We start from the raw sequence: 56,393 nt of genomic DNA on the forward strand, positions 1-56,393 counted from the left end.
TGCGCGCCGAGCAGCGCGAGCCGGCGCGGCGGGCGGGGGAACAGCCCGATCACGCCTGCTCCCACACCATCCACGGCCGGGAGCCGTTGCGGTAGGCGTCGTCGAGTTCGGCGCGCTCCTTGAACGTGTCGGCCGGCTTCCAGAAGCCCAGGTGCTGATAGCCGAACAACCGGCCCTGCCCGGCCAGCGCACCGCACGCGTCGGCGACCAGATCACCGCCGGGCGGGAGCAGGTCGAAGATCTCCTGGCTGAGCACGAAGTAGCCGCCGTTCTCCCACAGCGGCATCCGGGCCACCGGCATGATCTCCTTCACCTCGCCGGTCGCGGTGATGTCGACGCAGTGGAACGAGGACTGCGGCGGGACCACCATCATCGACGCCGCGGCGCCCGAGGCGTGGAAGGTCTCGACCATGGTGTCCAGCGGGGCGTCGGTGAGCACGTCGGCGTAGTTGGCCAGGAAGTACTCGTCGCCGTCGAGGTGCGCGCGGACCCGGCGCAACCGCTCACCGATCGCGGACTCGACCCCGGTGTCGACGAAGGTGATCGACCAGTCGCCGATATCGCTGCCGAGCAGTTCCACCTGGCCGTTGCGGATGACGAAGTCGTTGGACGCCGATTCCTGATAGGTGAGGAAGAAGTTCTTGATGTGCTCGGCGCCGTAGCCCAGGCACAGGATGAACTCCTTGTGTCCGTAGTGCGCGTAGTAGCGCATCACGTGCCACAGCAGCGGCCGCGGCCCGACCAGCTGCATCGGCTTCGGGACGACGTCGTCGGAGCCGCCGCGCATGCGCATGCCGTATCCGCCGCAGAACAGCACGACCTTCATCGGTTCACCTTCGTTTCCGTGCCCGCGCGGTGCAGCACCGGCAGCGGATAGATCAGTTCGCCGCCCCAGTCGCCGACATGGCGCAGCTGGGCGGTGATCTCGGTTTCGAGATTCCACGGCAGGACGAGCACGACATCGGGCCGGTCGGCGTCGATGCGCTCCGGCGGATGAATCGGAATCCGGGTGCCCGGGGTGTATCGGCCGTGCTTGTAGGGGTTGCGGTCCACGGTGTACTCGAGCAGGTCGGGCCGGATGCCGCAGTAGTTCAGCAGGGTGTTGCCCTTGCCGGGGGCGCCGTAGCCGACGACCCGCTTGCCCTGATCCCGGCAGTCGAGCAGGAAGCGCAGCAGCTCGAGCCGGACCCGTTCGGCCCGCACGCCGAGTTCGGCGTAACCGGCCGGGACGTGCAGGTCGGCGGCGCGCTCGAGCTCGAGGACCTCGGCCACCCGCCCGGTCGGCACCGCGACCTGCTCGGGGCGGGCCCACAACCGGATCGAGCCGCCGTGGGTCTCGAGCAGCTCCACGTCGACCACCGTCAACCCGGCGACCGCGAGCGCACGCTGGGCCGAATGCACGGTGTAGTACTGGAAGTGCTCGTGATAGACCGTGTCGAACTGGCCCAGCCGCACCAGGTTCAGAGCGTGGTGCACCTCGATGCTCAGCCAGCCGTCGTCGGCGAGCAGGGTGCGCAGGGCGCGGGTGAAACCGCGCAGGTCGGGGACGTGCGCGTAGACGTTGTTCGCGACCACCAGATCGGCGGGCCCGTGCTCGGCGCGCACCCGCGCGGCCGATTCCGCGTCGAGGAAGGCGGTCTCGGTGGGCACTCCCGCCGACCTGGCCGCCTCGCCGACATTGACCGACGGCTCGATGCCCAGGCACGGGATGCCACGGGCCACGGCGTGGCGCAGCAGATAGCCGTCGTTGCTGGCGACCTCGACGACGAACGAATCGGTGTCGAGACCCAGCCGCTCGGTCGCGGTGGCGACGAATCGCGCGGCGTGGTCGACCCAGCTGTGTGAGTACGACGAGAAGTACGCGTACTCGGTGAAAGTCTCCTCCGGCGTGATCAGTGCGGGGATCTGCAACAGCAGGCAGTCCCGGCACAGGCGCAGGTGCAGCGGATAGGTCGATTCCGGCAGGTCGAGCTGGGTCTCGGACAGGAAGCTCTCACACGGCGGGGTCGCGCCCAGATCGAGTACGCTCTCGAGCCGATCGGAATCGCAGAGACGACACTGCACGCGGGCTCACCTTCTAGCTGTTCATTCCGTCGCGGCCGGCGCCGGACATGCCGGACGTCGGCGCGGCGTGGTCAGACGTTACAACCGGAGGTAGGCGGGGGCCATTCGAAACAGTCGGGGTGGAAACCAATTCATGGCATGTTTCGGGATCGGGGCTGTTCGCGGGCATTTCGGCAAATTGTCGGCGACGACAACTTCTCCTCGGCGAATTGTGATCCGTCCCATCCGGAAATCAATTGTCCTGCGATCATATCCGATAGCCATCATTCATCTGTCGATAGCCATGTGATAGCCATCATACTCGGCTACCTATGGAATGCACTGTGGCCCTTAACCTTCGGAAAGAAGTCGCCTCGAGACTCTGTAACAATCAGCGGGCGGGCATCGAATCGACGGGCAGAGGGCGGCCGAGCGGGCCGCATTCCGGTCGACGGCGACCGGAAATTTGATTCGTCTCCCGAGGGGGAGGTGTGGGTTCATGAGCTTCGAGCTCACCGGTGGCAGCGATGTGAATGTGGTCAACGGTGTCCGAGTGCTGCGCCGAACGCAGCGCGAGAATTGGCAGGAGGCGTATCTGCAACGCCTGGCCGTCACCGACGTCGCCGCCGTGTTCGCCGCGGTGGCGGCGGCCCAGGTCCTGCGCTTCGACGGTCCCGCCGCGCCGCCGCTGGCCTGGCCGCTGCCCTACGAGATCGGCTACTCGGTGGTGTCGCTGGCGCTGGCCGCGGGGTGGCTGGCGCTGCTGCACGGCACCCGCACGCCGCAGGTGATCGGCTCCGGCAGCGAGGAATTCCGCCGGCTGGTCTCGGCGACGATGCGCCTGTTCGGGGTGCTGGCCATCCTCGCGCTGCTGTTCCGGGTCGAGGTGGCGCGCGGCTATCTCGCCATCGCGTTGCCCGCCGGGCTGTGCGCCCTGATCGTAGGCCGGCTGGCCTGGCGGTCGCGGCTGCGACGCTGGCGCGCCCAGGGGCGCTGCCACACGGCGGTGCTCGTGGTCGGCTCGCCCGAGGCCGCGCACGCCATGGCCACCGCCTTCACCGACGACCCCGGTTCCGGCTATCGGATCGTCGGTGTCTGTGTGCCCGCGGGCTCCGGTGACCGGCGCTTCACGACGGTCGACGGACCGACGGTGCTCGGCGACGATCGTTCGGTGCTCGAGGCGGTGCGCCGCAGCGGCGCCGACTCGGTGGCCGTGGCGGCGACCGACCATCTCGGTCCGGTCGAATTGCGACGGATGGCCTGGGAGCTGGATCCCTTGGGCGTCGATCTCATCGTGGCGCCGGGCGTGGTCGACATCGCGGGCATCCGGCTGACCAACCGGATCGTGGCCGGCATGCCGATGCTGCACATCGACGGGCCCCGCTACGACCACGCCAAGTCCAGCCGCAAAGCGCTGTTCGACTTCTGCTTCGCCACCGCCGTGCTGGTGCTCATCGCGCCCATGCTGCTGGCCATCGCGCTCGCGGTACGCACGACGAGCCCGGGGCCGATCTTCTATCTGTCCGAACGGATCGGCCGTGACGGCATCCCGTTCCGGATGATCAAGTTCCGCAGCATGCTGGTCGGCGCCGACCGCGCCGTGGACGCGCTGATCGAGAGCCACGGCGGCAATCCGGTCTTCTTCAAGGTGAAAGACGACCCGCGCGTCACTCCCGTCGGCCGCTTCCTGCGCAAGTACAGCCTCGACGAGCTGCCGCAGTTCTTCAATGTGCTGCGCGGGGACATGAGCGTGGTCGGGCCGCGACCGCAGGTGCAGCGCGAGGTCGACAGCTACGACGGAGAGATGCGCCGCCGACTGCTGGTGAAGCCCGGTGTCACCGGGCTGTGGCAGGTGAGCGGGCGCTCGGACCTGTCCCCGGAGGACTCGGTGCGGCTGGACCTGTCCTATGTCGAGAACTGGTCGATGGTCCTCGATCTGATCCTGATCGGCCGCACCATCGGCGCGGTCACCCGCGGCGACGGCGCGTACTGACCACCGGGGTGGTGGGCGAGGCGCACCACCCCGGCCCCGGCTCAGCGCAGGTCGCGCCGACGGAAGGCGGTCAGTCCCACGGCGATTCCCGCCACCGCGACCAGCAGCAGCCAGCCGATCGGGACGATGTCGAACGTCGCGCCGGGCAGCTTCGGCGGATGCACGAACGGCACCAGATCCATCAGCCACTGCGGGAACGTGCCCAGCGAGCCGAGCAACACGATGACGATCATCGCGCTCAGCACCGCCCAGGCCAGCGACGCGTACTTCGGGACCACGCCGAACAGCAGCAGCGCGATCGCGGTGACCACCCAGACCGCGGGCAGCTGCACCGCGACGGCACCCAGCGATTCGCCGAGCTTGCCGACCACGTCACCGTCGGTGGCGCCCCAGACGACGCCGATGCCCAGACCCGCCACCAGCAGTGTCACAGCCGGTCCGGCCAGCGCGAACAGCAGATGGCTCGCCGCGTACCGCACGCGGCCGACGGCCGCCGCCAGCACGCTCTCGGCACGACCGGTGTTCTCCTCCTCGTGCAGCCGCAGCACCGCCGACACCGAGTACGCGGCCGCCGCCGCGGCCAGCATGGTGATCGCGTAGGCGATGAACGACTTCTCCAGATCGGCCGATCCGCCCATCGAGGTGACCACGTCCTGGAGTGTGCCGCTGTCGTCGAGCATGCCGCCGATGCTCTGCACCGCCCCACCGATCAGCAGGCCGTACAGGCCGAAACCGATCGTCCAGGCCAGCATCGACCCCCGCTGCAACCGCCATGCCAGTCCGACCGGGCCCGACAGCGCGGCACCCGCGGTGGCGGGACCCGGACGGTCGGCCAGCAGTCCCGCACCGAGGTCACGGGTTCGCAGCAGCTGGTAGGCGAGCAGGGTCGCCCCGGTGGCGACGGCGGCCAGGGGCACCAGGACCCACCAGCGCTCTTCCGCGTACGGGCGGATCTGCAGACACCAACCCAGCGGCGAGAACCACGACAGCACACCGTTTCCGGCGTCGCCGACCGCCCGCACCGCGAACGCCGCGCCCAGGATGCCCAGCGCGACACCGCGGGCGATCCGCGCGCCGTTGCTCAGCTGCGCGGCCACCGCGGCCACCGCGGCCCAGACGATGCCGGCGGCGGCCAGCGCCGCACCCCAGGCCACCGACCCCGCGATCGGCAGGTCGGTGCCGAGCAGTGATGCGGTGCAGGCGATCCCGGCCACCGCCGACGCGCCGAAGGTCAGCAGCAGCGCACCGGTGAGCCCGGCGAACCGGCCGATGCTGGTGGCGCCCACGAGCTCCGCACGCCCGGTCTCCTCCTCGACCCTGGTGTGCCGGATGACCGTCAGCACGGCCGCGATGGCGATCATCGAATACATCGCCCCGGCCTTCCAGGTGCCGATGGATCCCAGCGAGGAGTTGAACACGGGGCCGTACATGGCCAGCAGCGCCGGACTTGCCGCGGTGGTCGCGGCGAAGCTGTCGAGCTGCTGCTGGGTGCTGTAGAGGTCCTTGATGGAGACGATCTGCAGCGCCGGCATCAGCCCGATCAGCAGCGACCACAGCGGTGCGATGATCCGGTCGCGACGCAGGTACAGCCGCAGCATCTGCCCGGTGCCCGCGAATTCCCCTGCGGTGCGGGTGGTTCCGAGGAACCCGGGGGAGGCGGCGATAGTGGTCATGCCCGCACCTTCTCTCCGGTGGCCGCGCCGTCGGCCTCGACGTGGTAGTGCCGCAGGAAGAGGTCCTCGAGCGTCGGCGGTGCGCTGGTGAGGCTGCGCACGCCCGCGTCGCCCAGCACTTGGATCAGCCGGCCGAGGTGATCGGCGTCGACCTGGCAGCGCAGGGTCGACCCGTCGCGTTCCACGTCCTCGACGCCGGGCAGTGCGCCGACATCGCCCGGGTCGCCGATCAATTCGGCGGTGATCGCGGTGCGGCTCAGGTGCCGGAGCTGGTCGAGCGAACCGGATTCGACGGTGCGGCCGGCGCGGATGATGGTCACCCGATCGCAGAGATGCTCGACCTCGGACAGGATGTGACTCGACAGCAGTACCGTGGCCCCGCGGGCAGCGGCATCGCGGACGCAGCCCTGGAAGATCTGCTCCATCAGCGGGTCGAGGCCCGAGGTCGGCTCGTCGAGGATCAGCAGATCGGCATTCGCCGAAAAGGCCGACACCAGCGCGACTTTCTGCCGGTTGCCCTTGGAGTAGGTGCGGGCCTTCTTGGTCGGGTCCAGCTCGAACCGCTCGATCAGCTCGGCGCGGCGGGTCTCGTCGATGCCGCCGCGCATCCGGGCGAGCAGGTCGATCGTTTCGCCACCCGACAATGACGGCCAGAGCGTGACATCGCCTGGCACATAAGCGATCCGGTGGTGCAGGGCGACCGCGTCGGTCCACGGGTCGCGGCCGAACAGGGCCGCCTCGCCGCCGGAGGCGCGCAGGACGCCGAGCAGGACGCGAATGGTGGTGGATTTGCCCGCGCCGTTGGGGCCGAGGAAACCGTGGATCTCGCCGGGACCGACGTGCAGGTCCAGTCCGTCGAGCGCGGCGAATCGGCCGAAAGTCTTACGCAGGTCATGGACTTCGATGACCCGATCGGTGGTGGGGGAGGGCATCGTCTACTCCTCGATGAGGCTGTCGAGCAGAGTCGAATCGGTCAGCATGCCTTGGGTGTAGAGCTCGAGCGCCGGGAAGGTGGTCAGGTCCGACAGGTCCCGGATCGCCTTGCGGTAGTCGAGCTTTCCCTCGCGCTGCATTCGCATCTGCAGATAGAGGTTGGTGGCTCCGATGTGGCAGAGCACGACGTATCTGGCCCGGGCCGCGGGATCGCGGCTCGGTTTGAGCTGGCCCGCCTCGACGGCGGCCTGCATGTAGTCCTGCGCGTCGGCGACCATGTGTTCGAGCAGGGACTCGGCCAGCGCGCCGCCGGCTTGGAAGCTGCGCAGGATGTAGGCGAGCAGCGGGGCGTAGATCTCGATCTCGGCCAGGGCGCTGAGCATTCCGGCGGCACCCTGTGTGCGGATGACGCGCAGCTTCTCGTCGCGAATGAGCTCGAGCACGCGATCGTCGCAGGCGGCGCGCAGTCCGTCCTTGGAACCGAAATGATGGTTCACCAGGCCGGGTGACACTCCGGCCGCCGCGGCGATCGCCCGGACGCCGACGCCGAAACCCTGTTCTCCGAACAGGTCGATCGCGGTGTCGCGAATGCGGGCCATGGTCGTCAGATCGGTGGAGGATCCTTGCGGTACGGGCTGTTGGCTGAACACATGTTCAATATACTAAACACTCGTTCAATCCACGAGCAAGGTTTCGCGGCGACCAGTCTTCCAATCAATGTTTGAAATAATGATTGAAACGGTGATGGAAATCTGGTTGGCTGCCGGTATGGGATCACTCGGGACGAGGGCTCGCGACGCGCGCTCGGTGGAGACACGCGAGCGGCTGCTCGCCGCGGCGGAGGAACTGCTGCTGGCGCAGCCCTCGACGGAGGTCTCGGTGCGGGCGGTGTGCGCTGCGGCCGAGACCAATCCGGCGGCGGTGCACTATCACTTCGGGAGCAAGGACGCGCTGGTCGCCGCGTTGCTCGAGGCCCGGCTGGCGCCGCTGTGGACCGAACGGCTCGGCGCGGCGGCCCAGCGCGAGGCCGAACTCGCCGAGGTGGTGGACGCGGTGATCGGACCGCTGACCGACCTGGCCGCCGATCCGCGCGGCCGGCTGTACCTGCGGCTGCTCGCGGAACTGGTGCTGGGCCGGCGCGACGTGGGCTGGACCGGAGACTGGTTCCAGCTCGACACCTGGGTGCGATTCCTTCCCGACCTCGACCCCGCCGAGGCGCAGCGGCGCTGGCTGCTCGCGTTCGAGGTGCTGATCATGCGCTTCGGCGCGGGACACCCACCGTCGCAGGGCAGCGTCGGCACCCTGCGCGATTTCGTGCTGGCCGGACTCGACGGGCCGGGTGCGCGATGACCGACATCTTCACCCCGGCGAAGCTGGGCCCGATCACCCTGCGCAACCGCGTGATCAAGGCCGCCACCTTCGAAGGCCGCACCCCGGACGCGCTGGTCACCGACGAACTGGTGGAATTTCATCGCCGCATCGCCGCGGGCGGTGTCGGCCTGTCCACGGTCGCCTACTGCGCGGTCGCGCCCGAGGGGCGCACCGACCGGCATCAGATCTGGATGCGACCCGACGCGGTGCCGGGACTGCGCCGGCTCACCGACGCGATCCACGCCGAGGGCGCCGCGGCGTCGGCCCAGATCGGGCACGCGGGGCCGGTGGCCAACGCCGCGTCCAATCGCTTGCCCGCGCTGTCGCCGAGCAGACTGTTCTCCCCCCTGGGGATGCGGATGACCCGGCGACCCGATGCCGAGGGCATCGCCGAACTGGTCGCCGCGCACGTGCGCAGCGCGCTGCTGGCCGAGGAGGCCGGGTTCGACGCCGTGGAAATCCATTTCGGCCACAACTATCTGGTGAGCGCCTTCCTGAGCCCGCTGCTCAACCGGCGCCGCGACGACTACGGCGGCAGCCTGGTCAACCGGGCACGGCTGGCTAGACAGATCGCCGAGGGGGTGGCCGGCGCGGTCGGGGGCCGGCTGGCCGTGCTGGCCAAACTCAACATGGACGACGGGGTCGCCGGTGGGCTGCGCCCGGTCGAGTCCGTGCGGGTCGCACAGCTGCTGGAAGCCGACGGGACACTCGACGCGCTCGAACTGACCGCGGGCAGCTCGCTGCTCAACCCCATGCTCTACTTCCACGGCGACCCGCCCCGGCGGGCCTTCGCCCGCGCCTTCCGGCCGCCGCTGAGCTGGGGACTGCGCGTGGCCGGCCCGGTGTTCCTGCGCGAGTACCCCTACCGCAGCGCCTATCTGCTCGAGCGCGCCCGCCTGTTCCGGTCGGCCCTGCGCATGCCACTGGTCCTGCTCGGCGGCATCACCGACTACGACGGCATGCGCCTGGCCCGCACCGAGGGCTTCGAGTTCGTCGCGATGGGCCGCGCCCTGCTGTGCGAACCCGATCTCCCACGCCGGATCGCGGCCGAGACCACGACCACCGCCGCCTGCACCCACTGCAACGAGTGCATGCCGACCATCTTCACCGGCACCCGCTGTGTGCTGCCGATCGCCGAGGGAACCCTGTCGTGAGAATCGCCGTCACCGGTGGCACCGGGTATCTCGGCGCGCCCACGGTCGCCGCGCTGCTCGCGGACGGTCACGAGATCCAGCTGCTGGTCCACCCCGGCGAATCCCTGGACCGATGGTGGCCGGAATTCGCGCAGGACCGCGACCGCATCACCGTCCTGCGCGGCGACCTGCGCGACAGCGACACGATCACCACGCTGCTCGACGGCTGCGCGGCGGTGCTGCACGCGGCAGGCATCGTGGCCACCGACGACCGCCGCGAATCGCTGATGTGGCAGGTCAACGTCGATGCCACCGCGGAGATCCTGTGCCGCGCGGCCCTGGCCGGACTCGATCCCATCGTGCACGTGGCCAGCTACAGTGCGCTGTTCCCCTGCCCGGATCCGGTCATGACCCCGGACAGTCCCACCGCGACCGGGCGCAGCGCCTACGGTCGCACCAAGTCCGCCGCCGACCGGGTCGCGCGGGCACTCCAGCGCAGCGGTGCGCCGGTGGTGATCACCTACCCCTCGAGTGTGATCGGGCCGGGTTTGGCCGGCACCCGCGGCATCACCGAGCGCGGCTGGAACACCATGCTGCGCAGTGGATTCGCGCCCCGGCTCGACGGCGGAATGGCGATGATCGACGTCCGCGACGTAGCCGAGCTGCACGCGGTGGCGATGCTGCCGGGTCAGGGCCCGCGCCGGTATCTGTGTGGCGGGCACCAGGTCCCCTTCGACACGGCCATCGACCTGCTCGCCGCCGCGTCCGGACAGCGGATCCGCCGGATTCCGGTGCGCCCCGGCCTGTTCCGGGCGCTGGGCCGGGCCGCCGACGTCGCCTCGCGATTCGTCGAGGTCGACGCCGCGTTCGGCTACGAGGCGGCGTGGCTGCTCACCTCCGACACCCCGACCGACGACTCGGCCGCGCTGAGCGAGCTCGGCGTGAGCTGGCGGCCCACCGAAGTGTCGATGCGGGACATGTTCCTCGGCTGAGACGCGGCGTCGGCGCGATGTGAGGGAGAACGCGAATCCGTCGCCGGGCGCGATGCACGGATTATGGTCGAAGTATGGCTACCGGCATTTCGACGACGGCAGAACATCTCCGCGCAGCGCTGGACGGACCGTGGCGCGAGGTCAGAGACCAGGCGCGAGTCCAGCTCGCCGACGACCGCTTCACCGGCGATCCCGAACTCGACATCCACGCCGCGCGGGCCCGCGTGCTCGATCAGATGCGGGTCATCGCGACCATGGGCTATCCGGAGCGTGGCTTCCGCTCCGAGAACGGCGGCACCGGCGATCCGGGTGGTGCCGTGACCGGGTTGGAGATGCTGGCCTACGCCGATCTGTCCCTGTGGGTGAAATCCGGCGTGCAGTGGGGTCTGTTCGGTGGCGCCGTGGAGAACCTGGGCACCGAACGCCACCGCGAGTACATCAAGCGGCTGATCACCCTGGATCTACTCGGCTGCTTCGCGATGACCGAGTCCGGGCACGGCAGCGACGTCGCCAATCTCGAGACCACGGCCACCTACGACCCGGCCACCCAGGAATTCGTGATCCACACTCCGACCCCGTCGGCGCGCAAGGACTACATCGGCGGCGCGGCGGTACACGCGCGGATGGCCGCGGTGTTCGCCCAGCTGATCACCGGTGGCGAGAGCAAGGGCGTGCACTGCCTGCTCGTCCCGATCCGCGACGAGCTCGGCGCCGACCTGCCCGGCGTGACCACCTACGACGACGGGCTCAAGGGCGGCCTGCCCGGTGTGGACAACGGCCGCATCGTGTTCGACCACGTCCGGATCCCCCGGGAGAACCTGCTCAACCGCTACGCCGACGTCGAGCCCGACGGCACCTACACCTCCGAGATCGAGAACCCGAGCCGCCGCTTCTTCACCACCCTGGGCACCCTGGTGCGTGGCCGGGTGAGTGTCGGCGGCGCGGCCGCGGCGGGCGCGCGCGTGGCGCTGAGCATCGCGGTGCGCTACGCGCTGGCCCGGCGCCAGTTCGCCGATCCCGACACCGGCGCGGAAACGCTGCTGATGGATTACCGCAGCCACCAGCGCAGGCTGCTGCCGCTGGTCGCGAAGTCCTTCGCGCTGGCCTTCGCCCAGAACGACCTGGTGCGCCGGATGGACCTCGTACAGAGCGGCCGCGAGATCGAGCCGGGCGCCCAGCGCGCGCTGGAGAAGCGCGCCGCCGGCTTCAAGGTCGCCCAGACCCGGCACGCCACCCGGGCCATCCAGGAATGTCGCGAAGCCTGCGGCGGTGCGGGCTATCTCACCGAGAACCGGCTCGTCACCCTCAAGGCCGACACGGATGTGTTCACCACCTTCGAAGGCGACAATGTCGTCCTCACCCAGCTCGTCGCCAAGGAACTGCTCACCGCCTACTCCGACGAGGTCCGCGACCTCGACGCCATGGGCTGGGTGAAATTCGCCGCCACCATGGCCGGTGACGTGGTGCGCAAGCGATCCGGGGTGCGCCAGCTGATCCAGACCCTGCGCGATCGCTCCGACGAGTCCGTCGACGAGGGCGACCTGTCCAAGCGCTCGGTCCAGCTGCAGCTGTTCGCCGATCGCGAGGACTACCTGCTGCGGACCGCGGCGCACCGGCTGCGTGCCAGGGCGGCCGACACCGGCCCGTTCGAGGCGTTCAACAACGCCCAGGACCACATCCTCGCCGCCGGCGCCGCGCACATCGACCGGCTGGTGCTCGAGGAATTCGTCGACGGGATCGCCGAGATCGAGGACCCCGACGCCAAGGCGCTCGCCGAGACCGTCTGCGACCTCTACGTGTACTCGACGCTGGAGGAGAACCTGTCCTGGTACATCATGCACCGGTTCATGTCCGTGGAGCGGGCCAAGGCGGTGCGCCGCGGGGTGAACGAACTCGTCGACCGGCTGCGGCCGGACGCGCTGACCCTGGTCGAGGCGATGGGTGTGCCGGAGACCATGCTGCGCGCCGAGATGCTGCACGACGCCAGCGTTTTCGACCGGACCTAGCGCACCGCGGCGCGCAGCGCCTCGGCGAGCCAACACAGTGCCGCTACCAGCGCGGTCGCCGCGGCCGCCCCACCGAGGACATCGGTGGGGCGGTGATAGCCGAGGACGACCATGCCGGGCGTGATCGCGAGCAGGGCGAGCACAGTGAGCGCCGCGACCGTGATGCGCGCGGTGCGCGTTGTCACCAGACACGCGAACGTCGTTGCGACAGCGACCAAGTGGACCGTGTGGCCGCTCGGATAGGCGAGGTAGTCGTGCATCTGCCTGTCCCACAACGGTTTCAGCACCACCGTGTTGATCGCCAGGGCGAGCTCGGGCACCACGAGCATGGTCAGCGCCGCCCGCCACCGGCGGCGCACCGCGAACCAGCCGACCGCCGCCAGCAGCACCGCGAGCACCACCGGGGCGTTGCTCGGTGCGACCAGCACCTCGGCCAGACCGGGGGAGACCGTCGCGGCGATCGGGTCGGCGACGGCCGCGTCCAGTCCGGACGGTCCGTCGTCGGCGGGGAAGGTCAGCGGGAGCGCGACGGTGAGCGCGGTGCCCGCGGCGATGGCCGTCGCGCGGACGACGGTGGCGGTCCGGGCGGGAGCGGGGGCGATCACCGATGCGACGATAGCCGCCGCGCGGGGCTGTCTCAGGCGGGACCGTAGGTGAGCACCGCGGTCACCACGAACCACAGCACCCACACGATCGCCACGATCATGCCGATCGCCAGGGTGATCCGCAGGAACGCGCGGCCGAAGTCCAGGTCGCCGCCGACCCGCGGGTACAGCTTCCACGGGCTGTACCAGGGCGCCACCAACCCGCGCGAGGCCAGCTCCTGCTCGCGCTGGGCCTGTTCCTCGGCATACTGCTCGGCCTGGGCCTGGGTGGGGCCACCGTGCCACAGCGTGACGTCGATCGGGCCCAGGAAACCCTCGTTGAGCAGGTCCTGCGGGGCGGGCAGGAACGGCAGGATGCCCAGCCCGCGGAACGCGATGGCGATGTCGTTGGCCGTCCAGAGGTTGTGTTCCTTGGCGGCCAGCATCTCGAAGTACTGCTCGAGCCGGTGCGGATCGTCGGTGACGATGACATCGAAACTCGGATCGTTCCAGCCCTGGTGGATGTCGATCTGCGCGCCCGGCTGCGGCACGATCACGCCGAGCCCGTGCACCGCCCGCTGGCCGAGCCCGCGCGCGGCGAGATAGTCCTGCAGCGCGAAGGTGTGTTCCCGTGAGCGCTCCAGCGGCGTCGACTTCTCCCCGCCGGTGAACTGGGCGAGCTCACCGGAGACCATCCACGGGCCGTTGAGCGGGATCTCCAGCACGCCGTCCTGCGCCACGGCGAAGGTCTCGGCCTCGATGATCACGCAGCTGGTCGGGGTCCACACCACCGCGTCGAGCTGGTGCAGCCGGTCGTTGTGGAACAGGCCGCAGTTGATCGTGGCGACGCCGTGCGGGCTGGACGGATCCTTCCACGTGCGCAGCCAATCGATCAGTGCCAGCTCGGCATCGGTGCCTGCCGCATTCTGCACGCGCACGAGCATGGAGTCCGCCCTTCTGGGTCGTTGGCGCCGCGGGCCGAGAACCGTTGGCGTACATCGTAGCTCGACAATCGATGGATGCCCGGCAGGATGCCGGTGGTGTTCAGCTCGGTTCGGCGGCGATCTTGCCCGCCGAAACGGCGGCGACCAGTTCGGCGTGATCGGCCTCGGTCCGGTCGGCATAACGTACCGCGTAGGCGGCCACCGCCTCGTCGAACGCCTCGCCGTCGTCGTCGAGATAGCCGGCCAGCGTGCGCGGGTCCAGCGACCGCGAGTGCGCCCTGGCCAGCAGCGCGCCCGCGAGCCTGCCGTAGTCGTCGAGATCGTCGGCCGAGAGCCCGGCCGGGTCGATGCTGCCCTTGAGATTGCGGAACTGACGGACGATGAACGGCAGCGGCTCGTCGAGCTCCACGGTGGTCCAGCCGAGCAGGATGTCGGTCTCGGACTGCACGCTGCGCGCGCCTGCGACGATCCGCTCGCCCTCGTGCCGCGGCGCGACCGGTGGCAGGAAGGGCGCCAGCGCGGACGGCCTGGCCTGCTTGACCTGCAGCACCAGCGACTCGCCGTCGTTACCGTGTAGCAGCGCCACGTAGCTGTGCAGGCCGACGCTGCCGGTGCCGACGATCCGGAAGGCCACATCCGAGACCGCGAAGCGCGCCAGCAGCGCACGCCGCGACTCGCGGATAGTGCCCGCGTAGCGCTGCAGCCCGTCGATCACGGCGTCGGCGACCGGCTCCTCGACCGGGGTCAGGATCGGCGGATCGCTGACGAAGCGGTGCTTGCTGATGCCGGTCTCGTGATCGTCGAGGTGCTCGGTCCACTTCGCCACCACCTTGGCACTGGTGTTCTTGCGGGCCTTCTTGGCGGCCTTCTTGAAGTCGTCGATCAGGTCGTCGGCCTTGGCCTTGCCCAGGATCGACTCGTCGGGCAGCGCGGTCCAGGACTGCATGAACGGCATCTCGGCGAGCTCGGCGGCGGTCTGCCGGTAGAAGCGGGCGGCGTCGCGCGCGGCGCGTACGCAGTCGTCCTCGTCGGCGCCGCTCTCGCGCCCGGCCAGCACCAGGCTGGCGGCCAGCCGCTCGAGATCCCACTCCCACGGGCCGAGCACGGTCTCGTCGAAATCGTTGATGTCCATCACGATCTCGCCGCGCTGGGTGCCGTAGAGGCCGAAGTTGGCGGCGTGGGCGTCACCGCAGATCTGGGCGGTCAGCCCGCTGTCGGGGCCTGCGGCCAGGTCGGCGGCCATCAACCCGGCGGCGCCGCGGAAGAAGGTGAACGGGGACGCGGTCATCCGGCCGATCCGCAGCGGGATCAGCCGCTCGATCCGGCCCTGGTTGCTCGCCTCGACGAACTCGAGCACCGTCGGCCGGTCGGGGCTTTCGACGGCCCGGTCGCGGGCGTCGACGGGCACGCGCTGCCGGGCTGCGCGGCCGCGCTCACGGGCGTCCTCGGCGGAGACGTAGGAGCGCAGATCTGGACCACTGTCGGACACAACTGCCCAGGCTAGCGGGTCGGCGGGCGGTGGGCACCGCGACCGCGCGGCAATCGGACACGCCCGACGATTTTCGGCGTGGCCGGATGGCGCGATCAGGGGTCGGTGCGGTATGCAGGGGCGTGGCAACCGAATCGGGAACGCCGGGCACCAACGACACCGAAACCGGTGGCGTGTTCAGCGACCGCATCCTGACCGTGCCCAATGTGCTCAGCCTGCTCCGGCTGATCGGAATCCCGATATTCCTGTGGTTGATGCTGGTCCGCCATGCCGACGGCTGGGCGTTCACATTGCTGATCGCCAGCGGTGTCACCGATTTCCTCGACGGCAAACTCGCCCGTCTGCTCGACCAGTCCTCCCGGCTGGGCGCGCTGCTCGATCCGCTCGTCGACCGGTTATACCTCGTGACGACACTCGTGGCGTTCGTCGCACGCGGGCTGATCCCGTGGTGGATCGCCGTGATCCTGATCGGTCGCGATCTGGTACTCACCGTGACCCTGTCGGTATACAAGCGCCGTGACCTGCCCGCGCCCGAGGTGATCTACCTGGGCAAGGCGGCGACCTTCGCGCTGATGTCGGCCCTGCCGTGGCTGCTCACGGGGGAGATGGACTGGGCAGGGGCGGGTTTCGGCTGGGCCTTCGGCTGGGCACTGCTGATCTGGGGCACCGCGCTCTACGTCTGGACGGGGGCGCTCTACGCGGGGCTGGCGGTCGCGGTCGCGCGATCGATACCGCCTGTGCCGCACCGTGGGAGCTAGTCGATACTGTTGCGTGCAACGTTGACGACGAAAGGACGTCCTGTGACCCGGACCCCTGAGGATCTGCGCTACACCGAAGAGCACGAGTGGGTGCGGCGGACCGGCCCCACGGCGGTTCGTGTGGGCATCACCGACTACGCCCAGTCACAGCTGGGTGACGTCGTGTTCGTCCAGCTGCCCGATGTCGACAAGGATGTGACCGCGGGGGAGAGCATCGCCGAGGTCGAGTCGACCAAGAGCGTCTCCGACATCTATGCCCCGCTGGGCGGGAAAGTCGTTGCGGTGAACGAGGATCTGGTCTCGGAGCCGGAGACGCTCAACAGCGATCCGTACGACGCGGGCTGGCTGTTCGAGCTCGCCTTCGACGATGCGGCAACCCTCGATTCCGCACTCGGTGAACTGCTGGATGCGGCGGGTTATCAAGGAGTTATCGGGGGCTGAGCAAGCCTTCACAGTTCTCCCTGCACGGGTACGCCCCGGCAGGGTACGGTCAAAGCCAAGCGGATACGTCGGGGAATCGACGCCGGGATCTTTTTTCCTGGCGATGTGATCGCGCCGGTCGTGTCGCCGAATACAGCACCTGCTTGCATGGATAATCAGGTTCGAGGAGGAGAGAAACGGTGAGCGAGAACAGGGACCCGGGTTACGGGGAGACCGCGGCCGAGACGACGTCGGTCTTCCGCGCGGACTTCCTCAACGAGGTCGACGCGTCGCGCTCCGGAGAGCCGACCGGCGAACAGCCGGTGCAGGGCGTCGAGGGCCTGCCGGTCGGCGCGGCCCTCCTGGTGGTCAAGCGCGGCCCGAACGCGGGCTCGCGTTTTCTGCTGGATCAGCCGACCACCTCGGCCGGTCGCCATCCCGACAGTGACATCTTTCTCGACGACGTCACCGTCAGCCGCCGGCACGCGGAGTTCCGTCAGGACGACGACTCGTTCCAGGTCGTCGATGTGGGCAGCCTCAACGGCACCTACGTCAACCGGGAGCCGGTGGACTCCTCGGAGCTGCAGAACGGCGACGAGGTCCAGATCGGCAAGTTCCGGCTGGTCTTCCTGACCGGTCCGCGCGCGCAGGCGAACGAGTCGGCGTCGGGCGCGGGGTCGCGATGACCCCTACGGTGCTGGTGTCCGTGAAGGGCGCAGTGCTGTGACGGGGGCGGCGCAGTGGGCGCGCGGAGGAATGTCGATCGGCTCCGTGCTCGACCTGCTGCGACCAGATTTTCCTGACATCACCATCTCGAAGATCCGGTTCCTCGAATCCGAGGGCCTGATCCGGCCGGAACGAACGCCGTCGGGTTACCGGCGGTTCTCGGTGGCCGATTACGAGCGGCTGCGTTTCGTGCTGACCGCGCAACGCGATCAGTACCTGCCGCTGAAGGTGATCAAGGAGCAGCTCGAAGCGATCGACAGTGGTGCGGCGACCCTGGGCGTGCGTGAAGCGCGTGCCAGGGCGCACTCCCACCACAGCGCCGCGGAGGCCGGGCAGTCGCTGTCCGGCGCCGCGCGTGCCGACGGCGAGGCCACGCCGGCGCCGCCGCGTCGGCTGGGCGTTGTTCCCGGCGAGATCACCCCCGACGAATTGCGCGTCGATGTCGGGGTCCGGCTCACCCGGGCCGATCTGCTCGCCAAGGCGGGCATCGACGACCGTTTCCTCGACGACCTGCTACGCGCCGGACTGATCGTCCCCGGTGCCGGCGGTTTCTTCGAATCCGACGCGGTGACGCTGGCGCACGCGGCAAAGTCGATGGCCGAGTTCGGTCTGGAAGCCCGGCACCTGCGCGCGTTCAAACTGGCCGCCGACCGCGAGGCGGCTCTGGTCGCCCAGATCGCCGCGCCGATCGCCAAGAGTCGCGACGCCGACGCGCGTGCCCGCGCCGAGGAGACCGTCCGCGAACTGGCGGCATTGTCGCTGAACTTGCACGCGGCACTGGTGAAGGCGGCCGTACGGGCCGCCCTCGGCAACTGACACACCCGACCGCCGGATCGGGTATCACCCCGGCAACACGCCGATTTCGGCTCGGGCGTCCTCGTTGCACCGCCCGGAATTCGCCTAGACTCGTGGGTACGGCGAGCTGGGCAGCGGTCCTGCCGGCCGGCGGCGAGTATGGGAGGCAGACAACTCATGAGCGAGATGCGCGTCATCGGCATCCGTGTCGAGCAGCCACAGAACCAGCCCGTGCTGCTGCTGCGGGAAGCGGCGGGCGAGCGTTACCTGCCGATCTGGATCGGGCAGGCCGAGGCCACCGCGATCGTGCTCGAGCAGGAGGGCGTCACGCCGATCCGTCCGCTCACTCACGATTTGATCAAGATTCTGATCACCGAACTCGGCCACACCCTCAAGGAAGTGCGGATCGTCGATCTGCAGGAGGGCACCTTCTACGCCGATCTGGTCTTCGACGGCGACCTGCGGGTCTCGGCGCGGCCGTCGGATTCGGTGGCCATCGCATTGCGGGTCGGCTGCCCGATCTTCGCCGAGGAACCGGTCCTGGCCGAGGCCGGGCTGGTGATGCCCGACGAGCGCGAGGACGAGGTGGAGAAGTTCAAGGAGTTCCTCGAGTCCGTCTCGCCCGACGACTTCAAGGCCACCGACAGCTGATTCACATCACGATCTTCTAGACCTGAAGTAGAGGTCGAGGGAATCGCCGCGCGCGGTGCTTGGTGCGACAACGGTGCAGGTCCGACAATGGCAGGAGTAACCTCGAAAGTCGGGCAACATCCGTCGTGACTCCGGTACTCGAGAACGTCGGCAGAGCAAGGAGTGGTCAGTGGAAGAGCAATCGCAGGATGTGGTGCAGCCTGGCTTGTTCCCGGACGACTCGGTTCCGGACGATCTGGTCGGTTACCGGGTGCCGAGCGCGTGTCAGGTCGCGGGCATCACCTACCGTCAGCTCGACTACTGGGCGCGCACCGGGCTGGTCGTGCCGTCGATCCGTGGCGCCGCCGGGTCGGGCAGTCAGCGGCTGTATTCGTTCAAGGACATCCTGGTCCTCAAGATCGTGAAGCGACTGCTGGACGCGGGCGTCTCTTTACAGAACATCCGGATCGCCGTCGATCATCTGCGCAGCCGCGGCGTGCAGGATCTGGCCGGGATCACGTTGTTCTCCGACGGGACCACGGTGTACGAGTGCACCTCGCCCGAGGAAGTCGTCGATTTACTGCAGGGCGGGCAGGGTGTCTTCGGGATCGCGGTCAGCGGCGCCATGCGGGAACTGACCGGGGCGATCGCCGACTTCCCGGCCGAACGGGCCACCGAGATCACCGATCGACCCGAGGACGAGCTGTCCTACCGCCGCAAGGTGCGGGAGAACCGTAAGACCGGGTAGTGACGAGCACTACACCCCCGGCGTGCCCCAGGTGGCGCGGCCGGGGGTTTGCTGCATCTAGACTTGATGACGCGTCGCCGCCGTGCGGGAGAGTCCTGGATTCGTGAGAGTCCGGGCGCCGAAGGAGCAGCACCTCCCCGTCAATCTCTCAGGCAACAGGGACCGCACGGTGATTCGACGCCTCTGGAAAGCGGTGGCTTCTGGCTGCCCGCCCACGGGGAAAGGGGCACGGCCGTCCGCGGTCGGGTCACCGAATCTCTCAGGCGCCACGACAGAGGGGGAGGGCTGGTACCCGTCGACCACCTGGTCGACCCGCCCGACCTTGGAGCTGCCGTGACCCGTTCGTTCGCCGACCGCCACATCGGACCCGAATCCGGCGAACTCGCCCGGATCCTCGCGACCGTCGGCGTCGAGTCCCTCGACGCGCTGGCGGCCACGGCACTGCCCGCGACCATCCTCGACGAGTCCGGCCTTGGCGCGCTGCCCGCGCCCGGCACCGAGCACGAAGTGCTCGCCGAACTGGCCGCGCTGGCGCACTCCAACACCGTCGCCACCTCGATGATCGGCCTGGGCTACTACGACACGCTGACCCCGCCGGTGCTGGTGCGCAACCTGCTGGAGAACCCGGCCTGGTACACCGCCTACACCCCCTACCAGCCCGAGATCAGCCAGGGCCGCCTCGAAGCGCTGCTCAACTTCCAGACCATGGTCTCGGACCTGACCGGCATGGATGTCGCCAACGCCTCGATGCTCGACGAGGCCACCGCCGCCGCCGAGGCGATGACGCTGCTGCGCCGCGCGGGCAAGTCCCCGTCGAACCGGCTGCTGCTCGACGCCGACCTGTTCCCGCAGACCAAGACCATCATCGGCACCAGGGCCGAGCCGCTGGGAATCGAGATCATCGAGGCCGACCTGTCGACGGGCGTGCTGCCCGAGGGCGAGTTCTTCGGCGTCATCGTGCAGACCCCGGGCGCGTCCGGCCGGATCGTCGACTGGACCGCTTTGTTCGGCGCCGCGCACGAGCGCGGCGCGCTGGTCGCCGCCGGTGCCGATCTGCTGGCCCTGACCCTGATCACCCCGCCCGGTGAGCAGGGCGCCGACGTGTGCTTCGGCACCACCCAGCGTTTCGGCGTGCCGATGGGCTTCGGCGGCCCGCACGCCGGCTACCTCGCGGTGCGCACCGCCTTCGCCCGGCAGCTGCCCGGCCGGCTGGTCGGCGTGTCGGTCGACGCCGACGGCGCTGCCGCCTACCGCCTGGCCCTGCAGACCCGCGAGCAGCACATCCGCCGCGAGAAGGCCACCTCCAACATCTGTACCGCGCAGGTGCTGCTGGCCATTGTCGCCGCCATGTACGCCAGCTACCACGGTGCGAACGGACTGCGCGCCATCGCCCGCCGGGTGCACGCGCACGCGGCCGCGGTCGCGTCCGGGATCGGTGCCGCGCTGGTGCACAACACCTTCTTCGACACCGTGCTGGCGCATGTGCCCGGCGGCGCGGAAGCCGTTGTCGCCAAGGCGAAGTCGCAGGGGATCAACCTGCGCCTGGTCGACGCCGACCACGTCGCGATCGCCTGTGACGAGGCCACCACCGACGCGCACGTGGCCGCCGTCGTCGAATCCTTCGGCACCGCACAGGCTCCCGACGCGGGCGCCGGTGCCCAGCCCGCCGCGATCGAGACCCGAATCTCGGAGTACCTGACGCATCCGGCGTTCACCCGCCACCACACCGAGACCGCCATGCTGCGCTACCTGCGTTCGCTGTCGGACAAGGACATCGCGTTGGACCGCAGCATGATTCCGCTCGGTTCCTGCACCATGAAGCTCAACGCGACCGCCGAGATGGAGGCCATCACCTGGCCCGGCTTCGCGCGCCTGCACCCGTTCGCGCCCACCGAGGACGTGCCCGGCATCCTGAAACTGATCGGCGATCTCGAGCAGTGGCTGTCGGAGATCACCGGCTACGACGCGGTGAGCCTGCAGCCCAACGCCGGGAGCCAGGGCGAGTACGCGGGTCTGCTGGCGATTCGCCGCTACCACCTCGATCGCGGTGACGACCACCGCGACACCTGCCTGATCCCCTCCAGCGCGCACGGCACCAACGCGGCGTCGGCGGCCATGGTCGGCATGCGGGTCGAGGTCGTGAAGTGCCGTGAGAACGGCGACGTCGACCTCGACGATCTGCGCGCCAAGATCGCCGACCACGCCGACCGGCTGGCCTGCATCATGATCACCTACCCGTCCACGCACGGCGTGTACGAGCACGAGGTGGCCGAGCTGTGCGCGCTCGTGCACGACGCCGGCGGTCAGGTCTACGTCGACGGCGCCAACCTCAACGCCCTGGTGGGCCTGGCCCGTCCGGGCCGGTTCGGCGGCGACGTCAGCCACCTGAACCTGCACAAGACCTTCTGCATCCCGCACGGTGGCGGCGGTCCCGGTGTCGGTCCGGTGGCGGTGCGCTCGCATCTGGCGCAGTACCTGCCCGGTGACCCGCGGGAGGCGGGCTCGCACGCGGTGTCGGCGGCGAACTACGGTTCGGCCTCGATCCTCCCGATCACCTGGGCCTACATCCGGATGATGGGCGCGCAGGGCCTGCGCGCGGCGACGCTGACCGCGATCGCCTCGGCCAACTACATCGCCCGCCGCCTCGACGCCTACTTCCCGGTGCTCTACACGGGCGAGAACGGCATGGTCGCCCACGAGTGCATCCTCGACCTGCGCGAGATCACCAAGCAGACCGGCGTCACCGTCGACGACGTGGCCAAGCGTCTGGCCGACTACGGCTTCCACGCGCCCACCATGAGCTTCCCGGTGGCGGGCACCCTGATGGTGGAGCCGACCGAGAGCGAGAACCTCGAGGAACTCGACGAGTTCATCGCGGCCATGATCGCCATCCGCGGGGAGATCGACCAGGTCGGCGCGGGCGTGTGGCCGGTGACCGACAACCCGCTGCGCGGCGCGCCGCACACCGCGGCGAGCCTGGTGGGCGAGTGGGACCACCCCTACAGCCGGGAGGTCGCGGTCTACCCGCGCGGCATCGGGCACACCCGTCCGAAGGTGTGGCCGCCGGTGCGTCGCATCGATGGTGCCTTCGGCGACCGCAATCTGGTCTGCTCGTGCCCGCCGCTGGACGCGTACGAGGACTGATCATTCCGCCGACGGGCCCCGCCGACACTGTTCGGCGGGGCCCGTCGGCGTCGGTAGCGGTGCGCGTGCCGAGGACTAGCCGGTCTCCTCGGTCAGCAGCCCTGATCGGGCGAGCACGGCCGCCGCATCGGCGGCCCGGCGCGCGTGGTCGGCGGTGACCGGTTCGTGGGTGACGAAGAGCCGGTGGAACAGGGGCGCGACGGCGAACCGGACGACTTCGGTTCCGCTGACCGCTGCGTCGAGTTCACCGCGCGCGATCGCCCGGTCGACGATCACCGCCGCCTCGGCGTGCCGGGCGGCGTAGTAGGCGCGCAGGGCATCGGCGGCGGCAGGGTGCTGCATGCCGGCCGCGATGAAAGAGGTTGCCACGGGCGCTGATTCGGGATCGGTGAAGCCGGTGCGTAACAGCTCGGTGAGGGCGCGCAGGTCGCCGGTGAGACTGCCGGTGTCCGGGATCGCCCACGGCAGGCCCGCTGCCCGGTCGAGTGCGTCGGCGACCAAGCCCTCGGGACCGCGCCAGCGCCGGTAGACGGTGGTCTTGTGCACCCCTGCCCGCTGCGCGACGGCGTCGACGGAAAGGCCCTGGTAGCCGTGCTCGGCGAGCTCGGCCGTCGTCGCGTCGAGGACGGCCTCCCGCACCCGGGCGCTGCGCCCACCGGGGCGCCGTTGCGGTTCCAAAATCTACTCCTGTTGCGTTAGTGGGCGAGCCTTTGTACATTTAAAGCTACACAAGTAGCGATTGGAGCGCTGTTTGACCACTCAACTAACCATGCGGGGCGTGTCGAAGTCCTATGCCGACCGGCTGGTACTCGACGCGATCGCCGCGACCATCCGGCCCGGCGAGCGAGTCGGCATCGTCGGGGAGAACGGCGCGGGGAAGTCGACCTTGCTGCGGCTGCTCGCCGGTGCCGAGTCCGCCGACGCCGGATCCATCACCGTCACCGCCGACGGCGGCGTGGGCCACCTCGCCCAGACCCTGACCGGCGACACCGTCGAGGCGGCGGTCGAGCAGGCGCTGGCGGAGCTGCGCGGGCTCGAACGCGCGATGCAGGCCGCCGCCGAAGCGCAGGACATGGACCGGTACGGGGAATTGCTCACCCGATTCGAGGCCAGGGACGGGTACGCGGCCGACGCCAGGGTCGAGGCGTCGATGCACGGACTGGGGCTGGCCGGGATCGACCGATCGCGCCGCCTCGACAGCCTCTTGGGTGGGGAGCGGGCCCGGCTCGGCCTGGCCTGTCTGCTCGCCGCCTCGCCGGAGGTGCTGCTGCTCGACGAACCGACCAATCACCTCGACGACAGCGCGCTGACCTGGCTCGAGGACCGGCTGCGCACCCACAACGGCACGGTCGTGCTGGTCTCGCACGACCGGATCTTCCTCGACCGGGTGGTGACCGCGATCCTCGAGGTGGCCGACCGCGGCCTGACCCGGTTCGGGGGTGGGTACAGCGGATTTCTCGCCGAGAAGGCGGCCGCGCGCGTGCGCTGGGAGCAGGCGTACACGCAGTGGCGCACCGAGATCGGGCGGCTGGAGGAGTTCGCGACCACGACCGCCCTGCAGGTGGCGCACGGCCGGGCGATGACCGACAACAACAAGATGGCCTACGACCGCAACGCCGGGCGGGTCCAGAGCTCGGTCGCTTCCCGGGTGCGCCGGACCGCCGAGCGTCTGCGCCGGTTGCGCGAGCAGCCGGTGCCCTGCCCGCCCGAACCGCTGCGGTTCCGTGGACGATTCGCGGCGGCCGGGTCGGGCGCGGAGTTCACCGTCGGTCCCCTGACGCTGGGCGCGCGAGGACGGCTGCTGATCCACGGTCCCAACGGCGCGGGCAAATCGACGCTGCTCGACGCGATCCACGCGACGGCGCCGGACCGGATCGGATACCTGCGGCAGGACGAACGTTTCGATCCGGACCGCAACGTCACCGAGACCTACGGGTACGGCCGGGCCGCGCTGCTGGCGACCGGGCTGTTCGCGTCCGACCTGCTGGATCGTCCGGTGGGTAGCCTGTCGGAGGGACAGCGGCGCAGGCTGTCGCTGGCGCGAGTGCTCGCGGGCGAACATGATCTGCTGCTGCTCGACGAGCCCACCAATCACCTCTCGCTCGCGCTGGTCGACGAGGTGGAACGCGCGCTGCACGACTATCGGGGCGCGGTGGTCGTGGTCTCCCACGATCGGGCGCTGCGCCGGCGGTTCCGGGGAATACAGAAGGGAATTCAGGACTTTGGCTGACATCGTGCAGGTGGTCGAGGTGCCGGGCGCGCCGTACGGGGTGACGATCGGGCCGGACGACGCGGTGTGGTTCACGCTGGTCGCCCAGGGTGCTGTCGGCCGCTACGCCGACGGCGAGGTGCGAGTCTTCCCGCTCGAGCCGGCCGACGGACAACCGACGGTGATCGTCACCGGACCCGACGAGGCCCTGTGGTTCACCGAATTCCAGGGCGGACGGCTGGGTCGGCGCACCCTCGACGGCGCCGTCACGAGCATCGCCCTCGACGGACCCTACGGGGTGTGCACCGGACCCGGCGGGGCGCTGTGGTTCACCGCGTTGCAGGCGGGCCGGGTCGGGCGGCTCGCCGCCGACGGCACCGTCGAGTACGTCGACGTGGACGGGATGCCGTCGATGATCACCGCGGGATCCGATGGCGCACTGTGGTTCACGGTGAACCAGGGCAACGCGATCGGCCGGGTCGACCAGGCCATGGCACTCACGCTGTTCCCGCTGCCGACACCCGCCGCCGCCCCCGTCGGGATCGCGGCCGGACCCGACGGCGCGGTGTGGTTCACCGAGATCGGGGCGGGCGCGATCGGGCGCATCGAGACCGACGGCACTGTCACCGAATTCGCGCTGCCCGACCCGGCCGCACGCCCCCACGCGATCGTCGCGGGCCGCGACGGCGCGCTGTGGTTCACCGAATGGGCGAGCGGAAAGCTCGGCCGGATCACCACCGGGGGCGAGATCGACCACCTGACCTTGCCCGGCGCTGAACCGCACGGACTCACTGTCGACCCGCGCGGCCACCTCTGGATCGCCATGGAATCCGGTGCGCTGGTGGAGGTCTCACCCGGCTGAGGACCGCAACCGCTCGAGCAGCGCGCGGAGCCCGGGTGCGGTCGGTGCCGTCGCCGCATCGATCGTGCCCAGCGGTACCTCGAGCATCCGCAGTGGATAGCCGTCACCGGTCACCACGCCGGTGTCGGCGAAGCCGAACGCGGCGAGCAGGCGTGCGACGCCGGTGCCGGTGTGCTCGGTTTGCGCGTAGACGCGGGTGGTCGGCCGGGCCGGGTCGGCGGTGTGGATGTCGAGCAGGACCTCGGCGAGATGATCGATGTAGATCTGCGAGATGGTCAGTGGGCTGGCGCCGAGCCTGCCGCGGAACCCGCGGAGCAGACCGACCGAGAACAGCACCACCGCGTCGGACCATTCGCCCGGCCTGCTCAGGTGCAGACCGCGCAGCTGCGCGTCGGTCAACCCGCCGGTCCGGCAATAGGCGGCCTCGCCCAGCCGGTTCAGCGGCAGGATGCACGAGAAGCCGACCGGCACGAAGGTGCCGTCGACACTGGCCTCGATCAGGCTGTAAGCGAGTGGATTGACCTGATGCACACTGAGATTGCGCTGCCGGATCAGGTCGAGCGGGGTCGCGAAACCGGACCGGGCGAAGGCTTCCCGGTTGATCTGGCACAGCGTATCCAGGTCGCGATCGTCGAGATGGCGCACGCGGTAGTCGAGCTGTGGTGTCGCATCGCTGTCGCCGGTCATACGTCTCCCATAGTGCGAGGTGAGGTCGGGCAGCAGCCCGCTCTCGTCGATGATCCCGGCCAGCACGTCGATCGGTTCACGGCCCGCGAGCCTGCCGACCACCAGCGACAATCCGCGCAATCCGGCCGCGATCACGACGGTGAAGAGGACGAAACCGAGCCAGTCGCTGTTGGTGACCACCGGCAGCGCGTCGATGCCCCGCTTGACCGGGTCGGCGAGCTCGAGCGAGCTGAACACCCCGGCGGTGGCCGTGCTGACCGTGAGGATGTAGTGATTCGGCTTGCGCGCGGCCAGGATGACGGCCCGGGCGGCACGTTCGCGCCAGTGCCGGAACGCGACCCGCGCCCCGTAGTACGTCAGCATGGCTCGTCTCCCCCCCGTGGATCGGACCGAACGCAGTGGGATGCGAGTACCCGATGGTGCGTCGGTTCACACCAACGATGTCGGCCGCGCGCACGAATGCTGTTGTCCGCGCGGCCGTGTGAGACGCGTCAGGGCGTGGTGAGCGCCTTCACGACAGCGGTGCCGAAGCCGAGGTCGTTGCTGGTCGGGACCCGGGTATAGGTGCCATTGGTCTGCTGCGCGAGGGTCTGCAGGGTTTGGGTGCCCTGACCGCCGATCACGACGACATCGATCCGGACGGGTTTGCCCGCGGTCGTCGCGGCGGTGATCTCGTCGACGAGGGCGGTGCCGGTCAGGGTCGAGTCGTCATCGGGACCGTCGGTGACGACCAGGATCGAGTTGGTCCGGCCGGGGGAGTAGGCGGCGACCGCGGCACGGTAGGCGGCGAGCAGGCTCGGGTAGGCCTGATCGGTGGCGCTCTGGGTCGCCTTGGTGCTGGTGACCGCCGACCCGACGGCATTGCGTTGGGCGTCGGTCAGCAGTCCGGTGGGGACCTGCACCTTGTAGGGGGTGGTGCCGTCGAGGTTCTTGCCGAAGGTCCACAGCCCGAGGCCGAAGTCCGGCGGCATCACCGTCAGTGTCGAGGCCAAGGCCGCGCCGGCGTTCGCGAGGCGGGTGGTCGAGCCCTCGGCGGTGCCCATCGACGACGACACGTCCAGCAACACCGTCGCGTTCACGCCCAGCACCGGATCGGCCAGGATGGACTGCACCTTCTGCAGCGCCGCCTTGTCCGGGTTCGGCGGCGCGGACCCGATGGCCGGGCCGAAACCATCGGTGGCCAGGGCGCCCGCCTGCTCCGGGGCGCGCAGGAAGTCGATGAAACGGGAGGCGATGAGGTTCTGGGTCTTGTCGACCCAGGGACCCGACAGCAGCGCGGCGGGATAGTCCGCCAGCGGCGCGGTGCCGACGGGCCGGAACGCGGTCAGGCCGCCGGTACCGAGCTGCTGGGCGGTCGCGGCGACGGCGTGCACCTCGTCGGCGGTGGGGTCGGCACTGATGGCGGCCATCGCGGTCATCAGGTCGGCGGGTGTCTGGGCGCCCGCGGCCAGTCCGGAGATCGCGGCCACGACCTGGCCGGATCCGGCGGCCTGCGCGGTCAGCGGTTCGGTGCCCGAGACCGCGCCGCCGATCGCGGCGGCCGCCGCGGTGGTGGCATCGCCCGCGGGCAGGGCCATCCGCAGGCCGCCCCAACCGGACAGGCCGAGCTCGTCGAGCGAGCCCTGTTGCAGGCGTGGCAGATCGGACCAGGCGATCCGATGCTGTTCGAGGGCCTGGCGCAGCGCGTCGGGCACAGCCAGCACGATCGGGCTGGTGGCGATGGAGGCGGGCGTGCCCTCGATCAGGCCGGGTACCCGCACGAGTTCGATCGATCGGGTCGAATCGGCGATCCACAGCCCCGGCTTGGGTCCCAGCGCCGGGTCCCACTTCCCGGGATCGGCCAACCCCGCCACCACGGCGGCCGACGGCCGGGCCGACACCTTCACCTGGGCGCAGTGATCGCGCACCCGCGGCTTGGTCGCGTTGTAGCGATCGGCGGCGGCGCGGACCGGGCCCGCGATCGCCGGGTCGACCGTCACGTCCAGCGACGCCGGTCCCTCCACGCATTCGGCGGCCGCCGCGACGTCGGTGCTCGCGGCGCGATCGCTGAGCTGGAACCAGGCGAAGACGGCCACGAGTATCAGCACGAGTACCGATGCCGCGATAACCGGACCTTTGCTGATACTTCGAGATCTGGTCCCGCTGCGATGAGTACCCACGTGGCAAGTTTAAGGAGTCGTGACCGGGCCGCCGCACGGTGTACACCGGTGCGCATCGGCGCTGGTCACGACCTCGGGCCGGGTGTCACGACGGACACCCGGCCCCGGCCGGTCACTCGCGGATCACCCGTCCGCGGTCGTATTCACGGCCGCCCCAGACCCCCGACTGGCCCGTCTGCGCCGCGTACTCGGTGCACCCTGCGAGCAACGGGCAACCGGCGCAGATCCGGCGGGCGTAGTCGAAGTCCTGCGATGGATACGGGAACCACGCCTCGTGGTTCGGGTCGCCACGGCAGGCCGCGCGATGCCACTGCCCGGAATCGGACAGAGTCAGCAGTTCGGTCAGTGCGAGGTCGGTGGTGGTCACGGCGCGTACTCCTTCCAGATCCGGCGCTGGGTGCGGGCCAGCGGGTCGGGAGCCTTGGGCTCCCACAGCAGCCGCATCCCCGCTTCCTCCGGGGTGCGGTCGGCCTTGCTCGTATTGCAGGGGCCGCAGCAGGCGATCAGGTTGCCCCAAGTGTTCGGTCCGCCCCTGCTGCGCGGGCGGATGTGGTCGACGGTCTGCGCCCAGTCGTCGCAGTAGCCGCAACGGTGCTTGTCACGGCGCAGGACGCCGGCCAGCGTGGCGCGGCTGTCCTCGCCCACCGGGGCGACGTGGCCCAGGTAGACGTAGCGCACGAGGCGGATCGTCTCCGGCAGGCCGATGACCAGGTGCTGGGACCGGATCGGGAACCGCGGCGCCCGTTCGATGACGGTCTCCGCGGCGCCGCTGATCAGCAGTGTCACGGCCCGGTCGGCGGTGATCTCGTCGAGGGCTTCGTAGCTGGCGTTGAGCACGAGCACCCTGGTGCGTATCCAGGTGTCGGAGGTGGGCGCCATCGGGTCGACGGCATGACGGATCGTCATGGGAATCACCATGTTTCGGGAGAGAAAGGCGAACGACGGTCGAAGGGGAGCGGCTACCGCGTCAGTGCGCGAACCGGAGACGGGCCATGGCATCGGGGCCCGCGTTCGACACGCTGTGGGCCGAACCGGCGCGGCGGTAGGTCTTTTCGGACTGTCGCCGTGGCGCAAGGGTTTTCATGGCCGTCTCCTCCTCTCGGGGTGTCTCGTCGGTCTCGCCGTGTCGCGACTGACCGGCGTGGAATTCATGGTGACATACGGCGCGCCGGATGTCGGCTGATTTATTTCCGGTAACGCTCCGATACCGACGGAAACCCTGAACCGGCAGGTCGCGATACATTTTCGGGGTGAGGTGCCCGTCGGGCGCACCGATCGCGAGGAGTGGTGCTCATGCGGACAGCGCTGATTCCGGCCACCGTGGTCTGCGCGGTGGCCCTGCTCCTCCCCGGCTGTGGCGCCGATTCGGGTGGCACGAGCGCGCCCGCCGATCGGCCGAGTCCGACCCTGCCCGCGCCCGGCTCGGCGTCCTCGGTCGAGCCGAGCGCGGCCGGGCCGGCGACACTGGTGCCACCGGCCGCCCTGCCCGCCCCGTCGCGTGGCCCGGCGGTGAGCTCGGCACCGGCGGCGACCGGCGGGCCGACCAGCCCGCCCGGTGTCCCGGTGCCCGACACCGCGCCCGCGTGCGCCGACGGTCAGGTGCTCGTCGGCGGCGGACCGGTCACCGCGGCCGCGGGCCATCAGGGGCTGACCCTGCGGTTCTGGCTGGTCGGCGCCGGCGCGCCCTGTTCGCTCACCGGCTATCCGGGCGTGGACGCGATCGGCGCAGCGACCGTCGGTGCCACCCGCACGCTGCGTGGCTACCTGGGTGGCCTACCGCCCCATCAGAACGAGCCACCGACGGTGATCCTCACCCGGGACCACGGTGCGGAGGCGGTCGTGGAGGGCACCGCGACCGACGCCTCGGGTACTGCGTGCCCGGCGTACACCGGATTGCGGGTCACCGTGCCCGACACCACCGAGACCGTCCCGGTCGCCGAGACGCTGTCGGCGTGCGATCTGTCGGTCCATCCGGTCACCCCGATGAGCTGATCGCCGGCGCGGCGCTGCGGATCACGTCTGTGGGCACGAAACCGGTTGGACCGGAACGATTTCCGTGGCCGGGGTGACGCGTAGCCGGGCCAGGCCCCAGACGGTGAGACCGCACAGGGCGTAGCCGGCGCCGAACGCGCACGCGGCCCACCAGCCCCACGAGCTGTAGGCCCAGGCGGTGGTGACCGCGCCGAGGGCGGACCCGGCGGAATAGAAGGTCATGTAGGCGCCGATGACGCTGCCGGTGCGGTCGGGGTGCGCGGTGGTCAGCAGGTGCTGATTGGAGACATGCACCGCCTGCACGGCGAAGTCGAGCGCGACGATGCCTGCCACGAGCGGGAGCAGGGCCGGCCCCAGCGGGGCGATGAGCAGCCAGGATCCGGCCAGGATCATCAGCGACCACCCACTGACCGTGCCTGCCCGACCGGCGTCGGCCCACCTGCCCGCTCGGCTCGCGCCGAGGGCACCGGCCAGACCCGCCACCCCGAAGAGCCCGATCGCGGTGGTCCCGAGGGACCACGGTTCGGCGCCGAGCGGCAGGGCCAGGCCGCTCCAGAGCGTGCCGAAGGACGCGAAGAGGAAGAAGGCGATCAGGCCACGGCTCAGGAACAGGCGATCGGTGACCAGCAGGCGACCGGTCGACCGCAGGGTCGGCAGGTAGCGTGCGCCGGCCATCCGGACATCAGGGCGCAGAACCGCCCGGGTGACTACGGCGAGCGCCACGCACGAGCCGGTCAGCAGGACGAAGACGACCCGCCACCCGAGCGTGTCCCCGAGGACGCCCGCGACGACGCGGACACCGAGAATGCCGAGCACCACTCCCGAGGTGACGGCGCCGATGACGCGACCGCGTGCACCGGGGGCCGCCATCGCGGCCGCGTAGGCGACCGTCACCTGCACCACGACCGCGAACACCCCGGCGACGGCGAGCCCCACCATCGCGACCAGGCCGTTCGGTGCGAGGGCTGTGATCGCGGCGCCCACCGCGGTGAGCACGAGCAGACCGCTGATGAGCCCGCGTCGGTCCATCAGGTCGCCGAGCGGCACCAACAGGATCAGCCCGGCGACATAGCCGAGCTGTCCGGCGGCGACCAGCAGGCCCAGTGACTCGTCGGGCAAACCCAGTTCGGCGCCCGCCGTCTCCAGCACCGGCTGTATCGCATAGATCGTGGCCACCGCCGTGGCGCACACCGCGGCCAGCAGCGACCGCTGTGGTCGCGTGATTCCGGGGACCATCAGCCCTCCATTCGGTAGCAAAATGCAACCAAATCACGATAGGGAATAATGGTTTCGAAATGCAACCCGATGGAAGGGGTGGGGATGACACCGACGTCCGGCGTCGATCGCGCGTGGACCGATCCCACGTGTCCGGTCGCCCGCACCGTCGACCTGGTGGGCGATCGCTGGAGCCTGCTCATCGTCCGCGACGCCATGGACGGACCCGGCTCGTTCACCGAGTTCCGGCAGCGGCTCGGGATCGCCCGCAATATCCTCGCCGACCGGCTGCGCAGGCTCGTCGAGGACGGCATCCTCACCACCAGCGCCACGCCGAGCGGCAAGCGGCACGTCTACGAGCTCACCGCCGCCGGGCGCGATCTGTTCACGACCATCGTCGCCCTGCGGCAGTGGGGCGAACGGCACGCCTTCGCCGACGGTGCGCGGCATTCGACCCTGGTCGATCGAGACGGTGAGGCGCTCGCCGAACTGCGGCCCCACAGTCTCTCGGGCGTGCCGGTCACCGCCGAGACCACCGACGTGCGGCGCGTGGACTGAGCCGGCACCGGCACCGGATTCCCGGCGGTGACCTCCCGATCAGAGGTTGCCGACTTCGCGTTCGAGCCGCCGCGCGACCAGGTCGCGGGCCTGCTCGCGCAGCACCGGGCGGAAACCGGTGGGATACACCGGGTCCGCGGGCGCGTACTGCTTCAGGACCTCCTTGGCCAGGGTGATCTTGTGGACCTCGGTGGGCCCGTCGGCGATGGCCATGACCTCGGCGTAGGTGGTCATGTCGAGGAACGGGAGATCGGTGCTGACGCCGAGCGCGCCGTGCAGATGCAATGCGCGGCGGGCGATGTCGTTCATCACCGTCGGCATCGCCACCTTGATGGCGGCGATGTCCTTGCGGACCGCGCGATAGTCCTGGGCCTGGTCGATGCGCCAGGCCGTGCGCAGTACGAGCAGGCGGAACTGCTCCATCTGGATCCAGCTGTCGGCGATACGCTCCTGGGTCATCTGGAAGCCGCCGAGCACGCCCTTGCGGGCCGGGCGCGACACCGCGCGCTCGCACATCATGTCGAACGCCTTGCGGACCAGCGCGACCGTGCGCATCGCGTGGTGCACGCGGCCGCCGCCGAGGCGGGTCTGCGCGACGACGAAACCGGCGCCCTCCGCGCCCAGCAGGTGATCGGCGGGCACCCGGACGTCGGTGAACCGCAGGTGCCCTTCGTGTTCGCTGAAGCCGGGCACGGTGAAATTGCGCACCAGCTCGAGCCCGGGCGCATCGGCCGGGACGATGAACATCGACAGCCGCAGATGTGGTTCGGCGTCCGGATCGGTCACCACCATCACGATGTGGAAGGTGGCGAACTCTGCGCAGGAGTTGAACCACTTCTCGCCGTTGATGACCCACTCGTCCCCGTCGCGGACCGCGGTGGTGCGAAACGCCGTCGGATCCGAGCCGCCGGTGGGCTCGGTCATCACGTAACAGGAGCCGATCTCGCCGTCGAGCAACGGCTGCAGGTACTTCTGCTTCTGCTCCGCGGTGCCGAAGTGTGCCAGGATCTCGGCGTTGCCGGAATCCGGTGCCTGACAACCGAAGACGAGCGGCGCCCACATCGACGTGCCGAGCACCTCGTTGAGCAGCGCGAGCTCGAGCTGACCGTAGCCGGGACCGCCCAATTCGGGGCCGAGGTGGCAGGCCCACAGTCTCTGATCTTTCACCTGCTGCTGCAGCGGCCGCATGAGCGCGCGGATCTCCGGATCGGTCCGGTCATAGGGGTTGGGGTAGATCAGATCCAGGGGCTCGACCTCGGTGCGGACGAACTCCGCGACCCAGTCGAGCTTGCGCTGGTACTCCGGATCGGTCTCGAAATCCCAAGCCATGGTCAGCCTTTCGGTTCGGTGTCCGTGGTGCTGAGCCCGGACAGGACGGTGTCGGTGAGGATGTCGGCGATCTCGGCGGGGGAGTGCGCCCCGCGTTCGCGGTACCAGAACCCGAGCGAGTTCAGCATGCCGAGCAGGCCGTTGGTGACGACGTGATCGGCGGTGCGTAGCTGCCCCGCGGCGTAGCCGGCGTCGATGACGTCCTGCCAGCGGTGCTGGAGGCGGTCGCGCAGCCGCTGCAACTCGATCGCGCGGTCGCCGGTCAGGGCGTCGGCATCGCGCAGGTGTACGGCGACCGCGCGGCGATGGGTGACGATCAGCTCCACATGACTGCGGATGAGCAGGCGCAGCGTCGCGACCGGGTCGGTGCTCGCCTCGGCGAGGCGCTCGGCGTCGGCGAGCAGCAGGCGGGTGTAGTCGGCGAGGATCTCCCACAGCAGCTCCTCCTTGGAGCCGATGTGGTAGTACAGCGCGCCGCGCTGGACGTCGGCCCTGGCGCCGATCTCGGCGACGCCGGTGCCGTGGAAGCCGCGCTCGGCGAACAGCTCCAGCGCGGCGGCGCGGATGCGATCACGGGTGTCGGCCGCGCCGCGATCGGCGGCCGGCGGGCGGCCGCGGCGACGGACCGGAGCGACGGGTTCGCCTGCTCGCGCGACGCTCATCGTGCCTCCGCTCCACCCGGCGACCTGGGCGAGCCGCCGAGAAATGTTCCGGTCAGTACATTAATTCTCCGGGTGCCTACAATCAAGGGGTGTGCCGCCACGCCCACGCGCCGACCCCGGCGTCTCGGCGTGGCGGAATGGACGGCGGTTCCACGACGTTCGAACCCACACGAGGTGTCACCACTACCCACGGGTAACATGACATCGACTTTTCCCACCCGGCTTTCTCAAAAGTGAGGCAGTAGATGACAGAGCGGATTCAGGTCGGCGGGCTCCAGGTGGCCAGCGTTCTCCACGATTTCATCGAGAACGAGGCGCTCCCCGGTACCGGCGTAGATTCCGCCGCGTTCTGGGCCGGAGCCGAGCAGGTCATCAACGACCTCGCCCCGCGCAACCGCGCCCTGCTGGCCGAACGCGACGAGATCCAGGGCAAGCTCGACGCCTGGCACCAGGAGAGCCCCGGCGCCGGCTACGACAAGGGCGCCTACAAGCAGTTCCTGACCGAGATCGGTTACCTGCGTCCCGAGCCCGCCCCGTTCCAGATCGGCACCGGCAACGTCGACGCCGAGATCGCCACCACCGCGGGCCCGCAGCTCGTGGTGCCGGTGATGAACGCGCGCTTCGCGATCAACGCCGCCAACGCGCGGTGGGGCTCGCTCTACGACGCGCTCTACGGCACCGACGCCATCTCCGAGGCCAACGGCGCCGAGAAGGGCACCGGTTACAACCGCGTGCGCGGCGACAAGGTCATCGAGTGGGGCCGCAACTTCCTCGACGACGCCGTCACCCTGATCACCGGCTCGCACATCGGTTCGTCGTACTACAAGATCGTCGACGGCGAGCTCGAGGTCGGCCTGGAAGACGGCACCGACATCGGCCTGGCCGATCCGTCGCAGCTCGTCGGCTACCTGGGCGACCCCGAGGCCCCGACCTCGGTGCTGCTCAAGCACAACGGCCTGCACATCGAGATCCAGATCGACGCGAACTCGCCGATCGGCTCGACCGACACCGCCGGCGTCAAGGACATCGTGCTCGAGTCCGCGCTCACCACGATCATGGACTTCGAGGACTCGGTCGCCGCGGTCGACGCCGACGACAAGGTCGTCTGTTACCGCAACTGGCTCGGCCTGATGAAGGGCGACCTGGCCGAAGAGGTCACCAAGAACGGCAAGACCTTCACCCGCACCATGAACCCCGACCGCGTGTTCACCGCGCTCGACGGTTCCGAGCTGGTGCTGCACGGCCGTTCGCTGCTGTTCGTGCGCAACGTGGGTCACCTGATGACCTCCGACGCGATCATCGACGCGCAGGGCAACGAGGTGCCCGAGGGCATCATGGACGGCCTGATCACCTCGCTGATCGCCGTGCACTCGCTCAACGGCTCCGCCCGGCTGGCCAACACCCGCACCGGCTCGGTCTACATCGTGAAGCCGAAGATGCACGGCCCCGACGAGGCCGCGTTCACCAACGAGCTGTTCGGCCGGATCGAGGACGTCCTCGGCCTGACCCGCAACACCCTCAAGGTCGGGATCATGGACGAGGAGCGCCGCACCACGGTCAACCTCGCCGCGTCGATCGAGGCCGCCAAGGAGCGCGTGGTGTTCATCAACACCGGCTTCCTGGACCGCACCGGCGACGAGATCCACACCTCCATGGAGGCCGGGCCGATGGTCCGCAAGGCCGAGATGAAGACCCAGACCTGGATCACCTCCTACGAGGACTGGAACGTCGACACCGGTCTGGCCAAGGGTCTGCCCGGCAAGGCGCAGATCGGCAAGGGCATGTGGGCCATGCCCGACCTGATGGCGGGCATGCTCGAGCAGAAGATCGGCCACCCCAAGGCCGGCGCCAACACCGCGTGGGTCCCCTCGCCGACCGCCGCCACCCTGCACGCCACCCACTACCACCAGGTGGACGTGTTCAAGCGGCAGTCCGAGATCGCCAAGGGCGGCCCGCGTGCCACCGTCGACCAGATCCTGGAGATCCCGCTGGCCCAGTCCACCGACTGGTCCGACGAGGAGAAGCGTCAGGAGCTGGACAACAACTCCCAGGGCATCCTGGGCTACGTCGTCCGCTGGATCGATCACGGTGTCGGCTGCTCGAAGGTGCCCGACATCAACGACATCGGCCTGATGGAAGACCGTGCCACCCTGCGCATCTCGAGCCAGCTGGTCGCCAACTGGCTGCGCCACGGCATCGTCACCGAGGCCGACGTGATCGCCAGCCTCGAGCGCATGGCGCCGGTCGTCGACCGCCAGAACGCCGGCGACAAGGCCTACCGCCCGATGGCGCCGGACTTCGACGCCTCGATCGCCTTCCAGGCCGCCAAGGAACTGGTGCTCGAGGGCACCAAGCAGCCCAACGGCTACACCGAGCCGATCCTGCACCGCCGCCGCCGCGAGTTCAAGGCTGCGCAGAAGTAGTGCTGCCGAGTGCATGAAAAGTAGCTCATAGCAGTGCTTTTCGCTTGTGGCCCCGCGTCGGAGAGATCCGGCGCGGGGCCACTGCCGTCACTGGACATGAACGTTGGAGACGACGAGCGGGCGATGCTCGGCGTCAGTTCACGGCACGCTGAATCCGGGTTCTCCTTGCGCGCATCGCTTCGGTGGATTCGCGAATCTTCTGCTGGATACGCCAGGACTGCCGAAGGAATTCGATGAAACCGTCGGCAAGCTTGTGATCCTCAGGGGCACACTCGTTGTAGAGATAGACTGCACCGGATCCGCGTCGGAAGAAATAGACCTTATAGCCTTGATGGTGGCCGAAGAAGAAGTGGTTCTCCAGTGTCGGTCCCTCGCCGGAGATGTCTTCGGCGGCCTCTCGGGCATCCAGCATTCGCGGAAAGAACAGGTCGGTTCCCCGGAAGAGTGTGCCGGCCTGCTTTCCCATCTGCGCGAGAAATGCGTGATACTCATCGGGGATCGGGAAGCCTTCGGGCGCAAGAGAATAGACCTGTGCGATCTCTGCTGAGTCACACCCGATGATCGAGTCGCTCGTTGCGAATCCGGACTCTATCAGGTCGCGACCGAACGATTCCATGTCACGGCTGCTGGTGTTCCTGGGCGTATCGATCTCACGTGACACGCGACCCCCCCATCGAAGACAACAGAATCGAGGCTAGCGATGGTGGCGCCGGAAGGGCAACAATCTATCGGGGGCGGGCCAGTTGGCGTATCGCACCGCCTCGGTGCTCTGGTTTCCGCTGTTCAGAAGTAGCTACTCGCGAATGAAGCGTGCTGCGCGTCGAGCGAATCGCTCGCAACGCAGCCGGTCGATGACGTCGTCTTCGACCTGTGCGAGGGCACAATTGCGGAAACCACCTCTGGGACAACGATCGGTGACACGACTGGGACCCTCACCAGTAGTGCGGGGTGAGTCCCCAGAAGTCGAATTCGGTGGTGAGGAGGGTGCGGAGGGCGGCGCGGGTGGGGAAGCGGTCCGGGTCGGCGCCGGTGACGGCGAGGGTGACGGTGTGGCCGTCGGTGCAGAAGGAGAGGTTCACACCGACTTCCACGCGGCGGAACATGGCGGGATCGTTCGTGCAGACGACCGGGCGCATGAGGACGGCCGAGGCGTGGTGGCCGGCGAAATCGGCGACGCCTTGGGCGGTGTCGCCGAGGTTGGTGCACAGGCATTCCGGTGCGGTGGCGGTCCGGGCGAAATGGCGCAGGACGAAACGCGGCAGGATCATCTGGAGGGGTTGCAGGTGTTGCAGGGCCGGGGTGGTCGCCGGGTCGCGGTAGGCGGTCGCCGCCTGTTTGACCGCCGTGCGGACCGCGGCGAGGTCGACGCGGTCGGTGGTGCGGTAGCGGACCGAGATCGGCAGGCCGGTGGTGGCATTGGCGCGCGGGTCGTCGGCGGTACGCATCGAATGGGGGATGTCGACGCGGATGTCGGCGGCGTCGCCGACACGTCCGCTGCGCCCGAGCAGGCCAGCGCCGAGGGCGATCAGCAGCCCGTTGGTCGTGCCGGAATGTGTTGCGGCGACGGAGTTCCACTGGTCCAGCGACAGCTGCACGACGACGTCGGCGGGGGACCATCGCCGCGGCAGCGGCAGCAGGGGTTGCGCGGGTCGGGGCGTGCGGTCGGGCTCGGTGACGGCCCGGGCCGCAATCGCGGCCCGGATGCCCTTCGCCACCGCGCGCAGCTGATGCAGCGCATCGGAGACGTTCGCGCCGAGCGCGTTTCGCGGCGCCCGGCCGACCAGCGCCCCGGAACTCACGGCCCGATCGGGGTCCTCCGCCAGGCGGGCCAGCGCGTCGCCGACGGCGAACATCACCGCGCCGCCGTCGGAGGCCACGTGCGAGGTCACCAGCGACACCAGGGTCCCGCCCGTGGTGGTCGGCGCGGCCGACAATCGCCACACCAGGCCGGTGCCGGGGTCGAACTCCACCCGGCTCTGGGCGAAGTACCAGTCCAGCACCTCGTCCTCGGCGACCGGCACCGTGTCCCACGCCAGCGGGATCGAGGCGGTGGCGGGCATCCAGTACGGCCGGGCGAAGGGCACCCGGGTGCCCTGGACCCGGCGGGCCAGGAAGCCCTGGGCGAGGTGGGCGTGGAAGCGGTCGAGCAGGTCCCGGCTCAGCGGCTCGTCGAACCGCCAGGCGAGCTGGTTGACCAGTGCGTTGCCGTAGAGGCTGTGCAGTTTGAGGAACAGGTCGTCGTCGGCGGTGAGCCGATTGACGGCGGCCACGGGAGTGATCGCGGGAGCGGTGAGCGTCATGGTGGCTCCTCTCAGCGGGCACGCAGGGTGCGGACGGTCAGGGGCGCGAAGACGGCGACGACGACGAGCGAGGCGACCACCGACCAGCAGGCATCGGCGCCGATCGCGCCGTTCTCGGCGAGCGCGCGGACCGCCGACACCAGATACGACACGGGGTTGTAGTCGGAGACGTAGCCGAGCCAGGTGGGCATGGACTCCTCGGGCACCAGCGCGTTCGAGGCGAAACTCAGGAAGGTCAGTACCAGCATCGACATGCCCTGCACGGCGGCGGGCCGCGACACGGTGACCCCGATGAACGCGAACAGCCAGCTGATCGCGGTGGTCGCCAGCACGACCAGCACCGCGCCGGCGACGAAGCCGATCGGATGCGCCGGTCGGTAGCCCATGGCGAACCCGACGATCACCACCGTGGTCGCAGCGATCACATAGCGGGTTGCCCCGGCCAGCAGCGCGCCGGCGACCGGGGCCGACCGCGCGATCGGCATGGCGACGAACCGGTCGAAGACTCCCGAGCGGATGTCCTCGGACAGCTGCACCCCGGTGGCGACCGACGACGTCAGCACAATCTGCACCAGTACGCCCGGGATCAGGATCGGCAGGTAGGCCGTCATGCTGCCGGCGATGGCGGTGCCGAAGATGCTGCCGAACAGCAGCGGCCCGACGATGGGCAGCAGAAGGGCGTCGTAGAGCAGCTGTGGGCTGTGCCGGAAGGTGAGCAGCCCGCGCCAGGCCATCAGCAGGGACTGGAACAGCGCGGCGCGCAGGCTCACGTGCGTGACGCGGGGGCGGCGAGCGATCGTCGCGGGCGTGGTGGTCTCGACGGCGATCTCGGCGGTGGTGACGGTCATGATGGTCTCGGCTTCCGTGATCAGGCGGCGGCGCGAGCCGTGCCGGTGAGAGCGAGGAAGACCTCGTTCAGGTCGGGTCGGTCGACGGCGAAGCCGCGCAGTGCGATGCCCGCGGCCCGGCAGGCGGCGACGATGTCGGCGGCGGTGCCCGCGTCGGCGAGCGCGACGGTCAGGACGCCGGCCGAGGAGCCCTCCGGCACCTCGCCGGTGAGGTCGGCGACGATGGCCTCGGCGTGCCCGGACTGGGCCACATCGGCGAGTTCCAGGCGCAGCACCTGTTCGCCGATGGAGGACTTGAGCTCGGCGGCGGTGCCCTCGGCGACGATGGCGCCGCGGTCGATCACCGCGATCCGGTCGGCCAGTGCGTCGGCTTCCTCGAGGTACTGGGTGGTGAGCAGCACGGTCGCGCCGCGGGCGACGAGCTTGCGGATGATGCCCCACATGCGGTCGCGGGTGTGCGGGTCCAGGCCGGTGGTGGGTTCGTCGAGGAAGATCAGCGGGGGATCGGTGATCAGCGTCGCGGCCAGATCCAGGCGCCGCCGCATGCCGCCGGAGAACTGGCCGACCGGGCGATCGGTGACCGCGCTCAGCTCGAACTCCGCGAGCAGTTCGGTGCTGCGGGCGGCGGCCGCGCGCCGGGAGAGACCGAGCAGGCGGCCGAACAGGCGCAGATTCTCACCCGCGGTGAGGGTTTCGTCGACGGAGGCGTATTGGCCGGTGAGCCCGATCATCGAGCGCACCGCGGTGGCCTCGCGCACGATGTCGTAGCCGAAGATCTCGGCGCTGCCGCGATCGGGCCGCACCAGGGTCGCGAGCATGCGCACGGTGGTGGTCTTGCCCGCGCCGTTGGGGCCGAGCAGGGCGAAGACGGTGCCCGCCGCGACGGTGAGGTCGACCGCGCCCACGGCGGTGAAGTCGCCGTAGGACTTGCCGAGTCCGGTGATCCGGATGGCGATATCGGGGTTCATGGGAGTCTCCCTGGGGCGTCGATGAGTTCGGGCGCGACCGGGGCCAGCGCCGCGACGATGTCGGCGGCACGCTCGACACCGTCGGTGGTGAAGGCGGCGGCGTAGTCGGCGGCCCGGCGGCGGACCTCGGGGGTCGAGATCCGGTCGAGCAGCGAGTCGAGCCGCGCGCCGGTGAGCGTGCGCGCCGGGGTGGTCGCCGCCAGGCCGCGTCGTTGCAGCGCTCGTCCCCAGTAGGGCTGGTCGGCCTGGACCGAGCAGATCACCTGCGGCACACCGGCTCTCAACGCGGCCGCGGTGGTTCCCGCGCCGCCGTGGTGCACCACCGCCACACAGTGCGGCAGCACCTCTGTGTGGTCGACCTGGTCGACGACGGCCACGTCGGCATCGATGCCGGGGGTGATCGCGGCCCAGCCCGAGGCCAGCAACAGTCGGCGCCCGCGACGCGCGCAGACCTCACGCAGCATGGCGACGAACTCGACGGGATCCCCGACATCCATCGAGCCGAAGCCCACGTAGACGGGTGCGGAACCGGCCGCCAGCCACCGGCGAACCGCTGCCTGGGCATCGGTGCGGGAGCGGAAACCGGCGGAAGCCGTGGCGGTCGCGCTCGACGGCAGCGCCGGATCCGTCGAGGCGCCGCACCGCACGTCGTCCCGGGGACCGAGCGGCCCGGCCTCGGGATGCGCGCCGCGCGGCCGCCGGTGACGATCGGAATCCCTCGGCGTGGTGCGGGCACCGTCGACGTCGACCGGAAAGCCGGTGAACGGCCCGGGCAGTTCGTCGCGCAGACCGGGGAACAGCGTGGGGTCGTACGCCTGGATACGCACCCTGGTCGGCGGTTCGCCCGTGGGCAGCACCGGAGCCAGCGCGGCGGCCCTGGCGAAGGCGAGCGCCGACCACCCCCAGCGGTGCACGACACCCGGGAGTCGCTGCGCCCAGCGCGCCGGAACCACCGGGACGACGGCATTGGCCTGGATCGGGAAGAAGTGCATCGCCGCGAACGGCAGCCCCGCCTCGTGCGCCACCGCGGCGGCGGCCTCCTCGCCCGCCATCCCGGCCACCACCGCATCATGGCCGGGCACCAGCTCGCGCAGGTCGGCGACCATGTCCGGCACCCCGCGACGCTGCAGGTCGAGCACGGCGCGCAGTCGTGACCACGGATTGCGGGCCTTGAATCGGCGGTCGGTGCGCTGGGCGTGCAGCAGCACGGCGCTGTCACACCCGAAGGGGACCGCGGGGACGCCGTGTTCGGTCGCGAACCCGACGAGGTTGGGGGCCAGCGCGAGGGTCACCTCGTGTCCCCGGGCGATCAGGGAGCGCGCCAGCAGGATGCCGGGCTGGGCATCGCCGCGGCTGCCGGTGAATGCCAACAGGGCCCGCATCGGCTCATACCGCCTGCGCGACGACCGGCGCCGCGACGGGCGCGGGTGCGTCGAGGTGGACCGCCGCGGTGACCTCCGTCAGCACCGCGCCGAAGGCGGTGAGGAAATCGTCCATCACCTCGGCGGGCAGCCCCGCGGGATACCGGGTGGACACGTAGAGGCCGTCGGCGGCCCGCACGACCCACAGGAACACCTCGTCGGTGGAGTACGACTCCGCCCGCAGGGTCCGTCCGCGCAGGTCGGCGACGAGCTCGTAGCCGGGCAGCACCCGGATGTCGAGGAAGGACACACCGAACCGGGGCGTCTCGCGCACGCCGAGGATGTCCAGCACGCGCGACCAGGACGCGTCGTTGGCGGTTCGCGACCGCCGCAACGCGGCGCGGGTGCTCTCCAGCGCCGCGGCCATCCCCGCGCCGGGCTCCACCCGGATATCGACCGGGACGACATTGACGAACCAGCCCATCGCTTCCAGCCAGCGCAGGTCGGGCCGGGTCGCGATCGGCATCACCGTGCGCAGACGTTCCGTGCCGAACCGGCGCTGGTGGGCGACGGCCAGTGCGGCGAACACCGCCACCGACATCCGGTGCCGCACCTGGTCGAGCACCGCCTCGACCTGTTCGAGCTGGTCGAGCTCGAGCACCCGCCGCGACACACTCGGCTGCGCGAGGCCGGCGGCCACGGGCCGGTGCGTGTGCGGGGCGAATTGTGGCATGGTGCCGTCGCCGCCGGCGAGGAACTCCCGCCAGATCGCCACCGCGGGCGATTCGGCGTCGAGGTCGGCGGCGGCCGCCCGCTCGACCACCGCGAAGTCGGCGGGACTGCCGAACGTGGCCGATTCGCGGGCCTGCTCGCCCGCCAGCACCTCGCGGTAGAGGGTGCGCAGCTCCAGGATGAGGATGGCCTGGGAGTAGGCGTCCATCACCGAGTGATCGGCGCCCACCAGCACGGTGAAGTCCGCGGTCGCGGCATGCTCGACGGTCGCGGCCAGCAGATGCGGCCAGACCAGTGGGGACAGCCGCAGTTCCAGTGCGCCGCAGAGGAATTCGTTGATACTCGGCCCGTCGGTGAGGCCGTCGACCTGCTGTTCGACGATGCCGACCGCGGTGGCGGGCGCGAGGAGCCTGCCGGGTTCGCCCGCGGCGTCGGCGCGCACCGTGGTGCGCAGTCCCTCGTGCCGGGCATGCCAGCGGCGCAGCGTCTCGGCCCAGGCGGCGCGCTCGAGCCGGGCGTCCATCTCGAAGACGGTGCCGATCCAGCGGCCACGGCCCGGTCGCGGATCGGCGGGGTCGACGCTCGCGCAGTAGCCGGCGTGCACGCTGGTCAGCGGACGGTCGTCGGGGTGCCAGGCGTTCGCGGGCAGTTCCGGTGTCCAGAGCGACAACGTGCCGGGGCGGATCTCGAATTCGGACAGGTGGGTGTATTCCATGACCGGTTCACCTCGTGACGAATACATGCCGGAACGGCGGAAGACGGATTCGAAAAGGGGCACGTCGATGTGTCACCACTGATGCTCTGGAACTTCGACGGCGGTAATTCCCGGGAAGCCTCGGCGGATCTGATGGTATAGCCGGAGCGGTGGAATTCATGCCTGTGACGGCGATCACGGTTTTGCTGAACAAAACTCTTCTGCCAGCGGTTGGTGCTGAGGGTTCGGTGGATTGCGGCTGTCGCACAGAATATTTCGGATGGAAATATTGGTGCACACCGGTGTCCGTCGACACTTTTGTTCACCTATGGTCGGTGCGCGGTGTCGGCGTCATCACAGCCCGGGTAGCCTGTTGTCCGGTGCTGTTTCCCGGCCGTTCACCCGGTGCGGTGTGGCAGCGAGTGAAAATGCCGGAATCGATGGGCTGTGCTCAGCGCGATGCCGCGACGTCGCCGCGAATGGCCAACTCGCGCAGCCGGAGCCAATCGATCGTGGGCCGTGCGGGCGGTGTTCCCGGCCGATCGCGCGGCACCCACACGCGCAGCGCGCCCGGTTCGATGACGCAGTGCACCGGCGTGTCGAGCCGGCGGGACTCACCGTCGACGCCGACCGGGAGCTGCGGGGCGTCGGTGTCGACGTCGACCCGCGCGGTGGTGTGCTGGGTGAGCCCGCGGCTGCGGGTGCGGCGGAGCAGGCCGACCGCGTCGCGAGTGTTGGCGACCGAGACGGTGACCGCACCGAGCATGCCGCGATCGAGGCGGTCGCGGCGGTTCAGGCCGGCGAGATCGCTGGTGCCGTAGGGGTTGTTGCTCACCAGGATCGCCTGCGGTCCGACGACCGTGGTGCCGTCGATTCGGGCGACGAGCTGGTGGCCGGTGTGGCCGGCGAGCAGGTCGGGCAGCAGACGCAGGACCGTCGCGGTCTTGTCGTCGCGGTAGGCGGGACTGCGCACGATCTCGGCGTAGACGCCGAACGAGGCGTTGTTGACGAACGGCAGTCCGTTGATCCGGCCCAGGTCCACGCGCAGCTCCACGCCGTCGCGGAGCGCGTCGAGCCCGGCGGCAGGATCGTCGCGATCCAGGCCGAGGTCCATCGCGAAGTGATTGCGGGTCCCCGCGCTGATCACCAGGAACGGCAGATCGTGCTCGGCCGCGACGCCTGCCACCAGGGCCTGGGTTCCGTCACCGCCCGCCACCCCGAGCAGATCCGCGCCCCGCGCGACGGCCTGTCTGGCCAGCGCCTCGACATCGACGTGGCCCTCGAGCATCGCTACTTCCGCACCCAGTTCCTCGGCGCGGCGACGCAGGTCGAACTTCTCGACCTTCCCGCCGCCGGACCGTGGATTCATGATCAGGAACGGGTGCTGGGCGCGCGGGGCCGACCGGCCCGGCGCGGTGGCGGGTGGTGTTCCGGCGCGCAGCGCGATGCGCGCGCAGACCACCGCCAGCAGGGCTGCCGCGACGGCGAGCAACACCACCCACAGCAGCCGGGCGCGCACGAACACCACGACGACGAAGATCGGCGAGAGCACCGCGATCGCCAGCGACACCCAGCGCAGCACTCCGTACCTGGTCAGGAACCAGTACAGCGCGGCCATCGTGACGACCACGCCCCCGGTGCCGATGATCAGCACACCGAGGGTCCCCACGACCCCGGCGAACAGCACCGGGATCACCGCCGTCAGGGCCGCGAACACGAAGGCGGCCCGGGCCGACCAGGTCCGGATCCGCCGTCCGGAGTCGGTGGTCATCGCCCGGCCCGCCGTGGCGCGGGCCGGCATGTCGTCCGTCGCACGGGCGGACTCAGGGCTGTGGTTTCCAGGTGGCGATCGCCCAGATGATCACCACGCTGAGGGCGATGATGATGAACGACCAGGCCGGGTAGTAGGGCAGGGAAAGGAAGTTCGCGACGATCACCAGCCCGGCGACACCGAGCGCGCTGTACCGGCCCCAGGTGGCGCCCAGGACCAGGCCGACGCCGACGATCAGCGCCAGCGCTCCGAGGACCACATGGACCCAACCCCAGGTGGTCGTATCGAACTCGTACACGTAGTCGATTCCGGCCACATATATTTCGTCTTCCAGCAGCGCGGAAATGCCCTGCAGGATCGAGACCGCCGCCAGGATGAGAAGCATGCACGCGGCCGTGATGGATATTCCTTCCGCGACGGCTTGTCGCTGAAAGGGTTCTGCTTCGGGTGGTGCGCGATGCGCTGAGGTATTGCTGGTCATGCTCGACTCCTCGCTGTGCGGAGGGACGCCAGCCCGTCGCGAACAGGATCGCCGACAATTCTGCCGACAGTCCGGTGACGAGGTCGGCGAGCGGGTGATATTCGGTCGAAGAACGTTCTGATTTTACCGAAATAGCATCCTCCGAACAAGGAATCGGGCAGGCACGGAATCAGTCGGTAGATGGGGGGTACGCGTTCACGAGCGCTCCTCGCCTCGGGACCCTGCGGTCGGCCTGTTCCAGCCAACCAGCCGGGCCCGGCGCCGACCTCACCCGGAACGGGTGATTCCCGAGGCGGACCGACGGGGCAGCAGGCCGGTGCCGAACAGCGCCAGGACCGCGATCAGCGCGGTCACCGCGAACGCGACCTGCAGGGCCTCGAGGCGGGCGTCGGCGTTGACCGACTGCACGGCGGCGGCGGTGGTGGCGTCGACCCCGGCCTCGTCGAGGGCGTCGGAGAGCTGCTGGTCCGACAGGAACGGCACCCCTGAAGCCAGATCGGTGGTGGCCTGCTGTTGCACGGCGACCGGCACGTCCGGGTTCTGCTCGATTCCGGCGACCACCGAGGACGTCAGCGTGGCGATCAGGACCGACCCGATCAGCGCGGTCCCCAGCGAGGCGCCGAGCTGGGTCGCGGTGTTCTGGATCCCGCCGACCTCGGAGGTGCGTGAATCGGGCACGGCCGAGACCGTGACCGCACCGAGCTGCGAGGCCAGCGCGCCCAGACCCAGCCCCATCAGCAACATCGGGATCGACACCACCGCCGCGTTGGCGCCGGGATCCATGCCCGCCGCGAGCATCAGCACCCCGACGATGATCACGCCCAGGCCCAGCCGGACCACCCGGCGCGGGTTGGCATGAGGACGGAACTTGGGGATGCCCACCGCGGTCAGCACCAGCGCGACCGACAGCGGCAGAATACGCACTCCGGTCTCGACCGCGCTGAGCTCGAGCACCACCGACAGGAACAGCGGCACCGTGAAGAACGCCCCGGCCTGCACGGCGAACTGCGCGAAGAACATGCTCGACCCGCCCACGAGCTGACGGTTCCGCAGCAGCGCCGGATCGACGAGCGGATCCCGGTCGTGGTCCACCAGATACGCCTGCCAGCGCAGAAACAGGTACAGGGTGAACAAGCCGCCCAGCAACAGCCAGATCACCGCCGACAATCCGAACAGCGCCGGGGCGCCGGATTCCGGCCGCACCCAGCCCCATTCGCTCGACCGCAGCACGCCGAACACGATCGCGCCGAGCCCGACGACCGACAGCGCCGAGCCGATCAGGTCGAGGCGGACCCGCTCGGCGGGCGCGTCCTCGACGCGGCGCAGCACCAGCAGGATCGCCACCACGATGACCACCTCGCCGAAGAAGACGTAGCGCCACGACGCGAATGTCGTCACCGCGCCACCGACCAGCGGGCCGACGGCGACCGCGATCGCACCCGCCGCCGCCACCATCCCGTAGGCCGCCGGTCGTCGATCGGGCGCGAAGTTGCCCGCGACCAGGGAGACGATCGCGGGCATGATCAGGGCCGCGCCGATGCCTTCCAGCAGCGACCAGCCCAGCAGCAGGACGGCCAGATTGGGCGCCAAGCCGGTGACGAACGAGCCGATGCCGTAGATCACCAGGCCGATCCCGAACACCCGGCGTCTGCCGACGATGGCGCCCACTTTGCCGCCGGTGATCATCAGCGAGGCCATGACCAGGGTGTAGAGCGTGATGGCGGTCTGGATGCCGGTGATCGTGGTGTCGAGGTCTTGGGCGACGGTGGCCATCGACACGTTCATCACCGAACTGTCGAGGGTCATCAGGAACTGGCCCGCCGCCAGCACGAGCAGGACGAGCGAACTGGACTTCACCGGTGTCGCCGACATCCGGTCCTCCTCGCGATCAGTGGGTCAGGATGACTTTGACCGCCACCACGGTGGTGGCGACGCAGCCCAGCACGACCGCTCCGGTCAGTGCCGATCGGTCGGGGCGCCGGCCTTGCAGCCGCCGGATGACGAACACGATGCCCGCGATGCGTACCAGCATCGCGACCTCCGCCAGGATCTGCGCGGTGCGTGGTTGCAGCCACCCGAAGGCCGCGGCCGCGAGAATCGCGCACGGCAGCACCGCCGAGGTGAGGATGGGCAGCGAATCGCGCAGGTTCGCCCAGCGTTGCGCGGCGGGCATCGCCATGCCCTGCCGCACCGATTGCCCGACGCTCTCGGCGAACGAATGCGCGATGAACGTCGACACCGCGGTCCCGAGGACGACCAGGATGCCGACGTCCTCGGTGGACGGCGCGACCGGGATCAAGGCGGCGAGGATCAGCACGTTGCCGTAGATATAGGCGCTGATGCGACTGGCCGCATTGCGCTGATCGAGGGGGACCCGGGAGAACAGGGGCCTGTGCAACAGCTCGTGGGTGGTGCCGTCCATCTGTCCTCACCGTGTTCGTCGGGCGCTACCGGTCTCACGTCGGAAAGGTTTGCTCCCTGTGTACTGTATTCGCGGTTCGCCACGGCCGCGAGGAGGTTCGCCCTCCGGCGCCGCCGTGGCGCGGCGTCGGTGCGCGCCGCGCCACGTGCGGCGAATATGTCGACGGCGAGAATTCGTGGCCCGCCACCCGCGGAAATTGCGGCCCGGCCGGAAATTGATCGGCCGGCGCACCCGGTATGCGCGGAACTCGCTGCCCGCGCCGATTTCGCTCCGTCGACGCCCTCACCTGCTGAAACGGCGATCGCGTTGTCGGCGAAACGAATGCGCGCGCGGTCCGGCTGGTAATGCTCCAGTGCTTCGAGATCGCCTCGTGATCGGCGGTCACGAGTTGCTATGGTGGGCAAGCGAATCGTTCATCCGAATGTGAGGAAGCTTGATGGGAAGCACTGCTCTCGACGTCATTGCCCTGCTGGTCAACCGTGCCGCCGGATTCTGGAACTGGATGGCGACCGGCTCGGCGGGATTCCCGCCGCTGTGACGGTGTGATCTGTGCGCGCGAAACCCCTGAAAGCCCCGGGCCTTCAGGGGTTTCGCCGTTTCCGGCTGGTGCGTTTGTAGGGTGGGCCCATGACGACCGTGGACACCGAGGCCGCGCCGGCGCCCCGGCGCTGGGTGCTGGCGATGCGCACGTCGATCGTGCTGGCGGCCGGAGCGATCGGCGTCCTCGTCCTGAACGACGCCACCGAGTTCGACCTGTTGGTCACGGTCGGCGGCGGGCTCGCGCTGCTGGTCGCCGGGGTGCTGTGGATGGTGTGCGCGCCGATCGGGTGCGCGCGCTACCGGCGCTACGGCACGGTGCTGGTCGCGCCGCTGGTGGTGTCGGCCGGCATCGGCGCCGCCGTGGCCGGGATTCCGGATCGGGTGGCGTGGTGGCTGTCGGAATCGGCGGTGACGGAGGTGGCCCGCGCGGGGTGCGACGAGACCCGGGCAGGCTGGATCGGTGTCGTCCGGGTGCACTCGGTCGCCGCGAGCGACGGCGGCTGCCTGTTCCGGATCGGGGACTCGCTCGGGGGCCTGGCCTACTTTCCCGACGGTGCGCGGCCGCCGGTCCACGCCCCCGCCACCTACCAGCCCGTCTACATCCCGTTCGACGGGAACTGGTACCGCTACTCCGTCGACCTGCACGACGAGCACTGAGACGGTCGTCCGGTTCTGTCGGACCCCGGCGTTACCGTTGGCGCACAGCCCATGTCGAGGAGGGTGACGATGACCGACAGTGTCGACGGTGTGCGCGAACGAGCGCGGCGTCCGGAGGATCTGAGCCGGCTGGTGGTCGAACGGCTGAATGCCGGTGACGTGGACGGCCTGGTCGAACTGTATGAATCCGAGGCGGTGCTCGCCCTGCCGGACGGCGTGGTGGCGACCGGCATCGCCGAGATCAGAGCCGCCTACGCGCGCCTGATCGCGGATCGGCCGGTTTTTCAGCTCGGCGCGCAGGCGCCCGCATTACGCGCGGGCGATCTCGCGCTCACCTCGTCGCGGCTGCCCGGCGGAACCGGGGCCACGGTCGAGGTTGCACGCAGGCAGCCGGACGGTAGCTGGCGCTGGATCCTGGACCAGCCGAACGTGCTCGGCTGAGCGGTCGGCGGTGTCCAGAATGTTGGACATCGGCGGCACCGCCTTCTCCGTAGCGTGGTGCTCGGGTCGGGACCAGAACATCGAGGAGGCCTGTACATGACGAGGTCGAATTCCGTCCTCGCGCGGGCGTCGGGCTCCGACGGCGAGTGGCGCACGACGATGCCGATCGCCGCGCACGGAGACGACGCGGGCCGGGTGCAACGCCTGGTCGCCGCGTTCACCGAGGCCGAGGACACGGTGGGCGCCGCCGAGATCGAGGACGTCGTCGCCGCGTGGGTGCGCCAGGGCGTCTCTCTGGAGACGGTGCTGCGCTACGCGGTGCTGCGCGAACACCACAGCGCGGTGCACGCGATCACGGCGGCCCTGCTCGACGGCAGCGCGACCGCGACCATGGCGCGGCGCTGCGGGGTCGAGATCGCGTCGCACTACTGGGTCCTCGCGCTGGCCGTTGCCGACCATCCGGAGTCCGCGGGCCGGGTGCGTCCCGACCGCGCGCAGGCCAGGCGCAGGCTCGAACAGATGCGCGCCGAATTGTTCCGCTGGTCCGACGGCACCGCGCTGTCGCTGCTGACCGGCGACGGCGGCACCGCGCTGATTCCCGGCGATGTCGACGCCGACGAACTCGAGCCGCTCTTCGCCGCGCTGACCCACGCCGCGGGAGTGCCGATCACCGCGGCGGTCGCGCACTGCCCCAGTGACGCGTTGCCGACCTGGGCGGACCGGACGCACAGTCTGCTCGATATGGTGCAGCGGCTCGGCGTCGACGGCCGGCTGCACCACTTCGCCGACCTGGCGCTGGAATACCAGCTGACCAGGCCCGGCCCCGGGCGGGATTTCCTTGCGGCCCTGCTGGATCCGCTCGACGAGCACCCCGAACTGTTCGCCACCCTGCAGTGCCACATCGCGCACGACGTGAACCGGCAGCGCACCGCGCGCGCCCTGCACGTGCATCCCAACACCGTCGATTTCCGGCTCGAGCGCATCGCCCGGCTGACCGGCTGCGACGCGACCCGCAGCCACGGGCTGTGGCGCTTGCGGTCGGCGCTGGTCGCGCGCAGCTACCGCAGTGCGGAACCGGTGTAGCGCAGCGGCTTTCGCCGCACGTCAGTTCTGGTTCAGACCGGTCGACAGCACGACGACGACCTTGTCCTGGGTGACCTCGCTGACCCGGACGTCCATGCCGTTGGCCGCCTGCGACTGCCCGACCGGCACCGTCAGCTGCTGACCGCCGATGCTCAGCGTCACCATGTCGCCGTTCACGGCGACCAGTTCGGCATCGATCCCGAGCACCGACGCCTTGGCGCTCACGCCGCGTTCGAAGGTCACCGTGCACCCGCCGACATTGCATTCGGAGGTGGTGCCGGGCCCCGTCATGGTGCAGGCGGTGGCGGCGAAGGGCAACAGGAGGGCGAACGCGCACAGCGTGATCAGCCGACGAACTGGCATGAGGGCCAGTGTAGTGCGCGCCGACAGGCCGCGGTCCACAGCGTGGACTCGGGATCGAAGGTGCAACGGAACGGTCTCGCCGTGTTGCGGGTCGACCTCGCCGGGTAATACCGTCGCTGACAGGTAACTGGCATCGCAGACGGGTTGCCGATCGTGTCCGGTACGTCGGGGTGAACTGGCCGAATCTGTTGTTCGCGGACAGACGTGCCGGTCAACCGGGTAGTCGCTGGGGCGAGCGGCCGAGATCGGGAGGTGGGTCGATGAGCGCGAGCGAGATGACGGTTGCCAGCCGCTGGTGGTGGCGGCCGGGATGGACGCCGGGGCGGTCCTTCTACGACTGGCAGGTCACGCCGACCCAGCCCGTCGCCGACAAGCTGGTGGAGATCTTCGCGCCGACCCTGACCAGGCTGCCCGGCTTCGAACCCGTCGACGCCGGCCGTCTGCGGATCGGGGTCCAGGGCATCGGCTTCGTCGACGGGGTCAAGGGAGTGCATCTCGCGGCGCTGGTCGCCGGTTCGCGCGCCGCGCTCGCCGAGCGCGCCCCGTTCCAGCTCACCTTCGGCGCTCCCGTGGTTGCCGCCGACTCGATCCGTCTGCCGATCGAGCTGCCCGCCGATCTGCTCGAGGTCCGCGAGGACCTCACCCGCGCGCTGACCGAGGTGTGGATTCGGGAGCGGGTCCCCGAGTTCGGTGAGCCGCTGCGGCCCTTCCTCGCCCTGGCGTACGCGACCCGGCCGACCTCGGTCGAGCACATTCGCGCGGTGCTCGCCGCGGACGGTTTCGCCGATTTCGGCCTCGACGACACCGTGTCGTCGGTGTCGCTGGTCGAATTGCTGTGTGAGAACCAGCGATACGACTGGGCCGAGGTGAGCAACGCCGACCTGCTGCGGGTGCCCGATCCGGTCGTCGAACCCACCGTCTACGACGATCCGCTCTTCGGCGCGTTGCGACGACCGGCGGACCTGCTCAGGGGATGAGCCGCGGCGGTGGCGTGCCGTGCGGCGCTATCCTTCCGCGCACCGATAGCGGAATTCGACGGTTGCGGCGCGGGCGCTACTCGTCCTCGGCCGGGGCCCGGCCGATCGGTGAGGAGAGCCGGATGACACCGGCGTCCAGGTCGACGGCCAGCCGGGGATCGTGATCCTGCCCGTCGCTGTCGCCGCTGCCCTCGTTCTGCAGCTTCTTGCCCGGAAACAGCTCGCCCATGATGCCCACGGCTCCACGATAGCCGCGGGCAGCGGCGCTCACCTCACCAGAAGCGCGGAGTCAGGCCCCAGTCGGCGAACTCGGCGGCGAGCAGGTCCTGCAGGGCCGCGCGGGTCGGGAAGCGGTCGGGATCGCCCCCGGTGACCACCAGGGTGACGGTGTCGTCGTCGCAGGAGAAGGCCAGGTTGACGCCGACTTCCACCTGCCGGAACAGTTCCACCGGGCCGGGGTTGACCACCGGTCGCATGATGACGTCGCGGGCCCGGTGCGGGCCGAGGACGGCGATGTTCTGGGCGGTGCGCCCCATGTTCGTGCACAGGCATTCCGGCGCTTTGGCGGTGCGCGCGAACTTGTGCAGCACCACCTTCGGCAGCAGCATCTGGACCGGCTGCAGGTGCTGGATCGGCGGGATGGTCTCGGGATTGCGGTAGGCCAGGCCTGCGGCCTTGAGCGCGGCGCGGACCGCGGGCAGGTCGGCGCGCTCACCCGCCCGGTAGGTGACGCTGATCGGCAGCCCGGTGGTGGCGTTGGCCCGGGGATCGTCGGCCACCCGCATCGAGTGCGGGATGTCCACGCGGACCTCGGCACCGTCGGCGATGCGGCCACTGCGCCCGAGCAGACCGACGGCGACGCCGATCAGCAGGCCGTTGGTGGTGCCGCCGTTGGCCGCGGCGACCGCGTCCCAGTCGGCGAGGTCGACCTGGACGATCGTCTCGGCGGCCTGCCAGGTCTCCGAGTGCGGGAGGCGGGGTTCGGCCGGGCGCGGATTGCGGGCGGGCTCGCTGACACCGCGAGCGCGCCGCGCCGCGCGGACACCGCGCGCGACCGCGCGCAACTGCCCCGTGGCGTCGGCGAGGTCGGCGGCGAAGCGGCCACGGCCGGCGACCGGGCCCACCAGATTGCCCGCGCTGGCGGCGCGGTCGGGATCCTCGCCCCGGTTGAGTCGGTCGAGCGAATCGACGATCGCGTGCATCATCCCGCCGCCGTCGCAGGCGACATGGGAGGCGACCAGGGTGACGACGGTGCCGCCGGACTCCGTGTGCGCGCCCGCCAGCTGCCACACCAGGCCGCGTTCGGGGTCGAACTCGACCGCGGCCTGCTCGAGGAACCACTCCAGCACCCGGTCGTCGGGCAGCGGTGTCGGCGTCCAGATCAGCGGCATCGACTCCGTGGCGGGCTCCCAGTGCGCCCGCGCGATCGGGAACCGGGTGGTGCGGACCTTACGGGCGATGAACCCCGTGGCCAGGTGCGCGTGCCAGCGCCGCAGCAGCTCGGGGTCGAGCTGCTCGTCGAAGCGGTAGGCCAGCTGGTTGACCAGTGCGTTGGGGTAGAGGCTGTGCAGTTTGAAGAACAGGTCGTCGTCGGCGGTGATCCGGTTGAGGCCGGCCGGTCCGGTGGCGACGGCCGCGACGGCGGGGGAGGTGACGGTCATCGGGAACTCCTCATCGGGAACGGAGGGTGCGCACGGTCAGCGGCGCGAAGACGGCGACGACGACCACCGAGGCCACCAGCGACCAGCACGCGTCGGCACCGACGGTGCCCGCGGCGGCCAGCTCGCGCACCGCGGAGACCAGGTAGGACACCGGATTCACGTCCGAGACGTGCTGCATCCAGGTGGGCATGGACTCCTCGGGAACCAGGGCGTTGGAGGCGAAGCCGAGGAAGGTCAGGACCAGCATGCACATGCCCTGGACGGCGGCGGGCCGGGCGACGGTCGCGCCGATGAAGGCGAACAGCCAGCTGATCGCGGTGGTCGCGACGACGACCAGTACGGCGCCGGCGAGGAACCCCGCGGTGTGCTCGGGCCGGTAGCCCATGCAGAACCCGACGATCACCACCGTCGTCGCGGCGATGAGGTACCGCACCGTGCCCGCCAGCAACGCTCCGGCAACCGGGGCGGAACGGGCGATCGGCATGGCGACGAAGCGGTCGAAGACTCCCGAATGGATGTCCTCGGACAGCTGCACGCCGGTGGCGACCGAGGAGGTGAGCACGATCTGCACCAGCACGCCCGGGATCATGATCGGGAGGTAGGCGTCCATGCTGCCCGCGATCGCGGTGCCGAAGATGCTGCCGAACAGCACCGGGCCCACGATGGGCAGCAGGATGGCGTCGTAGAGCAGTTGCGGGCTGTGCCGGAAGGTGAGCAGGCCACGCCAGGCCATCATCAGCGCATGGTGCAGCGCGGCGAGCGCGCCGACCCGGGTGATCCGCGGCGCGCGCACGACCTGCGGCGGCGTCGTGGTGGTCGTGGTGAGAGTCATGGCGTTGCTCGACCTTTCACGAAGGGCGGTCATGCCGCGTCGACGGTGTCGGCGGTGCGGGCGTGCCCGGTCAGTGCCAGGAACACCTCGTTGAGATCGGGCCGGTCGACCGCGAACCCGCGCAGCGTGAGCCCCGCGGCGCGGCAGGCGGCGACGATGTCGGCGCCGAGCGCGACATCGGGCAGGGTCACCGTGAGCGTGCCGGTCGAGGAGCCCTCGGGGACCTCGCCGGTGAGTTCCTGGATCAGCGCCTCGGCGCGGCGCAGGTCCGCGGTGTCGGGAATGTCGAGGCGCAGCACCTGTTCGCCGATGGAGGACTTGAGCTCGGCGGCAGTGCCCTCGGCGACGAGCGTGCCCCGGTCGATCACCGCGATCCGGTCGGCCAGCGCGTCGGCCTCCTCGAGGTACTGCGTGGTCAGCAGCACGGTCGCACCGCGGTCGACCAGACCGCGCACGATGCCCCACATCCGGTCGCGGGTGTGCGGGTCCAGGCCGGTGGTGGGTTCGTCGAGGAAGATCAGCGGGGGCACGGTGATCAGCGTCGCGGCCAGGTCCAGGCGGCGGCGCATCCCGCCGGAGAAGGCCGAGACGCTGCGGCGCGCGACAGCCGAGAGCTCGAACTCCGCGAGCAGTTCGTCGCTGCGCGCGGCGGCCGCGCGCCGGGAGAGCCCGAGCAGGCGGCCGAACAGGCGCAGATTCTCACCCGCGGTGAGGGTTTCGTCGACGGAGGCGTATTGGCCGGTGAGCCCGATCATCGAGCGCACGGCGGTGGCCTCGCGGACCACGTCGAAACCGAACACCTCGGCGCTACCGCGATCGGGGCGCAGCAGCGTCGCCAGCATGCGGACCGTCGTGGTCTTGCCCGCGCCGTTGGGGCCAAGCATCGCGAAGACCGAGCCCGCCGGGATGCTGAGATCGATGCCGCCGACGGCGGTGAAGTCGCCGTAGGACTTGCCGAGTCCGCTGGTGCGGACCGCGATGTCGGTGGTCACCGGTGCCTCCCGGCATGGTCGAGTTCGGGGGTCGAGAACGTCAGGGGGACGAGGTGTTCCACCTCGTCGGCGGCCAGCGCGACGCCGTGGTCGGGGAAGCGGTTCGCGTACGCGGTGGCGCGCGAGACCACGGTCGGGTCGGCGACTCGGTCCAGCAGGGTGGTGAGCCGCTCGGCGGTCAGCTCGGCGGCGCGCAGGGTGTCGGCCAGTCCGAGGCGGGCCAGGGCCTGTCCCCAGTACGGCTGGTCGGCCTGGATCGAGCAGATCACTTGGGGCACACCGGCGCGCAGCGCGGCGGCGGTGGTGCCCGCCCCGCCGTGGTGCACCGCGGCGGCACAGCGCGGGAACACCGCGGCGTGGTCGACCTGTTCGACGATCGCGACGTCGGCGGACAGCTCCGGCTCGATGCCGGCCCAGCCCGCGGCCAGCAGCAGTCGCCCGCCCCGCCGGGCGCAGACCGTGCGCAGCATCGCCACCAGCGCCGCCGGATCGTCGACGGCCATCGAGCCGAAGCCGACATAGATCGGTGCGGCGCCCGCGTCGAGCCACGCCGTCAACGCGGGATCGGCCGGGCCGCCGAGGAATCCGTCGGTATCGACGGCGAAGCCGGTGATCGGATGCCGATCGGGTAGTTCGGCCGCGAGCCCGGGGAACAGGTCGATGTCGTAGGCCTGGATCGAGACCCGCTGCGGCAGGGGGTGTTCCACGATGCCGAACTCGGCGAGCGGTTCGGCGAGCGCGGCATCGCGGGCCCAGCGCAGACCCGACCAGATCCGCCGGTTGAGCGCGCCG

Annotated in this window: 54 protein-coding genes and 1 riboswitch (2 of these 55 running past the window's edge); of the genes, 21 read left to right on the forward strand and 33 right to left on the reverse strand. The window is 70.0% G+C overall.

The features are described 5' to 3' along the window. The 3 genes in view from Q7X29_RS16890 to Q7X29_RS16900 are tightly spaced (each overlapping or abutting the next) and all read right to left on the reverse strand, a layout consistent with a single transcriptional unit that may run on beyond the window. A protein-coding gene (locus Q7X29_RS16890; protein ID WP_316574670.1) for a PIG-L deacetylase family protein crosses the window boundary here: on the reverse strand, positions 1-53 show its beginning. It extends 598 nt beyond the left edge of the window; 53 of the gene's 651 nt are visible here — the first part of the coding sequence; it begins with the start codon at positions 51-53; the stop codon falls past the left edge of the window. Continuing rightward, positions 50-826, reverse strand: coding sequence for a glycosyltransferase family protein (locus tag Q7X29_RS16895; protein WP_218716401.1), 777 nt, complete (start codon positions 824-826; stop codon positions 50-52). The genes Q7X29_RS16890 and Q7X29_RS16895 overlap by 4 nt, the downstream gene beginning before the upstream one ends. Continuing rightward, positions 823-2,064: a class I SAM-dependent methyltransferase gene (locus tag Q7X29_RS16900; protein ID WP_316574671.1), complete on the reverse strand. Its 1,242-nt coding sequence runs from the start codon at positions 2,062-2,064 to the stop codon at positions 823-825. Before Q7X29_RS16900 ends, Q7X29_RS16895 begins: the two co-directional genes overlap by 4 nt. Before the next feature lie 478 nt (positions 2,065-2,542). Here Q7X29_RS16900 and Q7X29_RS16905 point away from each other — a divergent pair, with 478 nt between their 5' ends. After that, the gene (locus Q7X29_RS16905) at positions 2,543-4,036 is read left to right on the forward strand and encodes a sugar transferase (RefSeq protein ID WP_316574672.1); all 1,494 of its coding nucleotides are present in this window, start codon (positions 2,543-2,545) and stop codon (positions 4,034-4,036) included. Positions 4,037-4,077: 41 nt separating this feature from the next. Here Q7X29_RS16905 and Q7X29_RS16910 read toward each other — a convergent pair whose 3' ends face one another. The 3 genes from Q7X29_RS16910 to Q7X29_RS16920 are packed head-to-tail and all read right to left on the reverse strand — an operon-like array spanning position 4,078 to position 7,292. Beyond that, on the reverse strand, positions 4,078-5,709 hold the full coding sequence (locus tag Q7X29_RS16910; protein ID WP_316574673.1) for an ABC transporter permease: 1,632 nt from the start codon (positions 5,707-5,709) through the stop codon (positions 4,078-4,080). Then, complete coding sequence (locus Q7X29_RS16915; RefSeq protein WP_316574674.1) at positions 5,706-6,641, reverse strand: ABC transporter ATP-binding protein; 936 nt, start codon at positions 6,639-6,641, stop codon at positions 5,706-5,708. The genes Q7X29_RS16910 and Q7X29_RS16915 overlap by 4 nt, the downstream gene beginning before the upstream one ends. A 3-nt stretch (positions 6,642-6,644) precedes the next feature. Then, positions 6,645-7,292 carry a TetR/AcrR family transcriptional regulator gene (locus Q7X29_RS16920; protein ID WP_316574676.1) on the reverse strand — a complete coding sequence of 216 codons (648 nt, stop codon included), beginning with the start codon at positions 7,290-7,292 and terminating at the stop codon, positions 6,645-6,647. A gap of 118 nt (positions 7,293-7,410) precedes the next feature. Between Q7X29_RS16920 and Q7X29_RS16925 the strand changes: the two genes are divergently transcribed. The 4 genes from Q7X29_RS16925 (at position 7,411) to Q7X29_RS16940 (ending at position 12,144) form a co-directional block, all read left to right on the forward strand. Further along, entirely contained in the window at positions 7,411-7,992 is a 582-nt protein-coding gene (locus tag Q7X29_RS16925) for a TetR/AcrR family transcriptional regulator (RefSeq protein WP_218716396.1), read from the forward strand. Further along, complete coding sequence (locus Q7X29_RS16930; protein ID WP_218716395.1) at positions 7,989-9,167, forward strand: NADH:flavin oxidoreductase; 1,179 nt, start codon at positions 7,989-7,991, stop codon at positions 9,165-9,167. The genes Q7X29_RS16925 and Q7X29_RS16930 overlap by 4 nt, the downstream gene beginning before the upstream one ends. Then, on the forward strand, positions 9,164-10,138 hold the full coding sequence (locus tag Q7X29_RS16935; RefSeq protein WP_218716394.1) for an NAD-dependent epimerase/dehydratase family protein: 975 nt from the start codon (positions 9,164-9,166) through the stop codon (positions 10,136-10,138). Before Q7X29_RS16930 ends, Q7X29_RS16935 begins: the two co-directional genes overlap by 4 nt. Before the next feature lie 74 nt (positions 10,139-10,212). Then, complete coding sequence (locus Q7X29_RS16940) at positions 10,213-12,144, forward strand: acyl-CoA dehydrogenase family protein (protein ID WP_255586831.1); 1,932 nt, start codon at positions 10,213-10,215, stop codon at positions 12,142-12,144. On the opposite strand, the gene Q7X29_RS16945 is transcribed toward Q7X29_RS16940, so the two are convergent. The 3 genes from Q7X29_RS16945 to Q7X29_RS16955 form a co-directional block, all read right to left on the reverse strand. After that, positions 12,141-12,749, reverse strand: coding sequence for a phosphatase PAP2 family protein (locus tag Q7X29_RS16945; RefSeq protein ID WP_316574678.1), 609 nt, complete (start codon positions 12,747-12,749; stop codon positions 12,141-12,143). The genes Q7X29_RS16940 and Q7X29_RS16945 overlap by 4 nt on opposite strands. A 32-nt stretch (positions 12,750-12,781) precedes the next feature. After that, positions 12,782-13,660 (reverse strand): nuclease-related domain-containing protein, encoded by an 879-nt coding sequence (locus Q7X29_RS16950; RefSeq protein ID WP_308248354.1) that lies wholly within the window; start codon positions 13,658-13,660, stop codon positions 12,782-12,784. A 112-nt stretch (positions 13,661-13,772) separates the two neighbouring features. After that, positions 13,773-15,161 (reverse strand): DUF2252 domain-containing protein, encoded by a 1,389-nt coding sequence (locus Q7X29_RS16955; protein ID WP_218716392.1) that lies wholly within the window; start codon positions 15,159-15,161, stop codon positions 13,773-13,775. Positions 15,162-15,283: 122 nt separating this feature from the next. Here Q7X29_RS16955 and Q7X29_RS16960 point away from each other — a divergent pair, with 122 nt between their 5' ends. From Q7X29_RS16960 to gcvP, 7 genes are all read left to right on the forward strand, one after another. Then, positions 15,284-15,919, forward strand: coding sequence for a CDP-alcohol phosphatidyltransferase family protein (locus Q7X29_RS16960; RefSeq protein ID WP_218716391.1), 636 nt, complete (start codon positions 15,284-15,286; stop codon positions 15,917-15,919). Between the two features lie 42 nt (positions 15,920-15,961). After that, the gene (gcvH, locus tag Q7X29_RS16965; protein ID WP_316574680.1) at positions 15,962-16,360 is read left to right on the forward strand and encodes a glycine cleavage system protein GcvH; all 399 of its coding nucleotides are present in this window, start codon (positions 15,962-15,964) and stop codon (positions 16,358-16,360) included. A 179-nt stretch (positions 16,361-16,539) separates the two neighbouring features. Beyond that, the gene (odhI, locus tag Q7X29_RS16970) at positions 16,540-17,025 is read left to right on the forward strand and encodes an oxoglutarate dehydrogenase inhibitor Odhl (RefSeq protein WP_110041099.1); all 486 of its coding nucleotides are present in this window, start codon (positions 16,540-16,542) and stop codon (positions 17,023-17,025) included. A 70-nt stretch (positions 17,026-17,095) separates the two neighbouring features. Next, the gene (ftsR, locus tag Q7X29_RS16975) at positions 17,096-17,881 is read left to right on the forward strand and encodes a transcriptional regulator FtsR (RefSeq protein ID WP_218716389.1); all 786 of its coding nucleotides are present in this window, start codon (positions 17,096-17,098) and stop codon (positions 17,879-17,881) included. Between the two features lie 156 nt (positions 17,882-18,037). Next, entirely contained in the window at positions 18,038-18,511 is a 474-nt protein-coding gene (locus Q7X29_RS16980) for a bifunctional nuclease family protein (RefSeq protein ID WP_019046780.1), read from the forward strand. Positions 18,512-18,680: 169 nt separating this feature from the next. Beyond that, the gene (locus Q7X29_RS16985; RefSeq protein ID WP_218716388.1) at positions 18,681-19,238 is read left to right on the forward strand and encodes a MerR family transcriptional regulator; all 558 of its coding nucleotides are present in this window, start codon (positions 18,681-18,683) and stop codon (positions 19,236-19,238) included. A gap of 75 nt (positions 19,239-19,313) precedes the next feature. After that, positions 19,314-19,413, forward strand: a riboswitch (glycine riboswitch). 158 nt (positions 19,414-19,571) lie between these two features. Further along, positions 19,572-22,382: an aminomethyl-transferring glycine dehydrogenase gene (gcvP, locus tag Q7X29_RS16990; protein WP_316574681.1), complete on the forward strand. Its 2,811-nt coding sequence runs from the start codon at positions 19,572-19,574 to the stop codon at positions 22,380-22,382. A 75-nt stretch (positions 22,383-22,457) separates the two neighbouring features. Here the strand turns inward: gcvP and Q7X29_RS16995 are convergent, their stop codons facing one another. After that, positions 22,458-23,060: a TetR/AcrR family transcriptional regulator gene (locus tag Q7X29_RS16995; protein ID WP_255586515.1), complete on the reverse strand. Its 603-nt coding sequence runs from the start codon at positions 23,058-23,060 to the stop codon at positions 22,458-22,460. Positions 23,061-23,133: 73 nt separating this feature from the next. Here Q7X29_RS16995 and Q7X29_RS17000 point away from each other — a divergent pair, with 73 nt between their 5' ends. Together Q7X29_RS17000 and Q7X29_RS17005 are read left to right on the forward strand one after the other, a co-directional pair. Next, a complete protein-coding gene (locus Q7X29_RS17000) occupies positions 23,134-24,612 on the forward strand; it encodes an ABC-F family ATP-binding cassette domain-containing protein (RefSeq protein WP_316574682.1) in 1,479 nt (492 codons plus the stop codon). Continuing rightward, on the forward strand, positions 24,605-25,453 hold the full coding sequence (locus Q7X29_RS17005; protein ID WP_316574683.1) for a Vgb family protein: 849 nt from the start codon (positions 24,605-24,607) through the stop codon (positions 25,451-25,453). Before Q7X29_RS17000 ends, Q7X29_RS17005 begins: the two co-directional genes overlap by 8 nt. Here Q7X29_RS17005 and Q7X29_RS17010 read toward each other — a convergent pair. The 4 genes from Q7X29_RS17010 to Q7X29_RS17025 all read right to left on the reverse strand — a co-directional run bounded on the left by Q7X29_RS17010 (position 25,442) and on the right by Q7X29_RS17025 (position 29,205). Further along, on the reverse strand, positions 25,442-26,503 hold the full coding sequence (locus Q7X29_RS17010; RefSeq protein WP_316574684.1) for a hypothetical protein: 1,062 nt from the start codon (positions 26,501-26,503) through the stop codon (positions 25,442-25,444). The genes Q7X29_RS17005 and Q7X29_RS17010 overlap by 12 nt on opposite strands. A 128-nt stretch (positions 26,504-26,631) precedes the next feature. Further along, complete coding sequence (locus tag Q7X29_RS17015) at positions 26,632-28,227, reverse strand: VWA domain-containing protein (RefSeq protein WP_316574686.1); 1,596 nt, start codon at positions 28,225-28,227, stop codon at positions 26,632-26,634. A gap of 184 nt (positions 28,228-28,411) precedes the next feature. Further along, a complete protein-coding gene (locus Q7X29_RS17020) occupies positions 28,412-28,666 on the reverse strand; it encodes a WhiB family transcriptional regulator (protein WP_189034276.1) in 255 nt (84 codons plus the stop codon). After that, positions 28,663-29,205: an HNH endonuclease gene (locus Q7X29_RS17025; protein WP_218715876.1), complete on the reverse strand. Its 543-nt coding sequence runs from the start codon at positions 29,203-29,205 to the stop codon at positions 28,663-28,665. The genes Q7X29_RS17020 and Q7X29_RS17025 overlap by 4 nt, the downstream gene beginning before the upstream one ends. Positions 29,206-29,592: 387 nt before the next feature. On the opposite strand from Q7X29_RS17025, the gene Q7X29_RS17030 reads away from it, so the two are divergent. Next, positions 29,593-30,291: a DUF4232 domain-containing protein gene (locus tag Q7X29_RS17030; protein WP_316574687.1), complete on the forward strand. Its 699-nt coding sequence runs from the start codon at positions 29,593-29,595 to the stop codon at positions 30,289-30,291. Between the two features lie 21 nt (positions 30,292-30,312). Here Q7X29_RS17030 and Q7X29_RS17035 read toward each other — a convergent pair whose 3' ends face one another. Further along, on the reverse strand, positions 30,313-31,527 hold the full coding sequence (locus Q7X29_RS17035) for an MFS transporter (RefSeq protein WP_316574688.1): 1,215 nt from the start codon (positions 31,525-31,527) through the stop codon (positions 30,313-30,315). 84 nt (positions 31,528-31,611) lie between these two features. On the opposite strand from Q7X29_RS17035, the gene Q7X29_RS17040 reads away from it, so the two are divergent. Next, entirely contained in the window at positions 31,612-32,064 is a 453-nt protein-coding gene (locus tag Q7X29_RS17040; RefSeq protein WP_316574689.1) for a winged helix-turn-helix transcriptional regulator, read from the forward strand. A gap of 39 nt (positions 32,065-32,103) precedes the next feature. Here Q7X29_RS17040 and Q7X29_RS17045 read toward each other — a convergent pair whose 3' ends face one another. Together Q7X29_RS17045 and Q7X29_RS17050 are read right to left on the reverse strand one after the other, a co-directional pair. Continuing rightward, positions 32,104-33,393, reverse strand: coding sequence for an acyl-CoA dehydrogenase family protein (locus Q7X29_RS17045; protein WP_316574690.1), 1,290 nt, complete (start codon positions 33,391-33,393; stop codon positions 32,104-32,106). A gap of 2 nt (positions 33,394-33,395) precedes the next feature. Then, on the reverse strand, positions 33,396-34,055 hold the full coding sequence (locus Q7X29_RS17050; RefSeq protein ID WP_316574691.1) for a TetR/AcrR family transcriptional regulator: 660 nt from the start codon (positions 34,053-34,055) through the stop codon (positions 33,396-33,398). 245 nt (positions 34,056-34,300) lie between these two features. Between Q7X29_RS17050 and Q7X29_RS17055 the strand changes: the two genes are divergently transcribed. Next, entirely contained in the window at positions 34,301-36,478 is a 2,178-nt protein-coding gene (locus tag Q7X29_RS17055) for a malate synthase G (protein WP_316574692.1), read from the forward strand. 133 nt (positions 36,479-36,611) lie between these two features. On the opposite strand, the gene Q7X29_RS17060 is transcribed toward Q7X29_RS17055, so the two are convergent. From Q7X29_RS17060 to Q7X29_RS17105, 10 genes are all read right to left on the reverse strand, one after another. Beyond that, positions 36,612-37,139, reverse strand: a complete 528-nt coding sequence (locus Q7X29_RS17060) for an SMI1/KNR4 family protein (protein WP_316574693.1) — start codon at positions 37,137-37,139, stop codon at positions 36,612-36,614. A gap of 271 nt (positions 37,140-37,410) precedes the next feature. Then, positions 37,411-38,778 carry a hypothetical protein gene (locus Q7X29_RS17065; protein WP_316574694.1) on the reverse strand — a complete coding sequence of 456 codons (1,368 nt, stop codon included), beginning with the start codon at positions 38,776-38,778 and terminating at the stop codon, positions 37,411-37,413. An 11-nt stretch (positions 38,779-38,789) separates the two neighbouring features. Continuing rightward, positions 38,790-39,626 carry an ABC transporter permease gene (locus Q7X29_RS17070; RefSeq protein ID WP_316574695.1) on the reverse strand — a complete coding sequence of 279 codons (837 nt, stop codon included), beginning with the start codon at positions 39,624-39,626 and terminating at the stop codon, positions 38,790-38,792. Positions 39,627-39,646: 20 nt separating this feature from the next. Continuing rightward, positions 39,647-40,594: an ATP-binding cassette domain-containing protein gene (locus Q7X29_RS17075; protein WP_218719980.1), complete on the reverse strand. Its 948-nt coding sequence runs from the start codon at positions 40,592-40,594 to the stop codon at positions 39,647-39,649. After that, positions 40,591-41,976, reverse strand: a complete 1,386-nt coding sequence (locus Q7X29_RS17080) for a nucleotide disphospho-sugar-binding domain-containing protein (protein WP_316574697.1) — start codon at positions 41,974-41,976, stop codon at positions 40,591-40,593. The genes Q7X29_RS17075 and Q7X29_RS17080 overlap by 4 nt, the downstream gene beginning before the upstream one ends. A gap of 4 nt (positions 41,977-41,980) precedes the next feature. Continuing rightward, the gene (locus Q7X29_RS17085) at positions 41,981-43,402 is read right to left on the reverse strand and encodes a condensation domain-containing protein (RefSeq protein ID WP_316574698.1); all 1,422 of its coding nucleotides are present in this window, start codon (positions 43,400-43,402) and stop codon (positions 41,981-41,983) included. 430 nt (positions 43,403-43,832) lie between these two features. After that, on the reverse strand, positions 43,833-45,152 hold the full coding sequence (locus Q7X29_RS17090) for a diacylglycerol/lipid kinase family protein (protein WP_316575376.1): 1,320 nt from the start codon (positions 45,150-45,152) through the stop codon (positions 43,833-43,835). Between the two features lie 52 nt (positions 45,153-45,204). After that, positions 45,205-45,633 carry a DUF7144 family membrane protein gene (locus Q7X29_RS17095; RefSeq protein ID WP_218719985.1) on the reverse strand — a complete coding sequence of 143 codons (429 nt, stop codon included), beginning with the start codon at positions 45,631-45,633 and terminating at the stop codon, positions 45,205-45,207. 267 nt (positions 45,634-45,900) lie between these two features. Next, positions 45,901-47,505 carry an MFS transporter gene (locus Q7X29_RS17100; protein ID WP_316574699.1) on the reverse strand — a complete coding sequence of 535 codons (1,605 nt, stop codon included), beginning with the start codon at positions 47,503-47,505 and terminating at the stop codon, positions 45,901-45,903. 16 nt (positions 47,506-47,521) lie between these two features. Further along, a complete protein-coding gene (locus Q7X29_RS17105) occupies positions 47,522-48,055 on the reverse strand; it encodes a hypothetical protein (RefSeq protein WP_218719987.1) in 534 nt (177 codons plus the stop codon). Positions 48,056-48,682: 627 nt separating this feature from the next. Between Q7X29_RS17105 and Q7X29_RS17110 the strand changes: the two genes are divergently transcribed. From Q7X29_RS17110 to Q7X29_RS17120, 3 genes are all read left to right on the forward strand, one after another. Continuing rightward, complete coding sequence (locus Q7X29_RS17110; protein ID WP_316574700.1) at positions 48,683-49,252, forward strand: hypothetical protein; 570 nt, start codon at positions 48,683-48,685, stop codon at positions 49,250-49,252. Between the two features lie 69 nt (positions 49,253-49,321). Further along, complete coding sequence (locus Q7X29_RS17115; protein WP_218719989.1) at positions 49,322-49,693, forward strand: YybH family protein; 372 nt, start codon at positions 49,322-49,324, stop codon at positions 49,691-49,693. Positions 49,694-49,789: 96 nt separating this feature from the next. After that, positions 49,790-50,776, forward strand: a complete 987-nt coding sequence (locus Q7X29_RS17120) for a PucR family transcriptional regulator (protein ID WP_218719990.1) — start codon at positions 49,790-49,792, stop codon at positions 50,774-50,776. Positions 50,777-50,797: 21 nt separating this feature from the next. Here Q7X29_RS17120 and Q7X29_RS17125 read toward each other — a convergent pair whose 3' ends face one another. Then, positions 50,798-51,139: an LSm family protein gene (locus tag Q7X29_RS17125; RefSeq protein WP_218719991.1), complete on the reverse strand. Its 342-nt coding sequence runs from the start codon at positions 51,137-51,139 to the stop codon at positions 50,798-50,800. Positions 51,140-51,399: 260 nt separating this feature from the next. Here Q7X29_RS17125 and Q7X29_RS17130 point away from each other — a divergent pair, with 260 nt between their 5' ends. Further along, positions 51,400-52,116 (forward strand): hypothetical protein, encoded by a 717-nt coding sequence (locus Q7X29_RS17130; RefSeq protein ID WP_316574701.1) that lies wholly within the window; start codon positions 51,400-51,402, stop codon positions 52,114-52,116. Between the two features lie 76 nt (positions 52,117-52,192). Here Q7X29_RS17130 and Q7X29_RS17135 read toward each other — a convergent pair whose 3' ends face one another. The 5 genes in view from Q7X29_RS17135 to Q7X29_RS17155 are tightly spaced (at most 34 nt apart) and all read right to left on the reverse strand, a layout consistent with a single transcriptional unit that may run on beyond the window. After that, positions 52,193-52,354, reverse strand: coding sequence for a hypothetical protein (locus Q7X29_RS17135; RefSeq protein ID WP_316575411.1), 162 nt, complete (start codon positions 52,352-52,354; stop codon positions 52,193-52,195). 34 nt (positions 52,355-52,388) lie between these two features. Continuing rightward, positions 52,389-53,777 (reverse strand): hypothetical protein, encoded by a 1,389-nt coding sequence (locus Q7X29_RS17140; RefSeq protein WP_316574702.1) that lies wholly within the window; start codon positions 53,775-53,777, stop codon positions 52,389-52,391. 10 nt (positions 53,778-53,787) lie between these two features. Continuing rightward, on the reverse strand, positions 53,788-54,609 hold the full coding sequence (locus Q7X29_RS17145; protein ID WP_218720002.1) for an ABC transporter permease: 822 nt from the start codon (positions 54,607-54,609) through the stop codon (positions 53,788-53,790). A gap of 29 nt (positions 54,610-54,638) precedes the next feature. Continuing rightward, positions 54,639-55,601, reverse strand: a complete 963-nt coding sequence (locus Q7X29_RS17150; protein ID WP_218720003.1) for an ATP-binding cassette domain-containing protein — start codon at positions 55,599-55,601, stop codon at positions 54,639-54,641. Beyond that, a protein-coding gene (locus Q7X29_RS17155; RefSeq protein WP_316574703.1) for a glycosyltransferase crosses the window boundary here: on the reverse strand, positions 55,598-56,393 show its 3' portion. 461 nt of this gene lie beyond the right edge of the window; only the last 796 of its 1,257 coding nucleotides appear in the window; its start codon lies beyond the right edge, outside the window; the stop codon is at positions 55,598-55,600. The genes Q7X29_RS17150 and Q7X29_RS17155 overlap by 4 nt, the downstream gene beginning before the upstream one ends.

Origin of the sequence: Nocardia canadensis, from assembly GCF_032656385.1 — a bacterium.
Lineage (GTDB): Bacteria > Actinomycetota > Actinomycetes > Mycobacteriales > Mycobacteriaceae > Nocardia > Nocardia canadensis.

Coding starts and splice junctions, on each gene's coding strand:
- Q7X29_RS16895 (WP_218716401.1), bottom strand. CDS start 826: ATGAAGGTCGTGCTGTTCTGCGGCGGATACGGCATGCGCATGCGCGGC.
- Q7X29_RS16905 (WP_316574672.1), top strand. CDS start 2,543: ATGAGCTTCGAGCTCACCGGTGGCAGCGATGTGAATGTGGTCAACGGT.
- Q7X29_RS16910 (WP_316574673.1), bottom strand. CDS start 5,709: ATGACCACTATCGCCGCCTCCCCCGGGTTCCTCGGAACCACCCGCACC.
- Q7X29_RS16915 (WP_316574674.1), bottom strand. CDS start 6,641: ATGCCCTCCCCCACCACCGATCGGGTCATCGAAGTCCATGACCTGCGT.
- Q7X29_RS16925 (WP_218716396.1), top strand. CDS start 7,411: ATGGGATCACTCGGGACGAGGGCTCGCGACGCGCGCTCGGTGGAGACA.
- Q7X29_RS16930 (WP_218716395.1), top strand. CDS start 7,989: ATGACCGACATCTTCACCCCGGCGAAGCTGGGCCCGATCACCCTGCGC.
- Q7X29_RS16940 (WP_255586831.1), top strand. CDS start 10,213: ATGGCTACCGGCATTTCGACGACGGCAGAACATCTCCGCGCAGCGCTG.
- ftsR (WP_218716389.1), top strand. CDS start 17,096: ATGTCGATCGGCTCCGTGCTCGACCTGCTGCGACCAGATTTTCCTGAC.
- Q7X29_RS16980 (WP_019046780.1), top strand. CDS start 18,038: ATGAGCGAGATGCGCGTCATCGGCATCCGTGTCGAGCAGCCACAGAAC.
- Q7X29_RS17010 (WP_316574684.1), bottom strand. CDS start 26,503: ATGCTGACGTACTACGGGGCGCGGGTCGCGTTCCGGCACTGGCGCGAA.
- Q7X29_RS17025 (WP_218715876.1), bottom strand. CDS start 29,205: ATGACGATCCGTCATGCCGTCGACCCGATGGCGCCCACCTCCGACACC.
- Q7X29_RS17030 (WP_316574687.1), top strand. CDS start 29,593: ATGCGGACAGCGCTGATTCCGGCCACCGTGGTCTGCGCGGTGGCCCTG.
- Q7X29_RS17035 (WP_316574688.1), bottom strand. CDS start 31,527: ATGGTCCCCGGAATCACGCGACCACAGCGGTCGCTGCTGGCCGCGGTG.
- Q7X29_RS17040 (WP_316574689.1), top strand. CDS start 31,612: ATGACACCGACGTCCGGCGTCGATCGCGCGTGGACCGATCCCACGTGT.
- Q7X29_RS17045 (WP_316574690.1), bottom strand. CDS start 33,393: ATGGCTTGGGATTTCGAGACCGATCCGGAGTACCAGCGCAAGCTCGAC.
- Q7X29_RS17050 (WP_316574691.1), bottom strand. CDS start 34,055: ATGAGCGTCGCGCGAGCAGGCGAACCCGTCGCTCCGGTCCGTCGCCGC.
- Q7X29_RS17055 (WP_316574692.1), top strand. CDS start 34,301: ATGACAGAGCGGATTCAGGTCGGCGGGCTCCAGGTGGCCAGCGTTCTC.
- Q7X29_RS17065 (WP_316574694.1), bottom strand. CDS start 38,778: ATGACGCTCACCGCTCCCGCGATCACTCCCGTGGCCGCCGTCAATCGG.
- Q7X29_RS17070 (WP_316574695.1), bottom strand. CDS start 39,626: ATGACCGTCACCACCGCCGAGATCGCCGTCGAGACCACCACGCCCGCG.
- Q7X29_RS17075 (WP_218719980.1), bottom strand. CDS start 40,594: ATGAACCCCGATATCGCCATCCGGATCACCGGACTCGGCAAGTCCTAC.
- Q7X29_RS17080 (WP_316574697.1), bottom strand. CDS start 41,976: ATGCGGGCCCTGTTGGCATTCACCGGCAGCCGCGGCGATGCCCAGCCC.
- Q7X29_RS17085 (WP_316574698.1), bottom strand. CDS start 43,402: ATGGAATACACCCACCTGTCCGAATTCGAGATCCGCCCCGGCACGTTG.
- Q7X29_RS17090 (WP_316575376.1), bottom strand. CDS start 45,152: ATGACCACCGACTCCGGACGGCGGATCCGGACCTGGTCGGCCCGGGCC.
- Q7X29_RS17095 (WP_218719985.1), bottom strand. CDS start 45,633: ATGACCAGCAATACCTCAGCGCATCGCGCACCACCCGAAGCAGAACCC.
- Q7X29_RS17100 (WP_316574699.1), bottom strand. CDS start 47,505: ATGTCGGCGACACCGGTGAAGTCCAGTTCGCTCGTCCTGCTCGTGCTG.
- Q7X29_RS17105 (WP_218719987.1), bottom strand. CDS start 48,055: ATGGACGGCACCACCCACGAGCTGTTGCACAGGCCCCTGTTCTCCCGG.
- Q7X29_RS17110 (WP_316574700.1), top strand. CDS start 48,683: ATGACGACCGTGGACACCGAGGCCGCGCCGGCGCCCCGGCGCTGGGTG.
- Q7X29_RS17115 (WP_218719989.1), top strand. CDS start 49,322: ATGACCGACAGTGTCGACGGTGTGCGCGAACGAGCGCGGCGTCCGGAG.
- Q7X29_RS17120 (WP_218719990.1), top strand. CDS start 49,790: ATGACGAGGTCGAATTCCGTCCTCGCGCGGGCGTCGGGCTCCGACGGC.
- Q7X29_RS17125 (WP_218719991.1), bottom strand. CDS start 51,139: ATGCCAGTTCGTCGGCTGATCACGCTGTGCGCGTTCGCCCTCCTGTTG.
- Q7X29_RS17130 (WP_316574701.1), top strand. CDS start 51,400: ATGAGCGCGAGCGAGATGACGGTTGCCAGCCGCTGGTGGTGGCGGCCG.
- Q7X29_RS17140 (WP_316574702.1), bottom strand. CDS start 53,777: ATGACCGTCACCTCCCCCGCCGTCGCGGCCGTCGCCACCGGACCGGCC.
- Q7X29_RS17145 (WP_218720002.1), bottom strand. CDS start 54,609: ATGACTCTCACCACGACCACCACGACGCCGCCGCAGGTCGTGCGCGCG.